The sequence below is a fragment of the Streptomyces sp. 1-11 genome, assembly GCF_007176755.1.
Lineage (GTDB): Bacteria > Actinomycetota > Actinomycetes > Streptomycetales > Streptomycetaceae > Streptomyces.
Genome location: NZ_BJTV01000017.1, coordinates 56,975 through 113,872 on the forward strand (window position 1 = coordinate 56,975; position 56,898 = coordinate 113,872).

53 protein-coding genes and 1 riboswitch (2 of these 54 only partly in view) are annotated in these 56,898 nt (G+C 72.6%); of the genes, 8 read left to right on the forward strand and 45 right to left on the reverse strand.

Annotation, left to right across the window (positions count from 1 at the left end; all coding sequences use genetic code 11):
- From TNCT1_RS29270 to TNCT1_RS29290, 5 genes are all read right to left on the reverse strand, one after another.
- Nucleotides 1-389 carry the 5' portion of a TetR/AcrR family transcriptional regulator gene (locus tag TNCT1_RS29270; RefSeq protein WP_174266493.1) on the reverse strand. It extends 274 nt beyond the left edge of the window, so only the first 389 of its 663 coding nucleotides appear in the window; the start codon lies at nt 387-389; its stop codon lies off the left edge, out of view.
- An 85-nt stretch (nt 390-474) separates the two neighbouring features.
- Entirely contained in the window at nt 475-714 is a 240-nt protein-coding gene (locus TNCT1_RS36465) for an SCO1431 family membrane protein (protein ID WP_235902955.1), read from the reverse strand.
- A 10-nt stretch (nt 715-724) separates the two neighbouring features.
- Nucleotides 725-2,092, reverse strand: a complete 1,368-nt coding sequence (locus tag TNCT1_RS29280) for a peptidase C39 family protein (protein ID WP_143638058.1) — start codon at nt 2,090-2,092, stop codon at nt 725-727.
- A 248-nt stretch (nt 2,093-2,340) separates the two neighbouring features.
- A complete protein-coding gene (locus TNCT1_RS29285) occupies nt 2,341-3,882 on the reverse strand; it encodes an amino acid permease (RefSeq protein ID WP_143638060.1) in 1,542 nt (513 codons plus the stop codon).
- Between the two features lie 42 nt (nt 3,883-3,924).
- Complete coding sequence (locus TNCT1_RS29290; RefSeq protein ID WP_174266494.1) at nt 3,925-4,881, reverse strand: hypothetical protein; 957 nt, start codon at nt 4,879-4,881, stop codon at nt 3,925-3,927.
- Nucleotides 4,882-5,091: 210 nt separating this feature from the next.
- Here TNCT1_RS29290 and TNCT1_RS29295 point away from each other — a divergent pair, with 210 nt between their 5' ends.
- The gene (locus tag TNCT1_RS29295) at nt 5,092-5,775 is read left to right on the forward strand and encodes a uridine kinase (RefSeq protein ID WP_235902957.1); all 684 of its coding nucleotides are present in this window, start codon (nt 5,092-5,094) and stop codon (nt 5,773-5,775) included.
- A 431-nt stretch (nt 5,776-6,206) separates the two neighbouring features.
- Complete coding sequence (locus TNCT1_RS29300; protein WP_143638062.1) at nt 6,207-8,069, forward strand: AAA family ATPase; 1,863 nt, start codon at nt 6,207-6,209, stop codon at nt 8,067-8,069.
- Between the two features lie 192 nt (nt 8,070-8,261).
- On the opposite strand, the gene TNCT1_RS29305 is transcribed toward TNCT1_RS29300, so the two are convergent.
- From TNCT1_RS29305 to TNCT1_RS29350, 10 genes are all read right to left on the reverse strand, one after another.
- Nucleotides 8,262-9,347, reverse strand: a complete 1,086-nt coding sequence (locus TNCT1_RS29305) for a hemolysin family protein (protein WP_143638064.1) — start codon at nt 9,345-9,347, stop codon at nt 8,262-8,264.
- Entirely contained in the window at nt 9,344-10,678 is a 1,335-nt protein-coding gene (locus tag TNCT1_RS29310) for a hemolysin family protein (protein ID WP_143638066.1), read from the reverse strand. Before TNCT1_RS29310 ends, TNCT1_RS29305 begins: the two co-directional genes overlap by 4 nt.
- Nucleotides 10,679-10,884: 206 nt before the next feature.
- Nucleotides 10,885-11,337 (reverse strand): PH domain-containing protein, encoded by a 453-nt coding sequence (locus TNCT1_RS29315; RefSeq protein ID WP_143638068.1) that lies wholly within the window; start codon nt 11,335-11,337, stop codon nt 10,885-10,887.
- 15 nt (nt 11,338-11,352) lie between these two features.
- A complete protein-coding gene (gene hisG / locus TNCT1_RS29320; protein WP_143638070.1) occupies nt 11,353-12,201 on the reverse strand; it encodes an ATP phosphoribosyltransferase in 849 nt (282 codons plus the stop codon).
- 53 nt (nt 12,202-12,254) lie between these two features.
- Nucleotides 12,255-12,527, reverse strand: coding sequence for a phosphoribosyl-ATP diphosphatase (locus TNCT1_RS29325; RefSeq protein WP_019983911.1), 273 nt, complete (start codon nt 12,525-12,527; stop codon nt 12,255-12,257).
- 34 nt (nt 12,528-12,561) lie between these two features.
- Entirely contained in the window at nt 12,562-13,047 is a 486-nt protein-coding gene (gene ribH / locus TNCT1_RS29330; protein WP_143638073.1) for a 6,7-dimethyl-8-ribityllumazine synthase, read from the reverse strand.
- 22 nt (nt 13,048-13,069) lie between these two features.
- On the reverse strand, nt 13,070-14,383 hold the full coding sequence (locus TNCT1_RS29335) for a bifunctional 3,4-dihydroxy-2-butanone-4-phosphate synthase/GTP cyclohydrolase II (RefSeq protein ID WP_143638076.1): 1,314 nt from the start codon (nt 14,381-14,383) through the stop codon (nt 13,070-13,072).
- Nucleotides 14,380-15,021, reverse strand: coding sequence for a nicotinamide mononucleotide transporter family protein (locus TNCT1_RS29340; protein WP_143638079.1), 642 nt, complete (start codon nt 15,019-15,021; stop codon nt 14,380-14,382). Before TNCT1_RS29340 ends, TNCT1_RS29335 begins: the two co-directional genes overlap by 4 nt.
- Nucleotides 15,018-15,623 carry a riboflavin synthase gene (locus TNCT1_RS29345; protein WP_143638081.1) on the reverse strand — a complete coding sequence of 202 codons (606 nt, stop codon included), beginning with the start codon at nt 15,621-15,623 and terminating at the stop codon, nt 15,018-15,020. The genes TNCT1_RS29340 and TNCT1_RS29345 overlap by 4 nt, the downstream gene beginning before the upstream one ends.
- A 156-nt stretch (nt 15,624-15,779) precedes the next feature.
- Nucleotides 15,780-15,910, reverse strand: a riboswitch (FMN riboswitch).
- 416 nt (nt 15,911-16,326) lie between these two features.
- On the reverse strand, nt 16,327-17,574 hold the full coding sequence (locus TNCT1_RS29350; protein WP_143638084.1) for an ROK family transcriptional regulator: 1,248 nt from the start codon (nt 17,572-17,574) through the stop codon (nt 16,327-16,329).
- A 120-nt stretch (nt 17,575-17,694) separates the two neighbouring features.
- Between TNCT1_RS29350 and TNCT1_RS29355 the strand changes: the two genes are divergently transcribed.
- A complete protein-coding gene (locus TNCT1_RS29355) occupies nt 17,695-18,909 on the forward strand; it encodes an MFS transporter (protein ID WP_143638087.1) in 1,215 nt (404 codons plus the stop codon).
- Here the strand turns inward: TNCT1_RS29355 and TNCT1_RS29360 are convergent.
- Entirely contained in the window at nt 18,869-19,327 is a 459-nt protein-coding gene (locus TNCT1_RS29360) for a thioesterase family protein (RefSeq protein ID WP_143638090.1), read from the reverse strand. The two genes, TNCT1_RS29355 and TNCT1_RS29360, sit on opposite strands and share 41 nt — an antisense overlap.
- 192 nt (nt 19,328-19,519) lie before the next feature.
- Here TNCT1_RS29360 and TNCT1_RS29365 point away from each other — a divergent pair, with 192 nt between their 5' ends.
- From TNCT1_RS29365 to TNCT1_RS29375, 3 genes are all read left to right on the forward strand, one after another.
- Nucleotides 19,520-20,911 (forward strand): uracil-xanthine permease family protein, encoded by a 1,392-nt coding sequence (locus tag TNCT1_RS29365; protein ID WP_143638092.1) that lies wholly within the window; start codon nt 19,520-19,522, stop codon nt 20,909-20,911.
- A 134-nt stretch (nt 20,912-21,045) separates the two neighbouring features.
- Entirely contained in the window at nt 21,046-21,732 is a 687-nt protein-coding gene (locus TNCT1_RS29370; RefSeq protein ID WP_143638094.1) for a DUF5995 family protein, read from the forward strand.
- Between the two features lie 98 nt (nt 21,733-21,830).
- The gene (locus tag TNCT1_RS29375) at nt 21,831-22,760 is read left to right on the forward strand and encodes an LLM class F420-dependent oxidoreductase (protein WP_143638096.1); all 930 of its coding nucleotides are present in this window, start codon (nt 21,831-21,833) and stop codon (nt 22,758-22,760) included.
- A gap of 138 nt (nt 22,761-22,898) precedes the next feature.
- Here the strand turns inward: TNCT1_RS29375 and TNCT1_RS29380 are convergent, their stop codons facing one another.
- The 11 genes from TNCT1_RS29380 to fmt form a co-directional block, all read right to left on the reverse strand.
- A complete protein-coding gene (locus TNCT1_RS29380; protein ID WP_143638098.1) occupies nt 22,899-24,596 on the reverse strand; it encodes an NAD(P)/FAD-dependent oxidoreductase in 1,698 nt (565 codons plus the stop codon).
- 52 nt (nt 24,597-24,648) lie between these two features.
- A complete protein-coding gene (locus TNCT1_RS29385; protein WP_143638100.1) occupies nt 24,649-25,437 on the reverse strand; it encodes a carbon-nitrogen hydrolase family protein in 789 nt (262 codons plus the stop codon).
- A 556-nt stretch (nt 25,438-25,993) separates the two neighbouring features.
- Nucleotides 25,994-26,446 (reverse strand): Lrp/AsnC family transcriptional regulator, encoded by a 453-nt coding sequence (locus TNCT1_RS29390; protein WP_143638102.1) that lies wholly within the window; start codon nt 26,444-26,446, stop codon nt 25,994-25,996.
- A 27-nt stretch (nt 26,447-26,473) separates the two neighbouring features.
- Nucleotides 26,474-27,961 carry an amino acid permease gene (locus TNCT1_RS29395; RefSeq protein WP_143638104.1) on the reverse strand — a complete coding sequence of 496 codons (1,488 nt, stop codon included), beginning with the start codon at nt 27,959-27,961 and terminating at the stop codon, nt 26,474-26,476.
- 431 nt (nt 27,962-28,392) lie between these two features.
- Nucleotides 28,393-29,835, reverse strand: coding sequence for a GuaB1 family IMP dehydrogenase-related protein (locus TNCT1_RS29400; RefSeq protein ID WP_216856686.1), 1,443 nt, complete (start codon nt 29,833-29,835; stop codon nt 28,393-28,395).
- Between the two features lie 94 nt (nt 29,836-29,929).
- Nucleotides 29,930-30,298: a barstar family protein gene (locus tag TNCT1_RS29405; RefSeq protein WP_143638108.1), complete on the reverse strand. Its 369-nt coding sequence runs from the start codon at nt 30,296-30,298 to the stop codon at nt 29,930-29,932.
- Nucleotides 30,295-30,756: a ribonuclease domain-containing protein gene (locus TNCT1_RS29410; RefSeq protein WP_143638110.1), complete on the reverse strand. Its 462-nt coding sequence runs from the start codon at nt 30,754-30,756 to the stop codon at nt 30,295-30,297. The genes TNCT1_RS29405 and TNCT1_RS29410 overlap by 4 nt, the downstream gene beginning before the upstream one ends.
- 414 nt (nt 30,757-31,170) lie before the next feature.
- Nucleotides 31,171-32,214: a sugar-binding transcriptional regulator gene (locus tag TNCT1_RS29415; RefSeq protein WP_174266495.1), complete on the reverse strand. Its 1,044-nt coding sequence runs from the start codon at nt 32,212-32,214 to the stop codon at nt 31,171-31,173.
- 90 nt (nt 32,215-32,304) lie between these two features.
- Nucleotides 32,305-32,991, reverse strand: a complete 687-nt coding sequence (gene rpe, locus TNCT1_RS29420; RefSeq protein ID WP_143638114.1) for a ribulose-phosphate 3-epimerase — start codon at nt 32,989-32,991, stop codon at nt 32,305-32,307.
- 123 nt (nt 32,992-33,114) lie between these two features.
- Nucleotides 33,115-34,533 (reverse strand): RsmB/NOP family class I SAM-dependent RNA methyltransferase, encoded by a 1,419-nt coding sequence (locus TNCT1_RS29425; RefSeq protein ID WP_143638116.1) that lies wholly within the window; start codon nt 34,531-34,533, stop codon nt 33,115-33,117.
- A gap of 80 nt (nt 34,534-34,613) precedes the next feature.
- On the reverse strand, nt 34,614-35,546 hold the full coding sequence (gene fmt / locus TNCT1_RS29430) for a methionyl-tRNA formyltransferase (RefSeq protein ID WP_143638119.1): 933 nt from the start codon (nt 35,544-35,546) through the stop codon (nt 34,614-34,616).
- Nucleotides 35,547-35,813: 267 nt separating this feature from the next.
- Here fmt and TNCT1_RS29435 point away from each other — a divergent pair, with 267 nt between their 5' ends.
- Entirely contained in the window at nt 35,814-36,356 is a 543-nt protein-coding gene (locus tag TNCT1_RS29435) for a hypothetical protein (RefSeq protein ID WP_143638121.1), read from the forward strand.
- 130 nt (nt 36,357-36,486) lie between these two features.
- Here TNCT1_RS29435 and TNCT1_RS29440 read toward each other — a convergent pair whose 3' ends face one another.
- The 14 genes from TNCT1_RS29440 to pyrR form a co-directional block, all read right to left on the reverse strand.
- Nucleotides 36,487-38,634: a primosomal protein N' gene (locus TNCT1_RS29440; RefSeq protein WP_143638123.1), complete on the reverse strand. Its 2,148-nt coding sequence runs from the start codon at nt 38,632-38,634 to the stop codon at nt 36,487-36,489.
- Nucleotides 38,635-38,824: 190 nt separating this feature from the next.
- On the reverse strand, nt 38,825-40,033 hold the full coding sequence (gene metK, locus TNCT1_RS29445; protein WP_143638126.1) for a methionine adenosyltransferase: 1,209 nt from the start codon (nt 40,031-40,033) through the stop codon (nt 38,825-38,827).
- Nucleotides 40,034-40,329: 296 nt separating this feature from the next.
- Nucleotides 40,330-41,532 (reverse strand): bifunctional phosphopantothenoylcysteine decarboxylase/phosphopantothenate--cysteine ligase CoaBC, encoded by a 1,203-nt coding sequence (gene coaBC, locus TNCT1_RS29450; protein ID WP_143638269.1) that lies wholly within the window; start codon nt 41,530-41,532, stop codon nt 40,330-40,332.
- Nucleotides 41,533-41,647: 115 nt separating this feature from the next.
- Nucleotides 41,648-41,920: a DNA-directed RNA polymerase subunit omega gene (gene rpoZ, locus TNCT1_RS29455; protein ID WP_005319902.1), complete on the reverse strand. Its 273-nt coding sequence runs from the start codon at nt 41,918-41,920 to the stop codon at nt 41,648-41,650.
- Between the two features lie 75 nt (nt 41,921-41,995).
- A complete protein-coding gene (gene gmk, locus TNCT1_RS29460; protein WP_143638129.1) occupies nt 41,996-42,589 on the reverse strand; it encodes a guanylate kinase in 594 nt (197 codons plus the stop codon).
- A gap of 61 nt (nt 42,590-42,650) precedes the next feature.
- Nucleotides 42,651-42,974, reverse strand: coding sequence for an integration host factor (locus TNCT1_RS29465; protein ID WP_003977346.1), 324 nt, complete (start codon nt 42,972-42,974; stop codon nt 42,651-42,653).
- Between the two features lie 300 nt (nt 42,975-43,274).
- A complete protein-coding gene (gene pyrF / locus TNCT1_RS29470; RefSeq protein WP_143638132.1) occupies nt 43,275-44,120 on the reverse strand; it encodes an orotidine-5'-phosphate decarboxylase in 846 nt (281 codons plus the stop codon).
- Nucleotides 44,117-45,223: a quinone-dependent dihydroorotate dehydrogenase gene (locus tag TNCT1_RS29475; protein WP_143638135.1), complete on the reverse strand. Its 1,107-nt coding sequence runs from the start codon at nt 45,221-45,223 to the stop codon at nt 44,117-44,119. The genes pyrF and TNCT1_RS29475 overlap by 4 nt, the downstream gene beginning before the upstream one ends.
- 52 nt (nt 45,224-45,275) lie before the next feature.
- Nucleotides 45,276-48,584, reverse strand: a complete 3,309-nt coding sequence (gene carB / locus TNCT1_RS29480) for a carbamoyl-phosphate synthase large subunit (protein WP_143638138.1) — start codon at nt 48,582-48,584, stop codon at nt 45,276-45,278.
- Nucleotides 48,577-49,719, reverse strand: coding sequence for a glutamine-hydrolyzing carbamoyl-phosphate synthase small subunit (carA, locus tag TNCT1_RS29485; RefSeq protein ID WP_143638140.1), 1,143 nt, complete (start codon nt 49,717-49,719; stop codon nt 48,577-48,579). The genes carB and carA overlap by 8 nt, the downstream gene beginning before the upstream one ends.
- Nucleotides 49,716-50,276, reverse strand: coding sequence for a hypothetical protein (locus TNCT1_RS29490; protein ID WP_143638142.1), 561 nt, complete (start codon nt 50,274-50,276; stop codon nt 49,716-49,718). The genes carA and TNCT1_RS29490 overlap by 4 nt, the downstream gene beginning before the upstream one ends.
- On the reverse strand, nt 50,273-51,559 hold the full coding sequence (locus TNCT1_RS29495) for a dihydroorotase (RefSeq protein ID WP_143638144.1): 1,287 nt from the start codon (nt 51,557-51,559) through the stop codon (nt 50,273-50,275). The genes TNCT1_RS29490 and TNCT1_RS29495 overlap by 4 nt, the downstream gene beginning before the upstream one ends.
- Before the next feature lie 5 nt (nt 51,560-51,564).
- Nucleotides 51,565-52,545, reverse strand: coding sequence for an aspartate carbamoyltransferase catalytic subunit (locus tag TNCT1_RS29500; RefSeq protein WP_143638146.1), 981 nt, complete (start codon nt 52,543-52,545; stop codon nt 51,565-51,567).
- 92 nt (nt 52,546-52,637) lie between these two features.
- On the reverse strand, nt 52,638-53,210 hold the full coding sequence (gene pyrR, locus TNCT1_RS29505; protein WP_143638148.1) for a bifunctional pyr operon transcriptional regulator/uracil phosphoribosyltransferase PyrR: 573 nt from the start codon (nt 53,208-53,210) through the stop codon (nt 52,638-52,640).
- A 251-nt stretch (nt 53,211-53,461) separates the two neighbouring features.
- On the opposite strand from pyrR, the gene bldD reads away from it, so the two are divergent.
- Nucleotides 53,462-53,965 (forward strand): transcriptional regulator BldD, encoded by a 504-nt coding sequence (gene bldD, locus TNCT1_RS29510; protein WP_129310290.1) that lies wholly within the window; start codon nt 53,462-53,464, stop codon nt 53,963-53,965.
- 186 nt (nt 53,966-54,151) lie between these two features.
- Here bldD and nusB read toward each other — a convergent pair whose 3' ends face one another.
- From nusB to TNCT1_RS29530, 4 genes are all read right to left on the reverse strand, one after another.
- Entirely contained in the window at nt 54,152-54,586 is a 435-nt protein-coding gene (nusB, locus tag TNCT1_RS29515) for a transcription antitermination factor NusB (protein ID WP_143638150.1), read from the reverse strand.
- A gap of 2 nt (nt 54,587-54,588) precedes the next feature.
- The gene (gene efp / locus TNCT1_RS29520; protein WP_037742222.1) at nt 54,589-55,155 is read right to left on the reverse strand and encodes an elongation factor P; all 567 of its coding nucleotides are present in this window, start codon (nt 55,153-55,155) and stop codon (nt 54,589-54,591) included.
- A gap of 49 nt (nt 55,156-55,204) precedes the next feature.
- Nucleotides 55,205-56,311: an aminopeptidase P family protein gene (locus TNCT1_RS29525; protein WP_143638153.1), complete on the reverse strand. Its 1,107-nt coding sequence runs from the start codon at nt 56,309-56,311 to the stop codon at nt 55,205-55,207.
- Nucleotides 56,312-56,390: 79 nt separating this feature from the next.
- Nucleotides 56,391-56,898 carry the 3' portion of an AAA family ATPase gene (locus TNCT1_RS29530; protein ID WP_143638155.1) on the reverse strand. It continues 464 nt past the right edge of the window, so 508 of the gene's 972 nt are visible here — the last part of the coding sequence; its start codon lies off the right edge, out of view — the gene reads right to left on this strand; it ends in the stop codon at nt 56,391-56,393.

Genomic DNA, 56,898 nt, shown 5'->3' on the forward strand with positions numbered 1-56,898 from the left:
ATGGCGTGCACCTCGGTGTCGAAGCCGACCCCGCCGCTGACGATGGTGCGGTAGGCGGCCTGGTGGTGCTCGGCGAAGCGCAGGTAGGTGTCGATGGTGCGGTGGACCCGGTCCACGGCGGGCAGTTCGAGGCCGCCGGCGGCGAAGTCGACCAGGTCGGCGACGGAGGCGTGGATGATCGCCAGGTAGTAGCCGCGCTTCGACTGGAAGTAGTAGTAGATCAGTCCCTTGGCGACGTGCGCCTGCCGGGCGATGTCGTCCATGGACAGCGCGTCGTAGGACCTGTCGGCGAACAACTTCCGTCCGATGGCGATGAGTTCGGCGCGACGCGCCTCGGAGCGCTCGGTGCCGCGCGCCCGGGGACGGACGGCGGCACGCTGTGGACGCATATTCACTCTCGACCCTGGTCTATGAGGTCGGCAGGACATCCGCAGTATGTCAGAACATGCCGGCCCGGCGCGGGGCCGGGCCGGTTCAGAGCAGGCCGAGACGCGTCACCAGCACCGCGATCACCAGGACGAGCACCCAGCCCATGATGTGCTCGAGGATCTCCGGGCCGTCGTCCTTCGGGCCCCCGGTGCGGACGCGGGTGGCGGTGGCCGGGTGTGCGGTCATGGTGTTCTCGCAATGGTCGGACGGGCAGAAGCGGAATCCCCCCACCCGTTCGTCCACCTTGCCACCCGCGACCGCGTCCGCGGCGGAGACGTTCCTCACACGGTGCGGATCAGCACACCCCCACCGCCGCGAGCGCCTTGCGCTGACGCGCGCTCGGGTGAGCCGGGAAGTAGAGGTAGCAGACCCCGCCCGTACCGCTTCTGACCTTGCCGTTCGCGTCGTACCGCTTGGTCCTGAGCCAGATGTTCTCGAACTCCCGCCGCAGGTACACCCGCCGCACCGCCTCGTCGCTCGGCGAGGCCGGGTCGTTGGCGATCACGTCGCCGTCGGCCGTGAAGCCGATCACGGTCATGAGGTGGCCCGAGGTGCCGTATCCGGCGCCGGTCAGCTCGGTCTTGAGGAAGGACTGGGACGTTATGGCCGGGATGCCGGCCGCGACCAGGGTCTCCAGGTCGGTGAGCGAGGCGAGCCGGGTGACGACTCCCTGGATGCCGTCGAAGGTGGCCGCGTAGGCCACGTTGAACGGCCAGTTGCCACAGCCCTCGTACTGGTTGTCGTACGTGTACCGGGCCGCGTGGTCCACCTGCGGGTCGGCGTAGGACGGGTCGACCCAGGACAGCTGCTCGGGGGTCAGCCGGCCGCCCCAGTACTCGATGATCATCTGCGAGGAGGTGGGGCTGCACCAGGCCTCGCCGCCGTTGTCGTACTCCGGGTACTGGCCCTTGTGGATCTCCTGCGAGTAGCGCGGGACGGCCAGTTCCCGGGTGAGGGCGGGCGCGGAGGCGGGGACGGTGAAGCGGTCCGGGATGTCGGAGCCCATGGCGCCGAGCCGCCACACGGTCGGGGTGAGACGGGTGCCGGGCGTGCGGTGGAGCGTGAGGCGCAGCCGGTAGGAGACCAGGCGCAGGCCGCTGCTCGCGTCGTCGATGGCGAAGGTGTCGGTCCAGATCGAGCTCTTGCCGTCGGACTGGTCGTCCACGGAGGTGCGCTTGATGTCCTGGTCGCCGGCGGCCCAGCGGCCCATCACGTACCAGGGGGTGTCCGTGCCGTCGGAGTACGTGCCGCGCAGCTCGACCTGGAGCCAGGTGCCCTCAGGGGTGTGCGCGTTCCAGGAGGCGATGACCTCCGTCGCGGGCACGGAGAGCCGGTGCACCGGCGAGGTCCAGGTCGCGTACTCCCAGGTGGCCGTCCGGCCGGTGTGCGGGTCGGTGTAGTCGGTCCGGCCGGCGGGGGTCCCGATCTCGGCGCCGGGGCGGCGGCCCGGGACGGCCCGGACGCCCTCCGCGCTGCCGCCGCGCCAGTCGCGGTACGAGGTCCAGGCGTGGTAGTCGACGGGGCGGCCCGGCGCGGCGGCGGTGTCGGTGCCGGCGGGCGCCGCCGTGGTGGCGGCGGCCGCGGGCATGGTTCCCGAGGCGACCGCGGCGACCACGGCGGCGGCGAGAACGGTTCGGCGGGAGGGCTGCTGGGCTTGGCTCATGAGCGCGGGTACCCCCAGGTGTCCGGTTCGGGGCTGGTGCTGTTGGTGCGCCAACTATGAACTCAGACGGCATGCCCCTGCCAGCACTTCCGCCGTATGGCGTGCCACCAATATTGGTCTAGAACAGTGGTGGGACCTGCGCGGGCGCACCGTTCGGGCATCGGGGGGAGCGCGCCGCGGCCCCGGCGCGGCAGGTGTGCCGCGCCGGGGCCGTGCCGTTCGGCGGACCGGACGAGCCGGCCCGTGAGTCAGATGAGGTCCATCGCGGCCACCTCGTCGGGGCGGCCGTAGCTGACCGGCCCCTGGAAGCGGCGGCGGGCGGTGGCGAACCACCAGACCGTGGCCACGAGCAGGACGACAGCCAGCGCGATCGGCGCGTAGTTGAAGGAGTCGACCGTGATGGGCGAGGCCTGCGGCAGCATGAACAGCACGCTGCTGAGCAGGATCCAGGTCACCGCGAGCCAGCCGATCGGCTTGCCCCAGCGGCCCAGGTGCCAGGGACCGGGCTGGAACTCGTCGCCGAGCCGCAGCCGCAGGAAGACCGGCACGGCGTAGGCGAGGAACAGCCCGACCACGTTGACGCTCACGATGGCGGTGAACGCCGTGTGCGACCACCAGCCGGGGATCACCAGGGCGAGCGAGCAGCCCACCGCGAGCCACACCGCCTTGACCGGCGTCCGGGTGCGCAGCGAGACCGTGTGCCACCAGCGGGAGCCGGGCATGGCGCCGTCCCGCGAGAAGGCGAAGATCTGCCGGGTGTTGCTGGTGAGGTTGGCGAGACCGCAGAAGAGCATGGCGCCGATGACGATGAGGAGCATCACCTTGGCCGCGCCGAGGCCGAGGCCGTCGATGAGGATCTGGACGGGCGGCGCGGCCGAACCGGCCACCTTGCCGTAGTCGCTGATGCTGTAGACCAGCGCGAGCATGAGGATCAGGCCGGTGATCGCCGAATAGCCGATGGCACGGGTGATGCCCTTCGGTGCGTTGACCGTCGCCTGGACCGTTTCCTCGGACATGTGGAAGCTGCCGTCGAAGCCGGTGAACGTCCAGCTCGTGACCAGCAGGCCGAGCATGCCGCCGTAAAGTCCGTTGGTGAAGCCGGTGTTGTTCTCGAAATGCGTCACGAAGGACGCGGACTGGTGATGGTCGGGCATCACGATGAGTGCGGTCACGATCACCACGAGTCCGATCAGCAGCCACCACACGGAAATTCGGTTCAGCACGGCGACGAGCTGCACCGTGTAGGTGTTGGCGAGCCCCTGGGCCACGATGATCACTGCCGTGATCAGGACGGTCTGGTGCGCGGTCGGCCGGTACGAGGCCCACTGCAGGGCCACGAAGGCCTGGATGAACGTGGCCGCCGCGTAGCCGGTGGCGGCGGTGCCGCCGATCTGGCCCACGAAGTTCAGCCAGCCGGTGAACCAGGACCAGGCGCCCTTGTGCCGCTTGGCGAGTTTGCCCGCCGAGAAATACAGCGCACCGCTCGTCGGATACGCCGAAGCCACCTCCGCCATCGCCGAGCCGATGAACAGCACCATGACCGAGACGCCGATCCAGCCGAACACGAGAATACGGGGGCCGCCCGCGTTCATGCCGAATCCGAAGGACGAGAAAATACCGGAGAGGACGTTGATGATGGTGAAGGAGATCGCGAAATTGTCGAACGCCTTGAAACGGCGGGTGAGTTTCCGCGGATAACCCATCGCGTGCAGGGTCGCGTCGTCGTCGAGCACGACCGCGTCCTCTCCCCCGCGGGCGTTCGCCCGTGGAGCCGATATCCGTTCCGACACAGATCGACCTTTCTCTTGGTGGGGGGCGGAGCAGGTACGGGGTCAGGCGGGTCCCGGGACGGGCAGGCCGCAGCCGCGCCGGGCCCGGGAGAGCTGTTCGGCGGGTTCGCCGAAGGCGCTCCAGGGCATGCGCGAGGCGTACGGGCCCATCGCCGTGAAGACCGCCCGGGCCTCGAACCCGCACTGGGCCATGACCAGCGCGTGCGCGAGGTAGGCCAGGTCGAGCACCGGGGTGAAGCGGTATCCGGCCACCGAGGGCAGCCAGTTGTGGTAGGCCGCGAGTGCGGTGGAGCGCCACTGGGGCTGCTCCCAGACGCGGTCGGCGAGCAGCTGGGTGGGGTTGTAGCTCTCGACCAGGGCGACCAGCGGCAGCAGCCGCAGGGCGGAGTCGGCGGGCGCCCGCTGGCTGAGGAAGGCGGCCACGTCCCAGGCCGCGTTGACCGAGCCGCCGTGGCGGGTGAAGAAGCAGGACAGGAAGCGGTGGTGGCCCTCGCGGTGCCACGGGTCCAGGGACAGTACGTGCGCGAACAGCCGCCACGGACCGGGCGGGGCGGTCAGCAGCCCCTGCGGGGCGGGGTCGCGCAGCCGGTGCAGCCGGGCCATGGTGAGCTTGGCGACCCACGGGGTGGGGTCGTCCGGGGCCAGGGCGGCGGCCCGGTCGCAGGCGGTGAGCGCTATGCGCTCCAGCGCCTCGGCCCGTTCGTCGCGCGCGTCGGCGGCCCGCATCGCGCGCTGTACGGCCACCCGGGCCCACAGCAGCGCCGCCTCGGGCGTCGGCTCCTCGGCCAGCCAGCGCTCGACGAGGTCGGTGCCGGCGGCCTCGGAGGCCAGCACCAGCGAGCGGTGGGCCCGCAGGGCGAAGTCGGAACGGGTCTCGGTGAGGGCTTCGCCGGCACTCCGATAACGGCCGGCCCGCACATCGACGCATACGCGCGCCAGGACCCGGTCGTCGGCCGCCGGATGCCACACGTACTGCCCCTCGAATAACTCCGCGGCCATGTTCTCCTGTCCGTCCCCGTTACGATGCGCCGCACTCGCGCAGGAGGCACCTTACTCAGCGGCCGCCGTGCCCGGAACGCCGAATTTCACATATCGGTCAGCGGATTCGGCCGCCCAATCCTTGGGAATGGCCGATTGTCGGCCAGTAGTTCAAAAAGTGACTTCTTCTCGCCCCTCCCGCCCCCGCGCCGGCCCGGTGGAGGCGCCGCTATGTGTCGCGCCTACACTGATTGCGGAAAACGCCGCGCACCGCACCACACCTCGGGAAGCACCATTCACGACCTCGCCGCCCGGCTGCGCGGACTGCCCCCGTCGCTGGGGCCGGTCCGCCTGATCGCCGTCGACGGGCACGCCGGGTCCGGCAAATCCACCTTCGCCGGACGGCTGGCCGCCGCGCTGGGCGGAGCGCCGGTGCTCCACCTGGACGACTTCGCCAGCCACGAGCGGCTCTTCGAGTGGACCGAGCGGCTGACCGCGCAGGTGATCGACCCGCTGTCGCGCGGCGAGAGCGCTCACTGCACCCCCTACGACTGGCGCGCCCGGACGTTCGGCCCGCCGCGGCCGCTGCCGCCCGCGCCCGTGATCGTCGTCGAGGGGGTCGGCGCCGGCCGCCGCGCCCTGCGGCCGCATCTGGCACATCTGCTGTGGATGGAACTGCCGCGGGAGGAGTCCTGGGCGCGCGGCCGGCTGCGGGACGGTGAGGAGCAGCGCGAGTTCTGGGCCCGGTGGGTCGAGGCGGAGCACGCGCACTTCGCCGCGGACCCCTCGCGCCCCCACGCGGACCTCCTGGTGCACCAGACACCCGGGGGATACGAGGTGCTGCCGGGGCCCTCGGACCGCCCTGGAGCGGACCCGGTCATCACTCACGGTGACGGCCCTTCCGCCGTCCGGTGAGCGCGCCAAGACCCGTGCGGGGGAACTTCCTTGAGTGCCCCGGGTCCGCTTGACCCGGGAGCCGTACAGGTCTTACGTTCTCAATGTGCGGCCATTGCGGGCCGCCCGCAGACGCGAAGCCCCCGGTTGTTCCCCCGTGATCGGGGGCTTCGTTCTGCCTCTGGACCGCCCTCGCGGCCGTCCCGTGCACCGAATCGCTCACCGTGGGTCACCATTTCGGGTGCGCCCCGTCTGCTCCCACCTCGCCGAACGGGCCGTGCGGCACCCTTCGGCACGCGGTGGCACCACGGGTACGATGCCCTCGGTGCGGCCTTCGAGCGACTGCCTCGCGCACCTGCAACTCCGGTCCGCGGCTTGGCGGTTCGACCGCGGCGGCCGTCGGGCGACTGCCCGGCGGTGAACCAACGGGGGCACGGTCTGTGGGGGACGTGATGGACTTCGGCACGCAGGGCCCCGAGGCCCCGGCCGACCTCGCCTGGCTGCGAGGTGTGGACGCCTACACGATGGGCGCCTATCCCCAGGCGGAGGAGGAGTTCCGCGTCGCGGTCCGGATGGACCCGGGGATGGCGGACGCCTGGCTCGGACTGCACGCGCTGCGGGTCGACACGACCACCGCGCTGCTGCGGATGTACCGGCACCGGGACCGCTTCGGGGAGCAGCGCGCCCGGCACCGCCGCGCCCTCAACTCCTGGTACTGGCTTGGCTGGTGGGTGCAGCCGGTGCTGGAGAGCCCCCGCGATCTGCTGCTGGCGCACGCCTCGCACTGGCTGGACGGCCGGCACGTCCCCGAGCTGGACCGGGCGCTCGCCGGACTGCCCCCGGTGGACACCGACCCGCAGGTCCGCTTCCTGCATGCCTGCCGCGCCTACCTGGTCAAGGACTGGGACCAGCTCGTACGGCACACCGACCCGCTGCTCGACGACGCCCTGCTCGGCATCGAGGCCGGCCTGTTCGGCGGCATGGCCCGGGTCCGCCTGGAGATGTACGGCCAGGCGGAGCCGCTGCTCGCGGCGGCACTGATGCGCTGCCGCAGCGAGCAGCCGCAGCGCAAGGAGCTGCGGTACTGGCTGGCGCGGGCGCACGAGGGCACCGGCCGCAGCGCCGCCGCGCTGCCCCTGTACCGGGCGGTGCACCGCATCGACCCCGCCTTCATGGACACCTCGGCCCGGCTGGCGGCGATCGCCGAGGGCGACGGGTTCGACGATCCGGCCGGCCTCGCGGCGATCACCCTGACCGGTACCGGGGCGGACGTCCTGGACGGGCCGGACACGCTCGATCCGCTGTTCGGCACGGAGGGCCGTGATCTGCGGCTGACGGAGCCTGACCTGCCGACCGGGCCGCTGCCGTCGGTCTCCGACCCGATGGTGCGGGTGAAGAGCGGGGCGCCCTCCTCCGTCCTGCCGGCCGGGCCGACCGACCCCGCGTTGCTGGAGGAGGCGCTCGCCGAGCTGGAGCGGATGGTGGGGCTCGAACCTGTCAAGCGCCAGGTCAAAGCGCTGTCCGCGCAGTTGAACATGGCGCGGCTGCGGGCCGGGCAGGGGTTGCCGGTGCAGCCGCCGAAGCGGCACTTCGTCTTCTCCGGGCCGTCGGGGACCGGGAAGACCACGGTGGCGCGGATCCTCGGACGCGTGTTCTACGCGCTGGGGCTGCTCGGCGGCGACCACCTGGTCGAGGCGCAGCGGGCCGACCTCGTCGGGGAGTACCTGGGGCAGACGGCCGTGAAGGCCAACGAGCTGATCGACTCCGCGATCGGCGGGGTGCTGTTCGTGGACGAGGCGTACTCGCTGTCCAACTCCGGGTACGGCAAGGGGGACGCGTACGGCGACGAGGCGCTGCAGGTGCTGCTGAAGCGGGCCGAGGACAACCGGGACCACCTGGTGGTGATCCTGGCCGGCTATCCGGAGGGCATGGACCGGCTGCTGACCGCGAACCCCGGCCTCTCCTCCCGCTTCACCACACGGGTCGACTTCCCCTCCTACCGGCCGCTGGAGCTCACCGAGATCGGCCGGGTGCTCGCGGCGGAGAACGGGGACGTGTGGGACGAGGAGGCGCTGGAGGAGCTGCGGTCCGTCGCGGGGCACGTGGTCGACCAGGGCTGGATCGACGAGCTGGGGAACGGGCGGTTCCTGCGGACGCTGTACGAGAAGAGCTGTGCGTACCGGGACCTGCGGCTCTCGGGGTATCCGGGGGCGCTGTCCCGGGGGGACCTGGCGACGCTGCGGCTGCCGGATCTGATGCAGGCGTACGGCGAGGTGCTGTCCGGGCGGGGGCCGCAGGATCCGTCGGCTCTGTAGGGGGCCGGCCGCCGGGCGGGTCCCGCGGGAGGGTCCCGCCCGCCGCGGCAGGCGTGCCCGGGGCCGGGTCGACCCGGGGCCGGGCGGCACCGCCGGGCCCGCGGCCGCGTCGGCACGGGTGCCGGCGGCCGCGGGCCCGGCGGTGCCGCCCGGGTGGCGGTGGTGCGCTGGGGTGCCGCACCATCGTGGGGGTCAGGCCATGGCCTGTTCCGGGTCTCCGGTCGCTCTGGGTTCGGTGAGTTCCGTGTCCGGCAGTTCGCGGTGGGCCGGGTCGCGGACCTCGCCGACCAGGAGTTCCAGGGCGTCCTCCAGGGCCACCAGGCCGAGGATCCGGCCCGAGGCGTCGGCGACCTGGGCCAGGTGGGTGGCCGCCCGGCGCATGACGGTCAGGGCGTCGTCCAGCGGGAGTTCCGCGCGGAGCGTGGTCATGGGCCGCCACACGTGCTGGGGGACGGCCCGGTCGGAGTCCTCCAGGTCCAGGACGTCCTTCACGTGGACGTATCCCATGAAGGGGCCCTTGTCCGCCGCCGCGACCGGGAAGCGGGAGTAGCCGGTGCGGGCGGTCAGCTCGACGATCTCCCCCGGGGTGACCGACGGCGGCACCGTGATCAGGGACTCGCGCCGCAGCAGGACGTCCGTCACCGGGCGCGAGCCCAGCTCCAGCGCGTCCTCCAGGCGCTCCTGTTCCTCGGGATCCAGCAGGCCCGCCTGGCCGGAGTCCTCCAGCAGGCGGTTGAGCTGCTCGCTGGTGACGACGGCCTCGACCTCGTCCTTGGGCTCGACGCGGAACAGCCGCAGGATGCCCTGGGCGCAGGCGCCGAGGGCCACCGTGATCGGCCGGCACACCCGGGCGAAGGCGACGAGCCCCGGGCTGAGCCAGAGCGCGGCCTTCTCGGGGGCCGCCATCGCGAGGTTCTTCGGCACCATCTCGCCGATGACGAGGTGGAAGAAGACCACCGCGGCGAGGGCGATGACGTAGCCGAGCGGGTGGACCATGCCGGCCGGCAGGTGGATCCACTCGAACACCGGCTCCAGCAGGTGCGCGACCGTGGGCTCGGCGACCGCGCCGAGGGTCAGCGAGCAGACGGTGATGCCGAACTGGGCGGCGGCCATCATCTGCGGCAGCCGCTCCAGGCCGTACAGCACCTGCCGGGCCCGGGCCGTGCCCAGCGGCTCGATCTGGCTGCGGCGGACGGAGACGATCGCGAACTCGGCGCCGACGAAGAATCCGTTGGCGAGCACGAGCAGTGCGGCGAGGACCAGTTGGAAGACGCTCATCGGACGGCCTCCATGACGTTCACGGCCGGGGCCGTGCGGACCAGGCGGACCCGCTCGGCGCGGTAGTGGCCCACCTGGCGGACTGCGAGCCGCCAGCCGGGCAGCTCCGCCCGGTCGCCGGGGGCCGGGATGCGGCCGAGCAGGTCGGCGACGAGTCCGGCGACGGTCTCGTAGGGCCCCTCGGGCACGTCGAGGCCTATGCGCCTGAGGATGTCGACGCGGCAGCCGCCGTCCACGTCCCAGGCGGGCCGGCCGTCCTCGGGCGGGGCGGGGGCCAGTTCCGGGGCGTCCTTGGCGTCGTGCTCGTCACGGACCTCGCCGACGAGCTCCTCGACGATGTCCTCCAGGGTGACCACGCCGGCCGTCCCGCCGTACTCGTCCACGACGACCGCGATGGGCTGCTCGCTGCGCAGCCGGGCGAGCAGAGGCTGCACGGGCAGCGTCTCGGGCACCAGGAGCGCCCTGCGCGCGATTCGGCCGACCGGGGTACGCAGCCGGTCGGCCGCGGGGACCGCGAGCGCGTCCTTGAGGTGGGCCATGCCGACCACGTCGTCGATCTTCTCCCGGTAGACGGGGAAGCGGGACAAGCCGGTGGCCCGGGTCAGGTTGACCACATCCTCGGCGGTGGCCGAGTCCTGCAGGGCGCTGACCTTCACCCGGGGGGTCATGACGTGCTGCGCGGTCAGCTCGCCGAGGGACAGGGTGCGCACGAACAGGTCGGCCGTGTCCTGCTCCAGGGCGCCGGCCTGCGCGGAGTGCCGGGCCAGGGAGACCAGCTCGCCCGGGGTGCGGGCGGAGGCCAGCTCGTCGGCGGGCTCGACGCCGAGGGCGCGCACCAGCCGGTTGGCGACGGTGTTCAGCGCGGAGATCACCGGGCGGAACAGCCGGGAGAACAGGTGCTGGGGGCCCGCGACGAAGCGCGCGACCTGGAGGGGCCGCGACACCGCCCAGTTCTTGGGCACGAGTTCGCCGATCACCATCTGGATCGCGGAGGCCAGCAGCATGCCGGTGACCACGGCCACACCGGAGACGGCGCCCTGAGGGACGCCGATCGCCGTGAACGGGCCGCGCAGCAGCGCGGCCAGGGCCGGTTCGGCGAGCATGCCGACGACCAGGGAGGTGATGGTGATGCCGAGCTGGGTGCCGGAGAGCTGGAAGGAGAGCTCCTTCAGCGACTCCACGACCGTGCCGGCGCGCTTGTCGCCGTCGGCGGCGGCCTGCTCGGCGTCGGGGCGCTCGACCGTCACCAGGCCGAATTCGGCGGCCACGAAGAAGCCGTTGGCCAGGATCAGCAGGAAGGCCGCTGCGAGGAGCAGCAAGGGGGTGGTCATGATGCCGCCGCCTCCATGAGCTGTGGGGAGGGGGCGGCGCAGGTACTACAGGACGATCCGTCCATCGCCGGAGGGGGTCACTCCTCGGGTAGCAGGAACCCCTGTGCACCGGGCGCGGCGCCACAGGGGTGGAGGCGCGACGAAAACGCCTCCGTCTCCAGATTAATCAAGACACGGGGAACTGTGGCAGGGCGAATGCCCCCGAGTCATCCCCGATCTTCACCGGAGGCGGCCGTCGAGCGGGCCTCGGCGAGCGCCCGGAGGGCCTGCGCGTCGGCGATGGCGCGCTGCTTGGCGAGCCCCGGCTGGATGCCGAGCGCGGGCAGGCTGGTGCCGTCGCTGAGGTTGAGGAACACCCAGGGATCGCCCGGACGGAGGTTCACCTGGAGGATCTCCGCCCAGGCCAGACGGCGTCTGCTGGCGATGTTGACGACGGTGACGCCGGACTCGTCGGCGACCACCTTGATCCGGGCGAGCTGGGCGAGCGCCCAGAAGATGAGCGCGCCGGTGACGAAGAAGCTGGCCCGCTCGCCGGGACCGAGGTCGAGCAGCAGGGCGACCCCCGAGATGACCAGGAGGATCACCACACCGGCGGTGAGCAGGATCACCCGCGTGTGGCCCGGCCGAAAGGTCACGGGGAGGGTGGGAGGCTCGGACATCTGTTCGCGTGTCCCTTACAGGCGGCAGGCGTGGATGGCGGTGGTCAGAATGGCCCGGGCGCCGATCTCGTAGAGGTCGTCCATGATCCGCTGCGCCTCCTTGGCGGGGACCATGGCGCGGACGGCGACCCAGCCCTCGTTGTGCAGCGGGGAGACGGTCGGCGACTCGAGGCCGGGGGTGAGCGCGACGGCCTTCTCGAGCTGCTCGACACGGCAGTCGTAGTCCATCATCACGTAGGTCCGGGCGACCAGGACGCCCTGGAGGCGGCGCAGGAACTGCTGGACCTTGGGCTCCTCGACGTCGGCGCCGGTGCGGCGGATGACGACGGCCTCGGACTTCATGATGGGCTCGCCGAACACCTCCAGGCCCGCGTTGCGCAGGCTGGTCCCGGTCTCGACGACGTCGGCGATGACCTCGGCGACGCCCAGCTCGATCGCGGTCTCCACGGCGCCGTCGAGGTGCACGACGGAGGCGTCGACGCCGCTGTCGGCGAGGTGCCCGGCGACGATGCCCTCGTAGGAGGTGGCGACGGTGCGGCCCTTGAGGTCCGCCAGGTCCGTCGCGGTGCCGGGCTTGGCGGCGAAGCGGAAGGTGGAGCGGGCGAACCCGAGCGGCAGGATCTCCTCGGCGTCGGCGCCGGAGTCGACCAGCAGGTCGCGGCCGGTGATGCCGATGTCGAGCCGGCCGGAGGAGACGTAGATCGCGATGTCGCGGGGGCGGAGGTAGAAGAACTCGACCTCGTTCACCGGGTCGACGATCCGCAGCTCCTTGGACTCGCGGCGCTGCTGGTAGCCGGCCTCATGGAGCATCTCCGCCGCAGGGCCGGACAGGGAACCCTTGTTGGGGACGGCGATGCGCAGCATGAGGTCGGCTTCCTTTGCGTTGGGTCGGAGCGGGGATCGCGAGCCGGTGCGGCTCAGAGGTGGGCGTAGACGTCGTCCAGGGAGATGCCGCGGGCGACCATCATCACCTGGACGTGGTACAGCAGCTGCGAGATCTCCTCGGCGGCCGCCTCCTTGCCCTCGTACTCGGCGGCCATCCAGACCTCGGCGGCCTCCTCGACGACCTTCTTGCCGATGGCATGGACCCCCTTCCCGACCAGCTCTGCGGTGCGGGAGGTGGCGGGATCGCCCTGGGCGGCCTTGTGCTGGAGCTCGGTGAAGAGCTCCTCGAACGTCTTCTTGGACATGGTGATGCCCACCCTACGCGGTGCGGGCGGCTCCTCAGTGCCAGGGTTCGGATACCGAGCGGAGCGTCGTCGCGGTCGCGACCGCCGCGGTGACCGCCTCGTGGCCCTTGTCCTCGCTGGAGCCCTCGATGCCGGCCCGGTCCAGGGCCTGTTCCTCGGTGTCGCAGGTGAGCACGCCGAAGCCGACGGGGACGCCGGTCTCGACCGAGACCTGGGTGAGGCCCTGGGTGACGCCCTGGCACACATAGTCGAAGTGGGGGGTTCCGCCGCGGATCACGACGCCGAGCGCGACCACGGCGTCGTAGCCGCGGCCCGCGAGGGCCTTGGCGGCGACCGGGAGCTCGAAGCTGCCGGGGACCCGGATCAGGGTCGGCTCGTCGATCCCCAGCTCGTGCAGGGCGCGCAGGGCGCCGTTCACCAGGCCGTCCATCACCTTCTCGTGCCACTGCGCCGCGATGACGGCGACCCTGAGGTCGCTCGCGCCCCGTACGGACAGCTCCGGTGCACCCTTGCCGCTCACATCTCTCCTCTGTGCCGTTCGCTTACTGGTTGCCGCAGGTGGACGCGGGCGAGGCCGCCGAGGCGGCCACGGCCGGGGCGTCCAGCCACGGCAGATCGTGTCCCATCCGGTCCCGCTTGGTGCGCAGGTACCGCAGGTTGTGCTCGCCCGCCTGCACGGGCATCGCCTCGCGGCCGGTGACCTTCAGTCCGTGGCGCACCAACGCATCGGTCTTGTCGGGGTTGTTGGTCATCAGCCGGACGCCGCGCACCCCGAGGTCGGCGAGGATGCGCGCGCCCGCGCCGTAGTCGCGGGCGTCCGCGGGCAGGCCGAGTTCGAGGTTGGCGTCCAGCGTGTCGTGGCCCTGTTCCTGCAGTTGGTAGGCGCGCAGCTTGGACAGCAGGCCGATGCCGCGCCCCTCGTGTCCGCGCAGGTAGACGACCACGCCCCGGCCCTCGGCCTGGATGCGTTCCAGGGCCGTGTCGAGCTGCGGGCCGCAGTCGCAGCGCAGGGAGCCGAAGACGTCGCCGGTGAGGCACTCGGAGTGGAGGCGGACCAGCACGTCCTCACCGTCGCCGATCTCGCCGTGGACGAGGGCGACGTGCTCGACGCCGTCGACGGTGGACCGGTAGCCGTAGGCGGTGAACGTGCCGTGCCGGGTGGGCAGCCGGGTCTCGGCCTCGCGCCGGACGGTGGGCTCGCTGCTGCGGCGGTAGGCGATCAGGTCCTCGATGGAGATGATCGTCAGGCCGTGCTTGCGGGCGAACGGGATCAGCTCGGGCAGCCGCAGCATCCGGCCGTCCTCGCCGGCGATCTCCACGATGGCGCCGGCCGGGCGCAGGCCCGCGAGCCGGGCGAGGTCCACGGCGGCCTCGGTGTGGCCGTTGCGGGTGAGCACTCCGCCGGGCCTGGCGCGCAGCGGGAAGACGTGGCCGGGGCGGACCAGGTCGGTGGGCCCGGCGGTGCCGCTCGCCAGCAGCTGGAGCGTCACGGCGCGGTCGGCGGCCGAGATGCCGGTGGTGACCCCGTGCGCGGCGGAGGCGTCCACGGAGACGGTGAAGGCGGTCTTCATCGACTCGGTGTTGTCCTCGACCATCTGCGGCAGCCGCAGCCGGTCCAGCTCCGGTCCCTCCATGGGGGCGCAGATCAGGCCCCGGCACTCGCTCATCATGAAGGCGACGATCTCGGGGGTGGCCTTCTCGGCGGCGATGACGAGGTCGCCCTCGTTCTCCCGGTCCTCGTCGTCGACGACCACGACCGGGCGGCCGGCCGCGATGTCGGCGACGGCCTGTTCGACCGGGTCGAGCCGGAAGTCCTCGATGCGGTCGGTGCCGTGGAGCAGAGGTGCCGAGTTCATGCGGGCGCTCCTTCCAGAACGGGCCGCGCGTCCTTGCGGGAGCGCAGCCACCAGTCGCGCATGCCCCACAGGACGAGTGCGCCGTAGATGACGTAGACGAACCCGGAGAAGGCGTAGCCGTTGGCGAAGTTGAGGGGTACCCCGACGAGGTCGACGAGCAGCCAGGCGATCCAGAACTCGACCATTCCCTTGGCCTGGGCGTACATGGCGACGACGGTGCCGACGAAGATGTAGGCGTCGGGCCAGGGGTCCCAGGAGAGGGACGGGTAGGCCTTGAACAGCAGGGCGACGGCGACGGTTCCGGCGGCGGCGGCGCCGAGCATCGCCGCCCGCTCGGTCCAGCTGGCGAACCGGGGGGCGATGTGCCCGTCCGCGGCCCGGTCCTTCCTGCGCTGCCACTGCCACCAGCCGTACAGCGCGACGGCCATGACGACGGCCTGCTTGCCGGCGCTGCCGGCGAGGTGGCCGTAGAAGGCGCCGAAGAGGACGAGGCCGGACAGGAACTGCACGGGCCAGGTCCACAGGGAGCGGCGCCAGCCGAGGGCCAGGGTGATGAGGCCGAGGGTGTTGCCGATCATGTCGGACCAGATGATGTGCTGGCCGAAGAGCGTGAAGGCCTCGGAGTTCATCCAGTTCACTTGCCGTCCCCCTGTCCGGCCGCGAGCAGCCGCTCCACGTACTTGGCGATGACGTCGACCTCGAGGTTGACCGGGTCGCCGGGCTGCTTGTGGCCGAGCGTGGTCAGGGCGAGGGTGGTCGGGATGAGGCTCACGGTGAAGAAGTCGGGGCCGGCGTCGACGACGGTGAGGCTGATGCCGTCGACGGTGATGGAGCCCTTCTCCACAACGTAGCGGGCGAGGTCCGCGGGCAGCGAGATCTTCACGATCTCCCAGTTGTCGGACGGTTTGCGCTCCAGGACCTGCCCGGTGCCGTCCACATGGCCCTGCACGATGTGCCCGCCGAGGCGCGCGCCCACCGCGGTGGGGCGCTCCAGGTTCACGCGGGAGCCCACGCCGAGCGCTCCCAGGCTGGAGCGGTTCAGCGTCTCGGCCATGACGTCGGCGGTGAACTCGTCGCCCTCGCGGTCGACGACGGTGAGACAGACCCCGTTCACGGCGATGGAGTCGCCGTGCCGCGCGCCCTCGGTGACGACGGGGCCGCGGAGCCGGAAGCGGGACGCGTCGCCGAGATTCTCGACGGCGGTGACCTCACCCAGTTCTTCGACGATTCCGGTGAACACTTCCCGGGTCCTCCTGCCTCATGGGGCACGGACTCCGGGGCCTGTCGAAGACGACAGAATGAACGGGAGGACGACTCCGGGGCGACGCCGGACAGGGACCCGTCCGCATGCGGACGAGCCCAGATACGGCGACGCGCATGGGAGCATGCCCGCCCGCCGCGCACTGCCTCCCATCCGGACTTTAACCGTCGGTCCAGGAATTTCACCTGGTCAACCGGCCGCTGGAAGCGACCGGGTCGCGGACTGTAACCGCCGGTTCGGACTTTCACCGACCCCGGAGTGCGCTGCTTCTGGTACAGGGCCAGTGTGCCACGGCCGGCAAGGGTCCAGACGGGTGAGCGGTGTGGAGTGACTCACAGACCACCGGGCCGGGTGCCGCGCTGCGGCCAATTGGTCCGGACCATTGACCGCACTGGTCTAGTCCTCTTAGGGTGCGGGCGGGCCCGGCGGCGGTGACGACGGCCCTTGCCCGCCGCCGGGCCGCCCAAGTCGGCCCAGCGGGGCCCGAGTCGGCTTCGAGGCCGCCACCCCGCCCGGCCGCGTCCGCAGGGCCCCCGCCGGAATGCGCCCCCGCCTGGGGCCTGTTGTGAGAGCGGCCCCGTCGACCGACGGGCGGGCACACGGCGTCCGGTGCGGCAAGGCGCCGCGCAAGGGCCCGCAAGCCGGGTATGCCGCAGACGAGCGACCCAGAGCGCGACACGACCTAGCGGTCGGCCGGGGCGAACAGTTCGTCCTGGGCCCGGTCCCGGGCCGTCAGCAGAGCGCCGCGCAGGACCGCGCCCCCGCCGAGGTGGCCGGCCCGGACCTCGGTGGCCAGCGGAGACATCCGGCGCAGCCGTTCGGCGACGCGCTCCGCGAGCGCCGCTCCCCCGGCCTGCCCGATCTCCCCGCCCAGGACCACGCAGCCCGGGTCGAGGATGGAGACGACGGAGGCGGCCCCGATGGCGATCCGGCCGGCGAGGGCGTCGAGGAAGCGTTCGGCCAAGGTCCCGGCCGGTCCGCCGTCCGGGTCCGTCGCCCGCGCCACGGCCGTGCGCACCACCACCGCCACGCCCGGCCCGTCCGCGGGCCCGGCCGCCGGCAGACCGTGCTCCCCGGCCAGCCGGGCGATCGCCGCCGCTCCGGCCAGGGAGTGGAAGCCGCCGTCGCAGTCCGTGGCCGAGGGCAGGGTCGGCGTACCCGGGACCGGCAGGAAGCCGATCTCGCCGGTGCCGCCGGAGGCGCCGCGGCGCAGGGTGCCGTCCAGGACGACCGCGGCGCCGACGCCGTGGCCGAGCCAGAGCAGGACGAAGGTGTCCCGGTCGCGGGCGGCACCCTCGCGCTGCTCGGCGAGGGCGGCCAGGTTGGTCTCGTTCTCCACCCTCACCCGCGCCTCGGGCAGCCGCTCCTGGAGGGCCGCGGCGAGCCGGCGGTGCCAGGCGGGCAGGCCGCCGGAGTCGCGCAGGTCACCGGTGGCGGGGTCGACGAGGCCCGGCGCCCCGATCCCGACGGTGTGCAGCCTCCCCCACGCGCTGACGCCCTCGGGCGGGGGCGCGCCCGCCGCCTGGGCCTCCTTGACCGTCCGCTCCACCGCCGTCACCGCCTGCTCCACCGCGGGCCCGGTCCCGGTGTCGCCGCCGATCGGCGCGGAGCCCTCGGCGAGCACCCGGCCCACGAGGTCGGAGACCAGCACGAAGACGCCTTCGGTGCGCACATCCAGCGCGGCCAGGTGGGCACGGCCGGCGACGATGCCGTACAGCCGGGCGTTCGGACCGCGGCGCTGCTCGCCGGACTCCCCCACCACGGTGATCAGACCGGAGGCGGTGAGCCGCTCGACGAGGTCGGCGACCGTGGGCCGGGACAGTCCGGTCAGCTGCTTCAACTGCCCTGCCGTCAGCGGGCCTTCCTGCTGCAGCAGGCGCAGGGCGAGCCGGTCGTTGATGGCCCGGGCGGTGCTCGGTGATGCGGGCATGACGGGCATCCTCCCAGACGTGCGCGGCCGAGTTGCCTACTATCTATCAGGCAGGGTCCCTGATAGTTTACGCCGGTGCGGCGACGGCGCCGCGCGCGACCCCCGGGGAGGGACTGGAACATGGGTGACGTGAGCCGTTCACGTGACGAGGTGAGGCGCGCCCGGTACGCCGTGGCGGCCGTGTTCGCCGTGCACGGCGCCGTGACCGGTTCCTTCGCCACCCGGGTGCCCTGGGTGCAGGAGCACGCCTCGCTGAGCGCGGGGCAGCTCGGCTTCGCCCTGGCCTTCACGGCGTTCGGCGCCTCGTGCGCGATGCCGCTGGCGGGCCGGATCAGCCACTCCTTCGGCAGCCGTACGGCGTTGCGCGGACTGCTCGCACTGTGGACGCTGTCGCTGGTCCTGCCGTCCCTGGCGCCGAACATGTACACGCTGTGTCTGGCGATGTTCGCCTACGGCGCGAGCGCGGGCATGGCCGACGTCGCGATGAACGCGCTGGGTGTCGAGGTGGAGCGGCTGCTCGGCAAGTCGATCATGTCGGGTCTGCACGGCATGTGGAGCGCGGGCGCGCTCGTCGGCTCGGCGGCCGGCACGCTCGCCGCGCATCTCGGCTCCGACGCGCGCCTGCACTTCGCGCTGGCCGCGGCCGTCCTCACCGTGCTGGGTCTGGTGGCCTGCTCGTGGGTGCTCGACCTGCAGCCCGCCGAGGACGAGGAGCCGCCTCCGCGGTTCGCGCTGCCGCCCCGCTCGGCGCTGCTGATCGGCGCGGTCGGTTTCTGCGCGGTGTTCGCGGAGGGGGCGAGCCTGGACTGGTCCGCGGTGTTCCTGCGGGACCGGCTGGACAGCTCGGCCGGGGTCGCGGCCGCCTGCACGACCGGGTTCATGCTGACCATGGCGGTGGCCCGGATCGCCGGGGACGCGGTGGTGAACCGCTTCGGGGCGGTGCGCACGGTACGGGCCGGCGGTGTGCTGGCCGGGCTCGGCGGCCTGCTGGTCGTCCTCGCCGGGCACCCGGCGGTGGCGATGGCCGGCTTCGCGCTGATGGGGCTCGGCATCGCGGTCGTCGTACCGCTGTGCTTCGCGGCGGCCGGGCACGCCGGTCCCAACCCCAGTCAGGCCATCGCGGGCGTGGCGACCATCACGTACACCTCGGGGCTGATCGCGCCCAGCCTGATCGGCGGTGTGGCGCAGGCGACCGATCTGATGGTCTCGTTCTGTGTGGTGACGGTGCTGGCCTGCGGTCTCGCGGTGTTCGCGGGTGTGCTGCGCACCGCCGAGCGCGGCGGCTCCGGCGAGGTCAGTCCGCGGGCCGAAGCAGTTCCCGGCCCACGGCCCTGAAGCTCTCGCTCCACGGCGCCGGACGCAGCGTCGCCGCGTCCAGCCGGACCAGGACGCGGGTGCCGCGCGCGTAGGTCAGCGTGCCGTCGGCCGAGCAGAAGCGGAAGCCGTAGGTGAGGCCGGTGGTGCCGAGCCGCTCCAGCCAGAGGTGGACGGCGTAGACGCCCGGGCGGGTCACCGGCGCCTCGTAGCCGATGGTCAGTTCGCGGACGGCGTTGCAGGCGTCGCCCGCGGCGTGCCAGTCGCCGTCGAAGCGGACGCCGTGCTCGTTCCACAGCTCGGTCCAGGCGCGCTCGACCATGAGCGGGTAGCGGGCGTTGTGCAGCAGTCCGAGCGCGTCGAGGTCGTCGAAGTGGACGGTGACGGGGATCAGCCGGCCGTGGGTGACGGCGGGGGCGGTCGGGGCTTCGGCGGTCACGGTGGTGCTCCTGGGCGACGGGACGGGGCGGCACGGACCGTCCCATACTAAGCGACCGCTCAGCAGCCCGGCCGGTCACCGCAGGTCAGGCCCGCGAACCCGGTGCACGTGCGCCGCCCGGTGGGCGGGGAGCCGCCCGGCACCCCTGACAATGGTCTGGAACGGTACGTACAGAGAAAGCGAAACCCCACCATGGACCTCGGCGTGCGCTGGAAGCTGCACGGTGACGGGCGTACGCCCGCGCCCGGAGCGGTGGTACGCCCCGACGAACGGCTCTCCTGGCCGCGCACGGCGGGCCTGGGCGCCCAGCACGTCGTGGCGATGTTCGGAGCCTCCTTCGTGGCCCCCGTGCTCATGGGCCTCGATCCGAACCTCGCGATCATGATGTCGGGCGTGGCGACCGTGATCTTCCTGCTCGCCACCCGGGGCAGGGTCCCGAGCTACCTCGGCTGCTCCCTGTCCTTCGTCGGCGTGGCCGCGGTCATCCGGGCGCAGGGCGGTACCAGCGCCACCGTGACCGGTGCGGTCCTGGTGGTCGCCTTCGTGCTGTTCCTGGTGGGACTCGCGGTGCAGCGGTTCGGCGCGCGGATCATCCACGCCGCCATGCCGCCGATCGTCACCGGCGCGGTGGTCATGCTGATCGGCTTCAACCTGGCCCCGGTGACCGCTTCGACGTACTGGCCGCAGGACCAGTGGACGGCCCTGCTGGTGATGCTGTTCACCGGACTGGCGGTCGTCTGCCTGCGCGGCTTCTGGTCGCGGATCGCGATCTTCCTGGGGCTGGTCCTCGGGTACGGGCTCTCCTGGGTCTTCGACCGCGTCTTCGGCAAGATCCACTCGGTGGACGCGAGCGGCAGGCTCACCGACCACTGGCGGCTGGACCTCTCCGGCGTCTCCAAGGCCGACTGGATCGGCCTGCCCTCCTTCCACGGACCGTCGTTCCAGTGGTCGGCGATCCTCGTCGCCCTGCCGGTCGTCATCGCGCTGATCGCGGAGAACGCCGGACACGTCAAGGCGGTCGGGGAGATGACCGGCGACCCGCTGGACGACAAGCTGGGCACGGCGATCTCCGCGGACGGCGTCGGCTCGATGCTGTCGACCGCGGTGGGCGGCCCGCCGACCACCACCTACTCCGAGAACATCGGCGTGATGGCCGCGACCCGCGTCTACTCCACCGCCGCCTACTGGGCCGCGGCCTGCTTCGCGCTGCTGTTCGGCCTCTGCCCGAAGTTCGGCGCGGTCGTCGCCGCGATCCCGGGCGGGGTGCTCGGCGGCATCACCGTCATCCTCTACGGCATGATCGGCCTGCTCGGCGCGCAGATCTGGATCAACGCCAAGGTCGACCTGCGCAACCCGCTGAACCTGGTGCCGGCCGCCGCGGGCATCATCATCGGCGTCGGCAACGTCACCATGAAGTTCACCGACACCTTCTCGCTCAGCGGCATCGCGCTCGGCACCCTGGTCGTCATCACCGGCTACCACGCGCTGCGCGCCTTCGCGCCGCCCCACCTCAAGACGCAGGAGCCGCTGCTGGACGAGGGCACGTCCAGCTACGACGAGAGCGGCCGGCGCGCCGAGCCGTAGACGTCCGCCTCCCCCGGCTCCGTCCGCGTCCCGCGCTCGGCGCCGTTCCCGCCGCCGGCCCGGCGTTCCCCCGTTCCGGGGAAGCACCGGGCCGGTCGGCGCGCGGGCGGGGGCGGGGCTGCGACCCTTCCCCCATGGCGCAGTTGGAACACCTCACCGCTCCCGTCGACGCCGTCCTCGCCCGGATGCGGGCCCTCGACGCGGAGTTGCCCGAGCGGGACGGGGTCGCCGTGTTCAACCGCGTCTACCTCGCCGTCACCGAGGAGGTCGGCCGGTGCCTGGGCGCGGGGGTGTTCGCGGACCGGCGCGCGGCGGCCACGCTGGACGTGCGGTTCGCCGAGCGGTACCTGGCCGCGGTGGACGCGGTGGCCCGGGGCCTGCGTCCGCCCGCCTGCTGGCGGCCCCTGTTCCAGTTCCGCCGCCATCCCGGGGTACGGCCGCTGCAGTTCGCGCTCGCGGGCGTCAACGCCCACATCGGGCACGACCTGGCGCTCGCCGTGGTGGACACCTGCCGCACGCTCGGCTGCGAACCGGCCGATCTGGAGGACGAGTTCGACCGGGTGGGCGATCTCCTCGCCTCGCTGGAGGAACGCGTCCGCGAGGATCTGATGCCGGGCCCCGACCTGCTCGAGATCGCCGATCCGATCACCCATCTGCTGGGCTCCTGGAGCCTGGAGCGGGCCCGGGAGGCGACCTGGGCGGCGGCCCGGGCGCTGTGGGCGCTGCGCCACTGCGGGGACCTCGCCGGGGAGTTCGCCGAACGCCTCGACGCGGCGGTCGGCTTCGCGGGCCGGATGCTGCTGACGCCGTTCGGCGACTGAACCGGTCGGTTCCGGCCGACCTCCGCCGGGCCTCCCGGAATCCGGCGGCGGCCTCTGTAGGTTGAAGCGGCAACCGACGGCGAAGGAGCTCACGGCACATGGCTACCCGGCTGGGCCTCGGCCTCCCGCAGAACCGGCAGTACGACCTGGGCAGGGACGTGCCCGACGTGGCGCGCACCGCGGAGCGGATCGGATACGACAGCCTCTGGGTGTACGAGCGCGCCCTGTTCCCGGAGCCCGCCGGCCAGGGCCTCTACGACATCCCCGGACTCCCCTGGCCCGACTCCTACCGCGGCGTCGCCGAGCCGCTGGTCACCCTGACCCTCGCCGCCGCCGCCACCGAACGCGTCCTGCTGGGCTCCAGCGTGCTGGTCGCGCCGCTGCACCTGCCCTTCCAGCTCGCCAGGTCCCTGGCCACGCTGGACGCGGCGAGCGGGGGCCGGGTGCTCGCCGGTTTCGGCACCGGCTGGTCCCACGACGAGTACGCGGCGACGGGCGTACGGCCCTTCGAGGAGCGCGGGCAGGTGCTGGACGAGCTGATCGACGTGTGCCGGGCGGTGTGGGGCCCTGACCCGGTCGTGCACGAGGGCCGGATCACCCGGATCTCCTCGGCGGTGGTCGGCCCCAAGCCGGCCCGGCCGATCCCGATCCTGCTCGCGGCGAGCGGCCGGCGCGCGAAGCGGCGTCTGGTGGACCACGCGGACGGCTGGCTCCCGGTGGGCACGGGCGTCGAGCAGATCAGCGCCCAGTGGGCCGAGTTGCGGGAGCTGGCCGCCGAACGCGGCCGTGAGGAGCCGATCCGGACCGTGCTGCGGGTCAACGCGGCGCACTCGGCCGAGCCCTTCCACGGCGACGGCCGGCGGCCGTTCCAGGGCGACGCCGACCAGATCGTCGAGGATCTGGTCGAGCACGCGGAGATCGGCCTGGACGAGATCCTGGTGGACCTGCAGAGCACCCCGCGCGACGCCCAGGAGCTGAAGGACGTGGCCGCCGAGGTGTTCGAGAAGGCGCGGGCGGCCGGGGTCTGAGCCCGGCCGGAAGCCGGGACCTGAGCCCGGCCGGGAGCCTCGACATGGGCCCGGCCCCGGGCCGGGACCTGAACCCGGCCCCGGGACCGGCCGTGGGCGCCGCCGGCCCGGTGCACGCGGTCCGGGCCGGTGTCCCGGTCAGTCCTCGGGCAGTTCCACCGGGGCGATCTCGTCGTAGACGTCGCCCGGGCCCGGGTTGGTCGGGTCGGTCTCGCCGCCGAAGTGGCGCATGACGCCCCAGACCGCGTTCAGCGCGGTCTGGATCGCGCCCTCCGCCCAGCCGGCCGTCCAGGAGATGTCGTCGCCGGCGAGGAAGATGCCCCGCTTGTCCTCGGGCAGCCGGTCCTGCATGAAGTGCGTGAACAGGCGCCGCTGGTAGCGGTAGTGGCCGGGCAGGTTGGCCTTGAACGCGCCCATGAAGTAGGGCTCGTTCTCCCAGGAGACGGTCACCGGGTTGCCGATGATGTGCTTCCTGATGTCCACCTTCGGGTAGATCTCGCCGAGCGACTTCAGCATGACCTCCATCCGCTCGTTCGCGGACAGCGGCAGCCACTTCAGGCTGTCGTCGCACCAGGTGTAGGACAGGCAGATCACGGCCGGCTTGTCCGGGCCGTCGTCCAGCAGATAGGTGCCGCGCGTCATGCGGTCGGTGAGCGTCATCGACATGACGTCCCGGCCCGTGTCCTCGTCCTTGTCCAGCCAGAACGGCCGGTCGACCGGTACGAAGAGCTTCGAGGACTCCATGTAGTGGGTACGCTCGATCGCCGTCCAGTGGTCGATCGGGAAGAGCGAGTCGTCGCAGGCGATCTTCGACAGCAGCATCCAGGACTGGGCGGTGAAGACGGCCGCCCGGTAGGTGCGGATGTCGCCGTCGGCGTCGGTGACGGTGATCTGGTTGCCCGCGGTGCGGTGCAGCCGGGTCACGGCGGGGCGGGGCTCGCCGTCGACGTGCAGGGTCTTCAGCGAGGTGCCGTACGGCCAGTGGACGATCTTCTGCGGCTCGCGCTCCCAGAGCCGGAGCGGCAGCTGCTGGGAGCCGCCGACGATCCCGCGGTGGTGGTCGTCGGCCTCGGTGTAGACGACCCGCAGGATCTCCAGGATGGAGTTGGGGAAGTCGGTGTCCCAGCCGCCGGTGCCGAAGCCGACCTGGCCGAAGATCTCACGGTGCCGGAACGACTTGAAGGCCTCGGAGTCGCAGAGGAAGCCGTAGAAGGTCTGGTTGTCGAGCTTCTCGACGAGCTTCGCCCAGATCTCGCGGATCCGCGGGACGTCACGCTCGCGCATGGCGCGGTTCATGTCGGAGAAGTCGGCGCCCTCCTCGAGGCACCGGTTCCACGCCTCGGCGACGTCCCGGTACACCTGGGGCAGGTCGTCGATGGTCTCGGCGTAGTGCGACTCGCCCTTGAGGTCGACCACGGTGGACGGGGTGGCCTCGGCGAGGGGGTTCGGGAAGGGCCGGGTCTCCAGGCCCACCATGTCGATGTAGTGCTGCAGCGCGGTGGAGGATGGCGGGAAGCGCATGGCGCCCATCTCGGCGGTCAGCGACTCGTCGCAGCCCTCGAAACCGACCGTGCGCAGCCGGCCGCCGATCTGGTCGGCCTCGTAGACGACGGGCTTGAGGCCCATCTTCATCAGCTCGTACGCGGCCACGATGCCGGACAGGCCGCCGCCGATGACGGCGACCTCGGCGCCGTGCTCGGTCGCCGGTATCTGGCCGAGGCCCGCCGGGTGGGCGAGGAAGTCGTCGTAGGCGTAAGGGAAGTCCGGGCCGAACATGGTGATCGGCGGCTGCTGCTCGTCTGCGTGCTCGACGGCGTTGGGCACGGTGGACGTCATGGGGTACGGACTCCTTGCGCGGGGGGTGGATCTGGGGAAGCTGGAAGGGGGATCAGACGAGGGATCCGTACAGACCGGGGCGGCGGTCCTTCAGGTACGGGTTGGCCTCGCGGGAGGCGGCCAGGAACGCCGGGTCGGCGTCGGCCAGGACGAGCTGCTCCTCGCGGCCGGCGCGGGCGCGGGCGACGCCGTCGGGGCCGGCCAGGACCGACAGGCCGACGAACTCGAACTCGCCCTCGCGGCCGACCCGGTTGACGTACGCCACGTACATCTGGCTCTCCCAGGCCCGCACCGGTACCAGGGACTCGGCGACGAACTGGAAGGGGTGCATCTGCGCCGTCGGCACGACCAGGAGGTCGGTACCGGCGAGGGCGTGCGCCCGGACGTTCTCCGGGAACTCGACGTCGTAGCAGATCATCAGGCCCACGGTCAGCCCGTTCAGCTCGGCCTGGACGACCGGCTGCTCGCCGGGCGTGAAGTGGTCGCGCTCGAAACCGCCGAAGAGGTGGGTCTTGCGGTAGTTCGCGAGCCGGGTGCCGTCGGCGGAGATGAGCTGGGCGGAGTTGTGGACGGTGTCGCCGTCGCGCTCGGGGTAGCCGTAGGCGATCGCCAGTCCGTGCCGGCCGGCGATCTCGGCGATCGCGTCGGCGGAGTCGCCGTCGGCGGGCTCGGCGAAGCGGGCGATGTCGTCACCGATCGCGTACCCGGTGAGGAACATCTCCGGCGCGGCCAGCAGCGCGGCGCCCGCGGCGGCGGCCCGCCCGGCGGCCTCGTCGAGGACCTTGAGGTTCTCGGCGATCGAACCGGGGCGGCCGGAGCTCTGGAGCAGGGCGGTGCGCATGCGTTTCCTCACCGGGAAGGGGGTTTGGGGGGCCAGTTAGAAGGTACGGTCGGCGCGCTCGGGCGGACAAGAAGGAGCCGTTGCGCGCCGGTGCGCGGTTCGTTGCGTGGCGGGACGGCCGGACGGCGATTCGTTGCGCGCCCCGCGCGGGAGCCCGGGCGTGCCCTGGGGCGCAGGTCACACCGCGGTTTCCGCACCGGACGGGGAGGCGGGCCGCCACCGCGTGAGCGAGGCGCGGGAGTCGGGCCGCCGGGAGGGCGGTGGGCGATCGGTCTGCGCCGCTCGCCGCGGCTCAGGCGGGCGCTGTACGAGTTCCCGGGGCGGGCCGGGACCGGCGACGGAGCCGGTGGCCCGGCCGGGGGTGCGGGGCTCCAGGGCCCCGGCGACGGAGCCAGCGGCGCGGCCGCGGGTGCGGGCCTCCAGAGCCCCGGACCGGGACCGGCGACGGAGCCAGCGGCCCGGCCGGGGGTGCGGGGCTCCAGGACCTTTCCGGGCTCCAGGGCCTGTCTGACGGTCCGCGCCGGATCAGCCCGCGGCGGGAACCGTCGGCCCGGCCCTAACCCGGAGCGCCCGAGGAGAAGCGGCGCAGCAGCGGTGACAGCACCAGCACCGACTTGGTCCGCTCCACGAACGGCTCGCCGGCGATGCGCTCCAGGACCCGCTCGAAGTGGCGCATGTCGGAGGCGAAGACCTGGACGATCGCGTCCGCGTCGCCGGTGACGGTCGACGCGGCCACCACCTCCTGGTAGCGCTCCAGGCCGCGCTGGATGGTCTCCGGGGAGGTGTTGCGACGGCAGTAGACCTCGACGAACCCCTCGGTCTCCCAGCCGAGCGCCGCCGGGTCGACCCGGACGGTGAACCCGGTGATGGCTCCGGTGGCCCGCAGCCGGTCCACGCGCCGCTTGACGGCGGGCGCGGACAGGCCGACGAGCTGCCCGATGTCCGCGTAGGAGCGGCGCGCGTCCTCGGCGAGGGCGTGCACGATGCGTTCGTCGAGATCGTTCAGCACGGGGGGTGGTTCATTTCTCCGGGTCGGTCACTTCTGCGCCGCCACCGCGACGTCCGCGGAGGTCGCGAGGCGGGAACGGCGATAGCCGTATCCGAAGTAGAACACGAGCCCGACCGCCATCCAGACACCGAAGACCACCCAGGTGACGGTGGACAGGCTCCCCATCATCCAGACGCAGAAGGCGAAGCCCAGCGCCGGCAGCACCGGTGTGAGCGGGACCCGGAAGGTGCGCGGCATGTCCGGACGGGTCCGGCGCAGCACCACCACGGCCACGTTGACCAGGGCGAAGGCGAAGAGGGTGCCGATGCTGGTGGCGTCGGCGAGCTGGCCCAGCGGGATGGCGGCGGCGAGGACGCCGCAGAACAGCGACACGATCACCGTGTTGGCGCGGGGCGCGCCGGTCTTCGGGTGGACCTTGGCGAACACCTTGGGCACCAGGCCGTCGCGGGACATGGCGAAGAGGATGCGGGTCTGGCCGTAGAGCACGGTCAGGACGACGCTCGCGATGGCGATGACGGCGCAGAAGGCCAGCAGGGTGCCCCAGAAGCTCTGGCCGGTGACGTCCGTCATGATCCGGGCGAGCGCCGCCTCGGAGTCGTTGAACTTCCGCCAGGGCCGGGCGCCGACGGCGACGGCCGCGACCAGCACGTACAGCGCGGTCACGATCACGAGGGACAGCATGATCGCGCGCGGCAGGTCCCGCTGGGCGTTCTTCGCCTCCTCACCGGCGGTGGAGGCGGCGTCGAAGCCGATGTACGAGAAGAACAGCGTGGCGCCGGCCGCGCTGACGCCCGCCATGCCCAGCGGCATGAAGTGCGCGTAGTTGCCGGACTTGAAGCCCATGAAGCCGATGGCGCAGAACAGGACCAGCGCGGCGATCTTCACGCAGACCATGATCGTGTTGGCGCGTGCGGACTCCTTGGCACCGCCGAGCAGGAACGCCATGGCGAGGAGCACGACGATCAGCGCGGGCAGGTTGAAGACGCCGCCGTCGCCGGGCGGGGCCGACAGGGCGTCCGGGATGGTCACGCCGATGGTGCCGTCGAGCAGTTCGTTGAGGTACTCGCCCCAGCCGACGGCGACGGCGGCGACCGAGACACCGTACTCCAGGAGCAGGCACCAGCCGCAGACCCAGGCGATCAGTTCGCCCATGGTTGCGTATGCGTACGAGTACGAGGATCCGGCGACCGGGATGGTGCCCGCCAGCTCCGCGTAGGACAGGGCCGAGAACAGCGCGGTGAGCCCGGCGATCACGAAGGAGAGGGTGACGGCCGGACCCGCCTTGGGCACGGCCTCGCCGAGGACGACGAAGATGCCGGTGCCGAGGGTGGCCCCGATGCTGATCATGGTCAGCTGCCACAGTCCGAGGGACCGCCGCAGCGACCCTCCCTCGCCCTGGCCGCCCTCCGCGACCAGGCGTTCCACTGGCTTGCGGCGCATGAGGCGCGCGGCGACGCCCGGGGACGCGGGGGCGGCCGTTCTCTGCTCTTGCGGGGGTGCGCCTTGGTCGAGCACGCGCGGGCTCCTTATCGCTGCCGGTCAGGACGTACGAGGACCGGCGGAAGCCCGTCAGGGCAGGAACCCGCCGAGCGGAGTCCCCGCCACGCCACCTACAGCGCAGCACCCTACGAGGCGCGGCTTCGCGGGCGTAATGCAGCAAGCTTGCGCATGCCCGCATCATCATTGCGTTCATCGGGCCGGGGTGCCCTTTTGTTGCGCCCGGACCGCGGAGCGTTGCGCGGCGGCCGCGCGAGTCCCTTTTCTCACGCTTCCTCCGGCTCCCCGGGGACGGCCCGCTCCGGGCCCCGCGGCAGGCCGGGTGCGGAAGGCCGGCACCCGGCCGGCGCGTCCGCCGCGGACACGCGGACGGCCCCCGTCCGTCCCGGGAGCGGGACCGGCGAGGGCCGTGCGGAACGGGTGCGGGGGCCGGCGGGCGGCTCCGGGCGTCAGTTCCAGCTGGCGTGCAGCGGCTTGCCCTCCGCATAGCCGGCGGCGCTCTGGATGCCGACGATGGCCTTCTCGGCGAACTCCTCCAGGGAGCCGGCTCCGGCGTAGGTGCAGGAGGAACGGACGCCCGCGATGACCGAGTCGATCAGGTCCTCGACGCCCGGGCGGGCCGGGTCGAGGAACATCCGGGAGGTGGAGATTCCCTCCTCGAACAGCGCCTTGCGGGCGCGGTCGTAGGAGGACTCCTCCGAGGTGCGGTTGCGCACCGCGCGTGCGGAGGCCATGCCGAACGACTCCTTGTAGAGGCGGCCGTTCGCGTCCTGCTGGAGGTCGCCCGGGGACTCGTAGGTGCCCGCGAACCAGGAGCCGATCATCACGTTGGACGCGCCGGCCGCGAGGGCCATGGCCACGTCGCGCGGGTGGCGGACGCCGCCGTCGGCCCACACGTGCTTGCCGTACTTCCTCGCCTCGGCGGCGCACTCCAGGACCGCGGAGAACTGCGGCCGGCCCACGCCGGTCATCATCCGGGTCGTGCACATCGCGCCGGGTCCGACACCGACCTTGATGATGTCCGCGCCGGCCTCGATCAGGTCCTTGACGCCCTCTGCGGAGACGATGTTGCCCGCCACGATCGGCACCTGCGGGTCGAGCGCGCGCACCACCTTGACCGCGCTGATCATCGACTCCTGGTGGCCGTGCGCGGTGTCGATGACGAGCGTGTCGACGCCCGCGTCGAGCAGCTGCTTGGCCTTGCCGGCCACGTCGCCGTTGATGCCGACGGCGGCGGCGACGCGCAGCCGGCCCTTCGCGTCCACGGCCGGGGTGTACAGGGTGGCCCGCAGGGCGCCCTTGCGGGTCAGGATGCCGGCGAGCCTGCCGTCCTGGTCGACGGCCGGGGCGTAGCGGCGGTTGTGCGTGTCGAGGGTGTTGAAGGCCTCGCGCGGGTCGATGCCGGCGTCCAGCAAGAGCAGGTCCCTGGACATGACCACTTCGAGCTGGGTGAAGCGGTCGACGCCGCTCAGGTCGGCGTCGGTGACGACGCCGACGGGCCGCTGCTCCTCGTCGACGACGACGCCGGCGTTGTGCGCCCGCTTGGGCAGCAGGGCGAGGGCGTCGGCGACGGTCTGGTGCGGGGCCAGCACGATCGGGGTGTCCAGCACCAGGTGGCGGCTCTTGACCCAGGAGACGACGTCGGCGACCACGTCGATCGGGATGTCCTGCGGGATGACCACGAGGCCGCCGCGGCGGGCGACCGTCTCGGCCATGCGACGGCCGGCGATGGCGGTCATGTTGGCGACGACGAGCGGGATGGTGGTACCCGTGCCGTCCGGCGAGCCGAGGTCCACGCCCTGACGCGAGCCCACCGCGGAGCGGCTCGGCACCATGAACACGTCGTCGTACGTCAGGTCGTACGCGGGCTGGATGTCATTGAGGAAACGCACGTGCCGCACATCCCAGTCGATCAGAGGTGACCCCCCGACGGGTGCGCCAGGGGGAAAAGAGCACGTACTTCATTGTCCCATGACGGCCGGCCCGTCAGGCCCCCACAGAACCTCCAGCGCCGCCGGAAGGGGGCTGGGAGGATCCTCCAAGGGCGAGGGCGACGGTCAGCGCCGGTGCGATCCGCATGGCGTGCGCGAACACCTCCTGGGCGGTCTCCCACTCCTCCGGCCGCGCCTTCGCGTACGCCTGCCAGTCCCGGACGACGAGGAGCAGCCCCCGCTCCCGGGCCTCCTCGGGCCAGACGGACAGGTCGGACAGGGAGTCGGCCAGCGCGTCCCAGTTGCGGCCGAACCAGCCGGGCAGCGAGAGCGCCCGGGCCGCGCGGTCCATCAGGCCGGCCTTGTCCGTGACCCCGTCGAGGTCCAGCGCGGCCACGAGACGGTCCGTCAGGTCCCCGGTCATCTCAGCACCGCCCGGAACGAGTCGTAGTGATCATCGGTGTAGTAGACCTCCCCGCCCTGGCCGGTGACCAGCCGCCGTGCCCCGCGGTCCGGCGAGCCCGGGGTCGGCACCGTGTACTCGTGGTAGTGACCGCGCGGCTGTCTCGGCAGACGCCCCTCGAAGTTGCCGAAGACGACTCCGTCCCTGGCGTACGGGAAGGGTCCGCTCCGGTCGATCAGGGCGAGGGTCCGGCGGGCCTCGGCGGGCAGCCGGGACTCCTGGACGGTGGCCATGCCCCGGGCCCACGCCGGGGTGGACGCGCTCGCCTCCGCCGGCGGGGATCCGCCCTGGCCGGAACAGCCGGTCAGCAGGACGGTCAGCGCCAGCAGCGCCCCCGCGAGCACGGCGGGAAGGCGCCGCGTCCCGGCTCGGCGAGCGGGCCCGGGGAACGCTTGGGTGACGAACCGCGGCAGCAGCATGCGGCCGATGCTGTCACGGCCGTCCCGCCACGTCCTCACCACACCCCACCGGCGCCGCACGCCGCGACCCGGCGGAACCCGCCGGGCGCCGGGCCGGGAGGGGGTCACACCGCTCCGGACGAGCCATCACCGGGTCAGGCAGACCGCACCGAGCCGCACCAGTCCTGCCGGGCCATGCCGGGCCGCACAGGCCACGCCCGGCCAGGCAGGCCACACCCAGCCGGTCACCACACCGGACCGGACGACCCACGCCGGCGGGCCGGACAGGCCACACCGGACCGGACGAACCACGCCGGCAGGCGGGACGGCCCAAGCCGGACCAGGCAGGCCGCGCCCGGTCATGCAGGCCACAGCAGACCCGGCCACTAACGCGGGACCGGGCCTGCCGGGCCGGATCGCCGGCCCGGCCGGGTGTCAGTGGCCGTCGGGGTCCGCACGGCTGAGCGTGGGCTTCGGCGTGGGGCCGGCCGTCATCAGGTAGTCGGCGGCCGAGGTGTCCGTCACCAGGCTGGTGACCAGCCCGGACCGCAGCACCGCGTCGATCGCGGACGCCTTGCGCTGCCCGCCGGCGATCGCCACGACCTCCGGGATACGGCGGAGCTGGTCTGCCTTGACCGTGATGCACCGCTCCCCCAGGTCCCGGCCGATCCGGCGCCCCTCGGCGTCGAACAGGTGGGCGGCCATCTCGGCGGCGACCCCGAGCGAGGCGTAGTGCGCGCGCTCCTCGTCGCTGAGCATGTCGTGCACCGTCGAGATGCCCGGCTCCCAGGAGCCGATGGAGACGCAGGCGACCGTGACCTTGTCGAAGTACTCGAAGGCCCGGGCGATCCCCGTCTGGTTGCGCAGGGCGGCCGCGGTGGCCGCGTCCGGCAGCAGCATCGGCGCGTAGATGGGGTGGGCGTCGCCGCCCGACACCTGGGCGGCCCGGCGCACGGCCTCCACCGAGCCGCGCTCGGAGGTCCCAGCGTCGTACACGCCCGTGAGCTGCACCACCGTGCACGGCGGCAGCCGGTCGAGCGCGGCGGCCATGTGGATGGTGGACCGGCCCCAGGCCAGTCCGAGCACGTCCCCCTCGTTGACCAGCTCGCCGAGCAGATCCGCGGCGACCTCGCCGAGGTTCTCGGGGTCGGGGGTCTCCTCCGCCTCGGCCGGGGACTCGACCACGACGGCGTGCCTCAGGCCGTAGCGGGCGCGGAGCGCGTCCGAGCGCTCGGCGTCCAGTTCGGCCGGCACACGGATCTCGATGCGCACGAGATCCCGTTCGAGGGCCGTCTCCAGGACCCGGGCCACTTTGAAGCGGCTGACGCCGAACTCCTCCGCGATCTGGATCTTGGATTTGCCCTCGAGGTAGAAGCGGCGGGCCATGGCCGCCGCCTGCACCAGCTCAGCGGGTCCCATCCGCATGGCTGACCGGCCCGCCGACATACCCGACACGGCGATCTCCTCACTGCTGTTCACACTCTGGATTCGCCGTTCATCCTTGCAGATACGGCGCGGCTGATCCGCCCACATGGGCGGCGTTCACTCAAGCGTTCACGTAGCCGTGGCTCAGTGGCCGCATGCCCAGGAGGCCCCGGCAGTCGCGGAATCGGCCTGGGCGCGCAGCGCCCGCACCGCCTCCGCGGGGTCGTCGGCCCCGTACACGGCCGAGCCGGCCACGAAGACGTCCGCTCCCGCCTCCGCGCACCGCTCGATGGTGGAGGCCGAGACACCGCCGTCGACCTGCAGCCACAGTTCGAGACCGTGCTTGCCGATCAGCTCCCGGGTGCGGCGGATCTTGGGGAGCATGATGTCGAGGAAGGCCTGCCCGCCGAAGCCCGGCTCGACCGTCATGATCAGCAGCATGTCGAGTTCCGGCAGCAGGTCCTCGTACGGCTCGATCGGCGTCGCGGGCTTCAGCGCCATGGAGGCGCGGGCGCCCTTGGCGCGGATCTCCCGGGCGAGCCGCACGGGCGCGGCGGCCGCCTCGACGTGGAAGGTGACCGAGGAGGCCCCCGCCTCGACGTACCGCGGCGCCCAGCGGTCGGGGTCCTCGATCATCAGGTGGCAGTCCAGCGGGGTGCCGGTGGCACGGGCGAGGGACTCCACGACCGGCACGCCGAGCGTGAGGTTGGGGACGAAATGGTTGTCCATGACGTCGACGTGGAGCCAGTCGGCTCCCTCGACCGCCTTGGCCTCGTCCGCGAGGCGGGCGAAGTCGGCGGACAGAATGCTGGGGTTGATCTGCGCGGCCATGACCCAAGCCTGCCATGCCGCCACGTCTGCCTGGAACGGCGGTCCGTCGCGGTTGTGTCTCGGTCGCGGGGCGGTGCGGGACGGACCCGGCCGCCCCGCACCCCCGGGGACCGCCGGCCGGGGTCAGCCGGTGCGGCGGATCAGGGCCAGGTACATCGCGTCGGTGCCGTGCAGGTGCGGCCAGAGCTGTACGTCGGGCCCCTCGCCGAGCGCCGGGACGCCGGGCAGTAGGGGACGGGCGTCGATCAGCTCGGTCTCCGGGCGCTGCTTGAGCACGTCGGCGACGACCGCCCGGGTCTCGGCGAGGTGCGGCGAGCAGGTCGCGTAGCCGACCACCCCGCCGACGCGCACCGAGTCCAGCGCGGTGCGCAGCAGGGTGCGCTGGAGCGGCGCGAAGCTCTCCAGGTCCTCCGGGCGGCGCCGCCAGCGCGCCTCGGGGCGCCGGCGCAGGGCGCCGAGCCCGCTGCACGGCACGTCCATCAGCACGCGGTCGAAGCTGCCGGGCCGCCACGGCGGCCGGGTCCCGTCGGCGGTGACGACCTGGTACGGGCCCGGGTTGCCCTTCAATGCCCTGGCCACCAGTCCCGCCCGGTGCGGCTGCTTCTCGGCGGCCAGCAGCGCGGCCCCGCGTTCGGCGGCGAGGGCGGCCAGCAGCGCGGCCTTGCCGCCGGGACCGGCGCAGCCGTCGAGCCAGGTGGCGTCGGGGCCGTCGAGCGGGGCGTTGGCGAGCGCGAGGGCGACGAGCTGGCTGCCCTCGTCCTGGACTCCGGCCCGCCCCTCGTCCACGGCCCGCACGGCGCCCGGCTCGCCGCCCTCGGCCAGCCGCACGGCGTACGGCGACCAGCGGCCCGGTACGGCGGCGTCCTCGCGCAGCAGCTCCTCGGTGGTGGACCGGCCCGGCCGGGCGACGAGGGTGACCTCGGGCCGCTCGTTGTCGGCCTCCAGCAGGTCCTCGATGCCGGCCCGGCCGCCGCCGAGGGAGTCCCACAGCGCGGAGACCACCCAGCGGGGATGCGAGTGCACGACGGCGAGGTGGTCCTCCGGGTCGTCGTCGTAGGGCGGCGCGACCTTCGCGATCCAGCCGTCGAGGTCGTCCTGCGCCACCTTCCTCAGCACCGCGTTGACGAACTTGGCGCGCCCGTCCCCGAGCACCACGCGGGCCAGCTCCACCGAGGCGGACACGGCGGCGTGGGTCGGGATCCGGGTGCCGAGGAGCTGGTGGACGCCCAGGCTGAGCACGTCGAGCACCGGCGGGTCGACCTCGCGCAGCGGCCGGTCCACGCAGGCGGCGATGACGGCGTCGTAAGTGCCCTGCCGGCGCAGCGTCCCGTACACCAGCTCGGTGGCGAGGGCGGCGTCCCGCGCCTCGAAGCCGCCCTTCTCGCGCGCCTTGCGCAGCAGCGGCGGCAGGACCAGGTTGGCGTACGCGTCCCGTTCGTCCACCGCGCGCAGCGCGTCGAAGGCGAGGATGCGGACGGGGTCCTTCTGGGGACGGCGGTAGGGCTTGGCGGGCCTGCGCGGCCGCCCGGACTGCTCGCTCACGAAAAAGGTGCTCCGGATGTGAAGAAGGGGGTGCGGTTCCCAGCGTACGTCGCGGCGGCCGCGCCCCCGCCGCCCGGGGATCAGCCCCCGAGCGTCTCCCCCTCCGCGATGCGCGCCCCGCGCGCCCAGTCGGCGGCCCGCATCGGCTTCTTGCCCTGGGCCTGCACCCACCGCAGCTCGACGGCGTACGACCCGGTGCCCACGTGCACGCTGTTCTTGCCGGCCGCGAGTTGTCCAGGGGCGAGGCCGGTGCGCTCGGGCACCGGCGTGACCTGGACGAGCTTGAGCCGCTCGCCGCGGAAGGTGGTCCAGGCGCCGGGCGCGGGTGTGCAGCCGCGCACCACCCGGTCCACGCGCAGCGCGGGCGCCGCCCAGTCCACCTGGGCGTCCTCGACGGTGATCTTGGGAGCGAGGGTGATGCCGTCCGTTGGCTGCGGCACGGCCTTCAGGGTGCCGTCCGCGATGCCGTCCATGGTCGCGGACAGCAGCCCGGCGCCGGCGAACGCGAGCCTGGTGAGCAGGTCGCCGCTGGTGTCGGTGGGCCGTACCCGCTCGGTGACGGTGCCGTACACCGGACCCGAGTCGAGCCCCTCCTCGATGAGGAAGGTGGAGGCCCCGGTGATCTCGTCGCCCGCCATGACGGCGTGCTGCACGGGCGCGGCCCCGCGCCAGGCGGGCAGCAGCGAGAAGTGCAGGTTGACCCAGCCGTGCGCCGGGACGTCCAGGGCGACGCGGGGCAGCAGGGCGCCGTAGGCGACCACCGGGCAGCAGTCCGGGGCGATCTCCCGCAGCCGCTCCAGGAAGTCGGGGTCGCGCGGCCTGGCCGGCTTCAGCACCTCGATCCCGGCCTCGGCCGCCCGTTCGGCCACGGGGGACGCGACCAGCCTGCGTCCCCGGCCGGCCGGCGCGTCGGGCCGCGTGACGACGGCGGCCACCTCGTGCCGCCCGGAGGCGAGGAGAGCGTCCAGGGCGGGAACGGCGACCTCGGGGGTACCGGCGAAGACCAGCTTCATGGGCGGGATCGGGCCTCTCGGGCGGGGGTTGGACGGGCAGCGCACCAGTCTATGACCCGGCCGGGCCGCCCGCCCCACCCGTCACGGACGCGCGGGCGGCGGGCGGGCCGCGCCGGTGGTGCGCGGATCACGGGCGGCGTACGCATATGCCCGTACGCCCCCACCCCGTGACCAGCGGAGCGCCTGCGCGTTGGTCAAGAGAGAGTTGACACATCGGACCGCGGCAGCGGCCCAATTCCTTTCTACGCCGGTTCGAGAGGCTTGTTCATGGCCGACCACGCAACCCACGACGCCCAGGCCCGGGCCAGCCTGCACTTGCTGGTGCGGGACATCGAGCGGGTCCGCCGGCAGGTGGACGCGCTGCGCACGCTCACCGCCCAGTTGGGCAACGTCTACCGTCCGCGCCGTTCCGGCCCCTCCACGGGCTTCGTCGTCTACGGCCGCGCCCCCGCGCCCACGGTCCGCCTCGCCCAGGAGCTGCGGGACAGCGTCGAGACGCTGGTCACCGCGGCCGTGGACTTCGACCGCTCGCTCGGCTTCTCCTGGGACGCGGTGGGCTCGGCCCTCGGCGTCACCAAGCAGGCGGTGCACCGCCGTTACGGCGCCCGCCGCGCCGCCGCCCAGGCGGCCGCCGAGAACGAGCGGGCGACCGAGGCGTCCGGTACCCGCACGCTCGACGGCAACTCCCCCCTGCCCGCGGTGCCGACGGTTCCGGCGGCCCGTTCGATGCCGACCCAGCCGACCGCGGGCAGCCCGACGCTCCGCGACGACGTACGCCCGACGGCCTTCCCCGGCCCGCGCAACGGCTGACCCCGGCCGCCCGGCCCGGGCCCCGTCGCCGCCCTCCCGGGAGACACCGGGAGGGCAGAAGCGTGCCGGGCGGCGGCGCGGGCCCCGGCGGGGACCCCGCCCGGCCCGGCCGGGCCGCGGCCGCGCGGCCTCAGCCGATGTCCGGCGGGTCGATCCGCACCCGCACCGGCTCGCCGCCGCCCCGCGCCATCCGCGCGGCCTGGGCCGTCTTCAGGGCGGCGGCCAGCGCGGACCCGCTGCCGGGGGGCACCCGTATCAGCGCCCGCTCCCAGTGCTCGCCGGGCGGGGGCGCACCGGGCCTGCGGGGCCTGCCCGGCGGGGTGGCTGGCACCGGCACCGGACCCAGTACCTCGGCGTCCGCGGGCAGTTCGACGGTCCCGAGGAACTCGGCGACGGCCTCGGCCGTCCCCGACACGGCCGCCATCCGCGACACCGGCGGGAAGCCCAGCTCGGCCCGCTCCGCCAGTTCCCGCACCGCATGGCCCACGGGGTCCCAGCGCACCAGCGCCTGCACGGGGCGCAGGGTCGGTTCGGCCACCACGACCACGGTGCCCCGCTCGCTCTGCGGCCGCACGAGCGCCCCGGCGGCGATCCACCGGCGCAGCGCGTCCTCACCGGCCCGTAGGTCGGGCCGCCCGAGCATGGCCCAGCCGTCCAGCAGCAGCGCGGCCGCGTAGCCGCCCTCGGCGACGGGCTCGGCACCGGGCGTGCTGACCACCAGCGCGGGCGTGTCCGGCACCGTGTCCAGCACGTGCTCGCGCCCCGATGTGCGCACCGGTACGGCGGGGAAGGCCCGCCCCAGTTCCTCGGCGGTCCGCCGCGCCCCCACGACCTGGGCCCGCAGCCTGAAGCCGCCGCACTCCGGGCAGTGCCAGGACCCCTCCTCGCGCCCGCACCAGCCGCAGTGCGGCGCGCCGGCGTCCCGGGCCTCCAGCGGCCCCGAGCAGTGCCGGCACCGGGCGGGCGCCCGGCACTGGGCGCACGCCATGCGCGGCACGTAACCGCGCCGGGGCACCTGCACCAGCACCGGGCCGTGCCGCAGTCCCTCCCGGACCGCCTGCCAGGCGAGCGTGGGCAGCCGGGCGGCGCGGGCGGCCTCGTCGCGGGCGAGATCCTCGTCCCCGACCGTGCGGACGAGCGGGGCGGCCCCCCGGACCTGCTCCCGGCCCGCCACCAGGGGCCGTGCCCAGCCGCTCTCGACGAGCTGGGCGGCTTCGACCGTGCAGCTCCAACCGCCGAGCAGGAAGGCGCACTTGTCGAGGGAGGCGCGCAGCAGCAGCACATCGCGGGCGTGCGGCTGGGGGGCGTGCTGCTCGCTGTGGCTGTCGTCCCCGTCGTCCCAGACGGCGACGAGCCCGAGATCCCGTACCGGAGCGAACATCGCCGCCCGGGTGCCGACGACGGCGCGCACCGACCCGCGCCGCACCGCGAGCCACTGCGCGTACCGCTTCTCGGGGCCCGCGTCGGCGGTGAGCAGGACGTGGCGGCCCTCGCCGAGCAGCGCGGTGAGGGCGGCGTCGACGCGTGCGGCGGCCCGCCCGTCCGGTACGACCACGAGCGCGCCGCGCCCCGAGGCGAGCGTGGCGGCGACGGCCCGGGCCAGTTCGTCGCTCCACCGCGGGCCCGGCAGGGCGTTCCACACGGCGCGCGGGGCGGCGCCGGCGGCCAGCGAGCCGAGGAAGACGGCGCCGTGCTCGTACCGCGTCCAGGAGCCCGGCTCCGGGGCCGGTGGCGGGGGCAGCGGGGCGGGTGACGGCCGCCGCTCGGCGCGCGCGCTGCGCGGCGGCACGGCGAGCTGCAGCACGTCGGCCAGGCTCCCCGCGTACCGGTCGGCGACGGCCCGGGCGAGCCCCAGCAGCTCCTCGCCGAGCACGGGCTCGGGCGACACCACCTGGGCGAGGGCGGCCAGCGGTCCCGGGTAGTCGGACTCGGCCCGCCGCTCGACGATGAACCCGTCGATCAGCCCGCCGCCCTCGCGCCGCCCCTCGCGCACGCGCCCCCGTCCGGCGCCGAACCGCACCCGCACCCTGACCCCAGGCTGCGCCTCGGCGTCCAGCTCCTCGGGCACCGCGTAGTCGAAGTACCGGTCGAGGTGGAGCACGCCCTTGTCGACGAGCACCCGCGCCACCGGCAGGTCCCCGGCCAGCGCGGCGCCCCGCCAGGTCCGCGGCTTGGCCCGGGGCACCTTGGCCTCCCGCACGCTCTCCCGGATGAGCGCGAGCTGCTCCGGCGGCGCACCTTCGGCCCCGCCGTCCCCCACACCGTTCTCGCTGCTCACGCTTGCATTCTTACCAAACGCCACCGACAACCGGCGTCCGGGCGGGCCCAGTCCCCGGAGCGGGCGCCGCCGTCGGCGGCAGAGCGGTCGTCGGCGCCGCGGCCGTCGGCGGTGCGGGAGCGCCGGACACGCGCCGAGGCCCGGCCTCCCCACGGGGAAGCCGGGCCTCGGCGGACGAGCGGGACGGGAACTACAGGCCCGCGGCGTTGCGCAGGGCCTCCACGCGGTCCGTGCGCTCCCAGGTGAAGTCGGGCAGCTCACGGCCGAAGTGGCCGTACGCGGCGGTCTGGGCGTAGATCGGGCGCAGCAGGTCGAGGTCGCGGATGATCGCGGCCGGGCGAAGGTCGAAGACCTCGTCGATCGCCTTCTCGATCTTCTCGTGGTCGATCTTGGCGGTGCCGAAGGTCTCCACGAACAGGCCCACCGGCTCGGCCTTGCCGATGGCGTAGGCGACCTGGACCTCGCACCGCGAGGCCAGGCCCGCGGCCACGACGTTCTTGGCGACCCAGCGCATGGCGTAGGCGGCGGAGCGGTCGACCTTGGACGGGTCCTTGCCGGAGAAGGCGCCGCCGCCGTGGCGGGCCATGCCGCCGTAGGTGTCGATGATGATCTTGCGGCCGGTCAGGCCGGCGTCGCCCATGGGGCCGCCGATCTCGAAACGGCCGGTCGGGTTGACCAGCAGCCGGTAGCCCTCGGTGTCCAGCTTGATGCCGTCCTCCAGGAGCGCCTTCAGCTCCGGCTCGACGACGAACTCGCGGATGTCGGGAGCGAGCAGCGACTCGAGGTCGATGTCGGAGGCGTGCTGGGAGGAGACCACGACCGTGTCGAGGCGGACGGCCTTGTCGCCGTCGTACTCGATGGTGACCTGCGTCTTGCCGTCGGGGCGCAGGTAGGGGATGGTGCCGTTCTTGCGGACCTCGGAGAGCCGCTTCGACAGGCGGTGCGCCAGGAAGACCGGCAGCGGCATCAGGGTCGGCGTCTCGTCCGAGGCGTAGCCGAACATCAGGCCCTGGTCGCCGGCGCCCTGCTTGTCGAGCTCGTCCTCGTCGCCCTCGACCCGGGACTCGTAGGCCGTGTCGACGCCCTGCGCGATGTCCGGGGACTGCGCGCCGATGGAGACCGAGACGCCGCAGGAGGCTCCGTCGAAGCCCTTCTTGGAGGAGTCGTAGCCGATCTCGAGGATCTTGTTGCGGACCAGGGTCGCGATGTCCGCGTAGGCCTTGGTCGTCACCTCGCCGGCCACGTGCACCAGGCCGGTGGTGATCAGCGTCTCCACGGCGACGCGCGAGGAGGGGTCCTCGCGCAGGAGCGCGTCGAGGATGGTGTCGCTGATCTGGTCAGCGATCTTGTCGGGGTGACCCTCGGTCACGGACTCCGAGGTGAACAGGCGACGGGACACAACGCTCCCTGGGGTTGCAGCGGCTGCTGGCTGATCATTGGCGGACCACGCGGGGGGCTGCACCCGACGTCGTCCGAGAACAGTTTATCGGTCGCACTCGGCCGCCGGCCCACGTGTCTCGCCACTCGGGAGCGCTGTGACCTGCGGCACGGGCATTCTGCACAATGCCGAGCGGCCTTGGCCAGGCCCGCCACGCGTCATTGTCGGGCCGAAAACCGATGTCGCGCGGCCGGACCAGAAGGGCCCGGACGGCCGAACCGGGCCGCGCCCGGACGGCGCAACGGGGGGCGGCCCGGTCAGCCCAGGCGGGCGGCCACCAGGTCCCAGACGACGTCCGCGAGGTCCTCCTTGGGCCCGTGCGGCACGGGAGTCTCGCTCCCGTCGGCGCCCAGGACCACGGCCTCGTTCTCCTCGGAGCCGAACGTCTTGCGCTCCCCCACCTCGTTGACGACGAGGAGGTCGCAGCCCTTGCGGGCGAGCTTGGCGCGGCCGTTGGCGAGCACGTCGTCGGTCTCCGCGGCGAAGCCGACGACGACCTGCGCGGGGCGGGCGCGCTCGGCCGAGATCTCCGCGAGGATGTCCGGATTCCGCACCAGGGCGATGGGGGCGGGCTCCTGGTCGTCCTTCTTCTTGATCTTCCCGGCCGCGTAGGCGGCGGGGCGGAAGTCGGCGACCGCGGCGGCCATGACCACGGCGTCGGCGTCTGCCGCCGCCTTCAGGACGGCCTCGCGGAGCTGGACGGCGGTGCCCACCGGGACGACGTCGACGCCGGCCGGATCGGGCAGCCCGGTGTTGGCGGCGATCAGCGTGACACGGGCGCCGCGGGCGGCCGCGGTGCGGGCGAGGGCGTAGCCCTGCTTGCCGGAGGAGCGGTTGCCGAGGAAGCGGACCGGGTCGAGGGGCTCGCGGGTGCCGCCGGCCGAGACCACGACGTGCCGTCCCTGGAGGTCGGGCGCCTGGGCGCCCCGGGCCAGCACCCGGCGGCACACCTCGAAGATCTCCACCGGGTCGGGCAGCCGGCCCTTTCCGGTGTCGACCCCGGTCAGGCGGCCCACCGCGGGCTCGATGACGACGGCGCCGCGGCGGCGCAGCGTGGCCACGTTCTCCTGGGTGGCGGGGTGCTCCCACATCTCCGTGTGCATGGCCGGGGCGAAGACGACCGGGCAGCGGGCGGTGAGCAGGGTGTTGGTCAGCAGGTCGCCCGCGAGGCCGTGGGCGGCCTTGGCGAGCGTGTCGGCGGTGGCCGGGGCCACGACGACCAGGTCGGCGTGCTGGCCGATGCGCACGTGCGGCACCTCGTGCACGTCGTCCCAGACCTCCGTGGAGACCGGGTTGCCGGAGAGGGCGGACCAGGTGGCCGCGCCGACGAAGTGCAGCGCGGATGCGGTGGGCACCACGCGCACGTCGTGACCGGACTCGGTGAACCGCCTCAGCACCTCACAGGCCTTGTACGCGGCGATGCCGCCGCTGACCCCCAGAACGACCCTCGGCTTGTCCACCATCTCTCCCCGGCTCGGCAACGTACGGGTCCATCACACACCACAGGCCCGGCAGTCGGACTGCCGGGCCTGTGGATGCGTCAAACCGCGATCTGAAAAGTACTACCGCGCGGTCCTACTGGGCGGGGCCCTCGATGGCCTCGGAGGTCAGCAGGCCGGCGTTGATCTCACGCAGGGCGATCGACAGCGGCTTCTCGTGCACGTGGGTGTCGACGAGCGGACCGACGTACTCGAGCAGGCCCTCGCCGAGCTGCGAGTAGTACGCGTTGATCTGACGGGCACGCTTGGCCGCGTAGATCACGAGGCTGTACTTCGAGTCGGTGGCCTCGAGAAGCTCGTCGATCGGCGGGTTGATGATGCCCTCGGGCGCGGTGATGGAAGAGGACACGCTCTACCTTCCGATGGATGGGAAAGAATCAGTCGGTGCGGCCGGCCCGTGTGCACCTGGGTGCGGCGGCCACGATCACACGACGTCCATCAAGGCTAGCAGCTCGCGGGCCACGTCCTCGACGGAGGTGTTGACCAGGGTCTCGTCGAACTCCGGCTCGGCCGCCAGCTCGGTCTTCGCCGCGTCCAGACGACGCTCGATGACCTCGGGCGGTTCGGTCCCCCGGCCGGTCAGTCTGCGCACCAGCTCCTCCCAGGAGGGCGGGGCCAGGAACACGAGCTGGGCGTCGGTCATGGAGTCGCGGACCTGCCGGGCGCCCTGGAGGTCGATCTCCAGCAGCACCGGCTCGCCGTTCTCCAGCCGCTCCTGCACGGCCGCGCGGGGCGTGCCGTAGCGGTTGCCGGCGAACTCGGCCCACTCCAGCAGCTCGCCGTTGGCGATCAGCTTGTCCATCTCGTCGTCGGTGACGAAGAAGTAGTGGACTCCGTGCTGCTCGCCGGGGCGCGGCTTGCGGGTGGTCGCGGACACCGAGAGCCAGACCTCGGGATGTTCTTTGCGCATATGGGCGACGACCGTGCTCTTGCCGACCCCGGAGGGGCCGGAGAGCACGGTCAGCCGCGGACGTGCGTCCGGGGGCACGGGGGTCGTCCCCCGGGGTGTTACAGCCATGCAGCGATTATTCCAGCAATCCCGCGGTGCCCGGGACTCCCGGTTCGGCGGGGGACCGGGCTCAGGACCCGGTGCTGCCGAACTCACGCTCCAGGGAGGCGATCTGGTTGGAGCCGAGACCGCGCACGCGGCGGCTCTCGGAGATGCCCAGACGCTCCATGATCTGCTTGGCGCGGACCTTGCCCACGCCCGGCAGGGACTCGAGCAGGGCGGAGACCTTCATCTTGCCGATGACGTCGTTCTCCTGGCCCTGCTTGATGACCTCGTGCAGGGAGGCGCCGGAGTGCTTGAGTCGATTCTTGACCTCGGCCCGCTCCCGGCGAGCCGCGGCGGCCTTTTCGAGCGCGGCTGCGCGCTGTTCAGGGGTAAGGGGCGGAAGAGCCACGCCTACGTCACCTCGGATGTCGAACTGTCGGATACGGACCGGTGAGGAACCTAGTCGCCCCACACCTGGGGAGCCACGAGCAACACGCTGCCCGTTCTCCCGCACTGTATGCGGGGGCGCGGGAGGTGGCCCCACTGCTCGGAGACTAGCGGGCAAGTCCGCCAGAGTCAGCGAGAACAGCGGAAAAGTACTGGTCAGCCGCCGCCAGGCCGGACATTTCAGACATACTGCCCTCGATTTGAGGATGTATTCACCCTCGACCCGCCCGCCCGTCGTGCCCCCGGGCACCCGGCCGGGGGCTCAGCCGCCCGCGACGGCGGTGCGGATCTCCTCCGCGAAGCGTTCCGTGGCCGACCGCAGGGCCGCGACGCCGGGGCCCCGGCGCAGCACCCCCCGGCTGACGTTGGGGACCACGTTGCGCACCGCCGGCCCGAAGACCCGGGGGAGGTCGGCCGCGGTGGCTCCCTGCGCCCCGACACCGGGCGCCAGGAGCGGGCCGTTGATGCCGAGGTCGTACGAGGACAGGTCGCCCACCGTGGCGCCGACGACCGCCCCGAACGAGCCCAGCGGCTGCTCGCCGGCGTTCTCGGCGGCCAGGTGCGCCAGCATGGTGGCCCCCACGTCGCGTCCGTCGGCGCGCACCGCGTGCTGGACCTCGGGGCCCTCCGGGTTGGAGGTCAGCGCCAGCACGAAGAGACCGGTGCCGCTCTCCCGGGCCAGCGCGACGGCCGGGCCGAGCGAGCCGTAGCCGAGGTAGGGCGAGACGGTCAGCGCGTCCGAGAACAGCGGGGAGTCCTTGTGCAGGTAGGCCTCCGCGTACCCGGCCATGGTCGAGCCGATGTCACCGCGCTTGGCGTCCATCACGACCAGCGTGCCGGCCGCGCGCGCCTCCTGCACCGTCCGCTCCAGGACGGCGACGCCGCGCGAGCCGAACCGCTCGAAGAACGCGCTCTGCGGCTTCATCACGGCGACCCGGTCGGCCACCGCCTCGACGACCGTGCGGCTGAACCGCTCCAGGCCGGCCACGTCGTCGGCCAGGCCCCATTCGACGAGCAGCGAGGCGTGCGGGTCGATGCCCACGCACAGCGGCCCGCGCTCGTCCATCGCGCGGCGCAGGCGGGCGCCGAAGGGCTCACAAGCCGTCATGCGTCGTTCCTCACATCGGCGCCGACCGCGTCGGCGAGGGTGGCGTACGGGCTGGTCCGCAGGCGCGCGGCGAGGCCCTTGTGGATCGCGCGGGACCAGAACGGGCCCTCGTAGACGAAGGCGCTGTAGCCCTGCACCAGCGTGGCGCCGGCCAGGATGCGCTGCCAGGCGTCCTCGGCGGTCTCGACGCCGCCGACGCCCACCAGCGTGATCCGGTCGCCCACGCGCGCGTACAGGCGGCGCAGCACCTCCAGGGAGCGTGCCTTCAGCGGCGCGCCGGAGAGGCCGCCGGTCTCCTTCACCAGCGACGGCGCCGAGGTCAGGCCGAGGCCTTCGCGCGCGATGGTGGTGTTGGTGGCGATGATGCCGTCCAGTCCGAGTTCCACCGCCAGGTCGGCGACGGCGTCGACGTCCTCGTCCGCGAGATCGGGGGCGATCTTCACCAGCAGCGGCACGCGCCGGGCCGGGACCGCGCGGTCGGCGGCCTCGCGGACCGCGCCGAGCAGCGGGCGCAGCGCCTCGGTCGCCTGGAGGTTGCGCAGACCGGGCGTGTTCGGCGAGGAGACGTTCACCACCAGGTAGTCGGCATACGGCGCGAGGCGCTCGGCGGACTTCACGTAGTCGCCGACGGCGTCCTGCTCGGGAACGACCTTGGTCTTGCCGATGTTGACGCCGACCACGGTCCGGAAGACCGGCTCGCGGGCGGCGAGGCGGGCCGCGACGGCCAGCGAGCCGTCGTTGTTGAAGCCCATGCGGTTGATCAGCGCGCGGTCGGTTACGAGCCGGAACAGCCGCTTGCGGGGGTTGCCGGGCTGCGGTTCGCCGGTGACCGTGCCGATCTCGACGTGGTCGAAGCCCAGCATCGCCATGCCGTCGATCGCGACGGCGTTCTTGTCGAAGCCGGCCGCGAGCCCGAAGGGGCCGTGCATGCGCAGCCCGAACGCCTCGGTGCGCAGCTCCTTGTGGCGGGGCGCGAGGGCGGCCGCGACGAACGTGCGCAGCACCGGGACGCGGACGGCCAGCCGGATCCAGCGGAAGGCCAGGTGATGCGCCTTCTCGGCGTCCATCCGTTTGAAGACGAATCTGAAGAAGATCTTGTACATGGTGTCCTCGTGAAGAGGGGGACACCGTTTCCGGTGTCCCCCTCCTCGGCTGCTAGTCGCGGGCCGCGGTCAGGTGTTCCGCGTGTTCCTGGAGCGAGCGGACGCCCACGTCGCCGTGGTTGAGGGCGTCGATGCCCTGGACGGCCGCGGCGAGCGCCTGGACGGTCGTCAGGCACGGCACGGAGCGGGCCACCGCCGCGGTGCGGATGTCGTAGCCGTCGAGGCGGCCGCCGGTGCCGTACGGGGTGTTGACGATGAGGTCGACCTCGCCGTCGTGGATGAGCTGGACGATGGTCCGCTCGCCGTTCGGGCCGGTGCCCTCGGACTGCTTGCGCACGACCGTGGCGTTGATGCCGTTGCGCCTGAGCACCTCGGCGGTGCCGGAGGTGGCGAGCAGCTCGAAGCCGTGGGCGACCAGCTCGCGCGCCGGGAAGATCATCGAGCGCTTGTCGCGGTTGGCGACCGAGATGAAGGCGCGGCCCTTGGTGGGCAGCGGGCCGTAGGCGCCCGCCTGCGACTTGGCGTAGGCCGTGCCGAAGACGGAGTCGATGCCCATGACCTCGCCGGTGGAACGCATCTCCGGGCCGAGGACGGTGTCGACGCCGCGGCCCTGGATGTCGCGGAAGCGCGACCAGGGCATGACGGCCTCCTTGACGGAGATCGGCGCGTCCAGCGGCAGCTCGCCGCCGTCGCCGTTCGCCGGGAGCAGGCCCTCGGCGCGCAGCTCGGCGACGGTCGCGCCCAGCGAGATCCGGGCGGCGGCCTTGGCCAGCGGCACCGCGGTCGCCTTCGAGGTGAAGGGGACCGTCCGGGAGGCGCGCGGGTTGGCCTCCAGGACGTAGAGGATGTCGCCGGCCATCGCGAACTGGATGTTGATCAGGCCGCGCACGCCGACGCCCTTGGCGATGGCCTCGGTGGAGGCGCGCAGGCGCTTGATGTCGAAGCCGCCGAGGGTGATCGGGGGCAGGGCGCACGCCGAGTCGCCGGAGTGGATGCCGGCCTCCTCGATGTGCTCCATCACGCCGCCGAGGTAGAGCTCCTCGCCGTCGTAGAGCGCGTCGACGTCGATCTCGATGGCGTCGTCCAGGAAGCGGTCGACGAGGACCGGCCGGGAGGGGCTGATCTCGGTCGACTCGGCGATGTAGGAGGCCAGGCGGGTCTCGTCGTAGACGATCTCCATGCCGCGTCCGCCGAGGACGTAGGAGGGCCGGACGAGCACCGGGTAGCCGATCTCGTCGGCGATGGCCTTGGCCTCGGCGAAGGTGGTGGCCGTGCCGTGCTTCGGGGCGGGCAGGCCGGCCTCCGCCAGGACCCGGCCGAAGGCGCCGCGGTCCTCGGCGGCGTGGATCGCCTCGGGCGAGGTGCCCACGATCGGCACGCCGTTGTCCTTCAGGGCCTGCGACAGGCCGAGCGGGGTCTGGCCGCCGAGCTGCACGATCACGCCCGCGACCGGGCCGGCCTGCTGCTCGGCGTGGACGATCTCCAGCACGTCCTCCAGCGTGAGCGGCTCGAAGTACAGCCGGTCGGAGGTGTCGTAGTCGGTGGAGACGGTCTCCGGGTTGCAGTTGACCATCACGGTCTCGTACCCGGCGTCGGACAGCGCGAAGGAGGCGTGGACGCAGGAGTAGTCGAACTCGATGCCCTGGCCGATGCGGTTCGGGCCGGAGCCCAGGATGATCACCGCGGGCTTCTCGCGGGGCGCGACCTCGGACTCCTCGTCGTAGGCCGAGTAGAAGTACGGCGTCCGCGCGGCGAACTCGGCGGCACAGGTGTCGACCGTCTTGTAGACCGGGCGGATGCCGAGGGCGTGCCTGACCTCGCGGACGACGTCCTCGCGCAGGCCGCGGATCTCGCCGATCTGCTGGTCGGAGAAGCCGTGGCGCTTGGCCTCGGAGAGCAGGTCGCCGGTCAGCTCGGGGGCCGCGGCCAGCTCGTCCGCGATCTCCTTGATCAGGAAGAGCTGGTCCACGAACCACGGGTCGATCTTCGTGTACTCGAAGACCTCCTCGGGCGTGGCGCCTGCGCGGATGGCCTGCATGACCGTGTTGATCCGGCCGTCGGTGGGACGGACGGCCTCGCGGAGCAGGGTCTCCTTGTCGCCGGGCTCGCCGGTGAAGGCGAACTGGCTGCCCTTCTTCTCCAGCGAGCGCAGCGCCTTCTGGAAGGCCTCGGGGAAGTTGCGGCCGATGGCCATGGCCTCGCCGACCGACTTCATGGTGGTGGTCAGCGTGGAGTCGGCCTGCGGGAACTTCTCGAAGGCGAACCGCGGCGCCTTGACGACCACGTAGTCGAGCGTGGGCTCGAAGGAGGCCGGGGTCTCCTGGGTGATGTCGTTCGGGATCTCGTCCAGCGTGTAGCCGACGGCCAGCTTGGCGGCGATCTTGGCGATGGGGAAGCCGGTCGCCTTGGAGGCGAGCGCCGAGGAACGCGAGACGCGCGGGTTCATCTCGATGACGATGACCCGGCCGTCCTCGGGGTTCACCGCGAACTGGATGTTGCAGCCGCCGGTGTCGACGCCGACCTCGCGGATGATCGCGATGCCGACGTCGCGCAGCACCTGGTACTCGCGGTCGGTCAGCGTCATCGAGGGCGCGACCGTGATGGAGTCGCCGGTGTGCACGCCCATCGGGTCGAAGTTCTCGATGGAGCAGACGACCACGACGTTGTCGTGCTTGTCGCGCATCAGCTCCAGCTCGTACTCCTTCCAGCCGAGGATGGACTCCTCCAGGAGCACCTCGGTGGTCGGGGAGAGCGTGAGGCCCTGGCCGGCGATGCGGCGCAGCTCCTCCTCGTCGTGCGCGAAGCCGGAGCCGGCGCCGCCCATGGTGAAGGACGGGCGGACGACCACGGGGTAGCCGCCGAGCGTCTCGACGCCCGCGAGGACGTCGTCCATGGAGTGGCAGATCACCGAGCGGGCGGACTCGCCGTGCCCGATCTTGCGGCGGACCTCCTCCACGACGTCCTTGAACAGGTCGCGGTCCTCGCCCTTGTGGATCGCCTCGGGCTTGGCGCCGATCAGCTCGACGCCGTACTTCTCCAGGACGCCGTTCTCGTGCAGCGAGATGGCGGTGTTCAGGGCCGTCTGGCCGCCCAGGGTGGGCAGCAGCGTGTCCGGGCGCTCCTTGGCGATGATCTTCTCGACGAACTCGGGGGTGATCGGCTCGACGTAGGTGGCGTCGGCGATCTCCGGGTCGGTCATGATCGTCGCCGGGTTGGAGTTGACGAGGATCACGCGCAGGCCCTCGGCCTTGAGCACGCGGCACGCCTGGGTGCCGGAGTAGTCGAACTCGGCGGCCTGGCCGATGACGATCGGGCCGGAGCCGATGACCAGGACGGACTGGATATCGGTGCGCTTAGGCACGCTGGCCCTCCATCAGGGAAACGAAGCGGTCGAACAGGTAGGCGGCGTCGTGCGGACCGGCTGCCGCTTCGGGGTGGTACTGGACGGAGAAGGCCGGCTGGTCGAGCAGCTGCAGCCCCTCCACCACGTTGTCGTTCAGGCAGACGTGCGAGACCTCGGCGCGGCCGAACTTCGTCTCGCTGACCTTGTCGAGCGGCGCGTCCACGGCGAAGCCGTGGTTGTGCGCGGTGACCTCGACCTTGCCGGTCGTACGGTCCTGGACCGGCTGGTTGATGCCCCGGTGGCCGTACTTCAGCTTGTAGGTGCCGAAGCCGAGGGCGCGGCCGAGGATCTGGTTGCCGAAGCAGATGCCGAACAGCGGCGTCCGGCGCTCCAGGACGGCGGACATCAGCGCGACGGGGCCGTCGGCGGTGGCCGGGTCGCCGGGGCCGTTGGAGAAGAAGACGCCGTCGGGCTCGACGGCGAAGACGTCGTCGGGCGTGGCGGTGGCGGGCAGCACGTGCACCTCGATGCCGCGCTCGGCCATGCGGTGCGGGGTCATGCCTTTGATGCCGAGGTCGATGGCGGCGACGGTGAACCGCTTCTCGCCGACCGCCGGGACGACGTAGGCCTCCTTGGTCGCGACCTCCTCGTAGAGGCTCGCGCCCTTCATGTGCGGCTGGGTGCGCACGCGCTCGACCAGCTCGGCCTCGCCGGCGAGCGCCTCGCCGGAGAAGATGCCGGCGCGCATCGAGCCGCGCTCGCGCAGGTGGCGGGTGAGCGCGCGGGTGTCGATCCCGGAGATGCCGACCACGCCCTGCGCGACCAGCTCGTCGTCCAGGGACCGCTTGGCGCGCCAGTTGGACGGCACGCGCGCGGGGTCGCGCACGACGTACCCGGAGACCCAGATGCGCCGGGACTCGTCGTCCTCGTCGTTCCAGCCGGTGTTGCCGATCTGCGGGGCGGTCGCGACGACGATCTGGCGGTCGTAGGACGGGTCGGTGAGGGTTTCCTGGTAACCGGTCATGCCGGTGGAGAACACGGCCTCGCCGAAGGTCTCCCCCACGGCCCCGTAGGCGCGGCCGCGGAAGGCGCGGCCGTCCTCCAGGACGAGTACGGCGGGAACCTTCGCGGCTCCCCTGGTGGAGGTCGTCATCGTGCGCCTTCCGTGTCGTTGATCATCTTGTTCAGGGTGTCGACCCACTCGGTGTGCTCGGCCGCGTGGTCGGAGCGGAAACCGGAGTCGATGAGCTTGTCGCCCAGCTCCCAGGTCACCACCAGCAGTCCGCCCTCGGTGAGGACCTTGCCGGCGATGCCCTTGTCGAGCCGGGCGCCGCGCAGCGCGGCCGCGGGGACGAAGAAGTCGTTCGCTCCGGGGCGCTCGACCTCCAGACCCGCGTCGGTCAGGGTGAGCTCGGCCCGGCTGCGGGTGCCGAGGCCGTGGGCCACGATGCGGTCCAGCCACTGTCCGGCGGTGGTGGAGCCGTGGTAGCGGCCGCTCATGCTCAGTCTCACCGGCCCGGCGGCCTCCGGCGCGCCGGGCGGGGCGGGCAGGTCGCTCTGGAGGGTGCCGCGCCACTTCCAGCCCTCGCGCATCAGCCAGTACACGAGCGCGACGAAGAGGGCGAGTCCGACGAGCCAGCCGATGCGGGCGCCCCAGTCGGTGACCTCGGCCGACTTCTTCGCCTCGGCCAGCAGGATTACAGGTGTCACGTGAGCTTCCCGTCGACGAGCGTGGCCTTGCCCCGCAGCCAGGTGTGCGTCACACGGCCCGGCAGCTCACGTCCCTCGTAGGGGGTGTTGCGGCTGCGCGAGGCGAAGCCCGCGGGGTCCACCCGGCCACGGTATGCCGTGTCGACCAGGGTGAGGTTGGCGGGCTCACCAGCCGAGACGGGACGGCCGTGTCCGGTGGCCTGTCCGATCTGCGCGGGCCTGACGGACATCCGGTCGGCGACGCCGGCCCAGTCGAGCAGGCCCGTGTCGACCATCGTGTCCTGGACCACCGACAGCGCGGTCTCCAGGCCCACCATGCCCATGGCGGCGGCGGCCCACTCGCAGTCCTTGTCCTCGTGCGGGTGCGGGGCGTGGTCGGTGGCGACGATGTCGATCGTGCCGTCGGCGAGCGCCTCGCGCAGGGCGTGCACGTCCCGCTCGGTGCGCAGCGGGGGGTTGACCTTGTAGACCGGATTGTACGTGCGCACCAGTTCGTCGGTGAGGAGCAGGTGGTGCGGGGTGACCTCGGCGGTGACGTCGATGCCGCGGGACTTGGCCCAGCGGACGATCTCCACGGACCCGGCGGTCGACAGGTGGCAGATGTGCACGCGGGAGCCCACGTGCTCGGCGAGCAGCACGTCCCGCGCGATGACCGACTCCTCGGCGACGGCCGGCCAGCCGCCCAGACCCAGCTCGGCGGAGACGACGCCCTCGTTCATCTGGGCGCCCTCGGTGAGGCGCGGCTCCTGGGCGTGCTGGGCGACGACGCCGCCGAAGGCCTTCACGTACTCCAGCGCGCGGCGCATGATCACCGCGTCGTCCACGCACTTGCCGTCGTCGGAGAAGACGGTGACGCCGGCGGCGGACTCGTGCATGGCGCCCAGCTCGGCGAGCTTCCTGCCCTCCAGGCCGACGGTGACGGCGCCGATGGGCTGCACGTCGCAGTAGCCGTGCTCCCGGCCGAGCCGGTAGACCTGCTCGACGACGCCGGCGGTGTCGGCGACCGGGAAGGTGTTGGCCATGGCGAACACGGACGTGTAGCCGCCGCTCGCGGCCGCGCGGGTGCCGGTGAGCACGGTCTCGGAGTCCTCGCGGCCCGGCTCGCGCAGATGGGTGTGCAGGTCGACCAGGCCGGGCAGCAGCACCTTCCCGGCGGCCTCCACGACCTCGGCGCCCTCGGCGCTCAGGTCCCGGCCCACCTCGGCGATCGTCTCCCCGTCGATCAGCACGTCCTGCGGCTCGCCGCCGAGCACCTTCGCACCACGGATCAGGATCTTGCTCATGGTCTTTACTTCTCCTCCGCGGTGCGGGCTTGGGTGAGGGCGGGCTCGTTGCCGCCGAGCAGCAGGTACAGGACGGCCATCCGGATGGAGACGCCGTTGGCGACCTGCTCGACGACGGTGCAGCGGTCGGAGTCGGCGACCTCGGCGGTGATCTCCATGCCGCGGACCATGGGGCCGGGGTGCATCACGATGGCGTGCTCGGGCATCCTCGCCATGCGCTCGCCGTCGAGGCCGTAGCGCCGCGAGTACTCGCGCTCGGTGGGGAAGAAGGCGGCGTTCATCCGCTCGCGCTGGACCCGGAGCATCATCACCGCGTCGGACTTCACCAGCGTGCTGTCGAGGTCGTACGACACCTCGCAGGGCCAGTTCCCGACGCCGACCGGCACCAGGGTGGGCGGGGCGACCAGGGTGACCTCCGCGCCGAGGGTGTGCAGCAGGTCCACGTTGGAGCGGGCCACCCGGCTGTGCAGGACGTCGCCGACGATGGTGATCCGCTTGCCGCCGAGGTCCTGGCCCAGCCCGGCGTCCCGGCCGACCAGGCGGCGGCGCATGGTGAACGCGTCCAGCAGGGCCTGGGTGGGGTGCTGGTGGGTGCCGTCGCCGGCGTTGACCACGGCGGCGTCGATCCAGCCGGAGTTGGCCAGGCGGTAGGGGGCCCCGGAGGCGCCGTGCCGGATGACGACGGCGTCGACGCCCATCGCCTCCAGGGTCTGGGCGGTGTCCTTCAGCGACTCGCCCTTGGACACCGACGAGCCCTTGGCGGTGAAGTTGATGACGTCGGCGGACAGCCGCTTCTCGGCGGCCTCGAAGGAGATCCGGGTGCGGGTGGAGTCCTCGAAGAAGAGGTTGACGATCGTGCGGCCGCGCAGGGTCGGCAGTTTCTTGATCGGCCGGTCGGCGACCCGGGCCATCTCCTCGGCGGTGTCGAGGATCAGGACGGCGTCGTCGCGGGTGAGGTCGGCGGCCGAGATGAGATGACGCTGCATCTGTCAGGCTCCGTAAGGCAGTTCATACAGGGAGATTCGGGGCGTACCGGGGTGTGCACGGGCGCGCCGGGGCGGCCGTGCGGCCGGTCTCGCTACTGGTCGTCCGGCTTCACGCCGAGCAGCACGGTGTCGCGACCGTCCTCCTCGGCGAGCTGGACCTTGACCGTCTCCCGCAGCGACGTGGGGAGGTTCTTGCCGACGTAGTCGGCGCGGATGGGCAGTTCGCGGTGGCCGCGGTCGACCAGGACCGCGAGCTGCACCGCGCGGGGGCGCCCGATGTCGTTCAGGGCGTCGAGGGCGGCGCGGATGGTGCGGCCGGAGAAGAGCACGTCGTCGACGAGGACGACCAGTCTGCCGTCGATGCCGTCACCGGGGATCTCGGTGCGGGCCAGCGCACGCGGCGGGTGCATGCGCAGGTCGTCGCGGTACATGGTGATGTCCAGCGAGCCGACCGGGACCTTGCGGTCGGTGATCTGCTCCAGCTTGGCGGCGAGCCGCTGGGCGAGGAAGACTCCCCGGGTCGGAATGCCCAGGAGCACCACGTCGTCGGCGCCCTTGGCGCGCTCGACGATCTCGTGGGCGATGCGGGTCAGAACCCGCGCGATGTCGGGGCCCTCGAGCACGGGCCGGGCATCGGACGGGGACGGGTTGGCGTGCGTGTCCATACGAAACGGACCTCCTTCTCCGCCTCACGGGACGGACCTTAAAGGACGTCGGATTTGCGCCATCAACCGTAGCAGGTCCTCGGAGCCCCTCGATCACCCACCCGGCGCAATCGGCCGCCACCGGAACGGAAGAGTCGGGGTGGACCATTCGGCTTGACGCACCAGAGTCACGCTGCGTAACCTCACAGTGAGTTACCAGCCGCGCGGCGGAAATCACAGCCGACCGCGTCGACACAGTGCCGGGGAGCTATATGTCCAGCGAATACGCCAAACAGCTCGGGGCCAAGCTCCGGGCCATCCGCACCCAGCAGGGCCTTTCCCTCCACGGTGTCGAGGAGAAGTCCCAGGGTCGCTGGAAGGCCGTGGTGGTCGGTTCCTACGAGCGCGGTGACCGCGCCGTGACCGTGCAGCGCCTGGCCGAGCTGGCCGATTTCTATGGTGTACCCGTGCAGGAGCTGCTGCCGGGCACCACGCCGGGCGGCGCCGCCGAGCCGCCGCCGAAGCTGGTCCTGGACCTGGAGCGGCTGGCCACCGTGCCGGCCGAGAAGGCGGGCCCGCTGCAGCGCTACGCGGCGACGATCCAGTCGCAGCGCGGCGACTACAACGGCAAGGTGCTCTCGATCCGCCAGGACGATCTGCGCACACTCGCCGTCATCTACGACCAGTCCCCCTCGGTCCTCACCGAGCAGCTCATCGGCTGGGGCGTCCTGGACGCGGACGCGCGCCGCGCCGTGGCGACCCACGAAGAGGCCTGAGCCGCACGGCGCCTCAGCAGAAACGTGCCGCCGGGGTGGCCGGAACTCTACGGTTCCGGCCACCCCGGCGGCCTTTGCCGGCCCTCTCGGAGCCTTCCGGGGAGGCCCGGGCACCACAACGCCACAGGGCCCGCCGCGATCGCTCGCGGCGGGCCCTGTGGCGTTGTGGTGCTGTCGTACCGGCTGCTACGCCTCGTCCCGGCGCAGCGACGGCTTGAGCTCCTTCAGCCGGCCCAGGAGACCGTTGACGAACGAGGGCGACTCGTCCGTGGAGAACTCCTTCGCCAGCTGCACCATCTCGTCCAGGACGACGGCGTCCGGGGTCTCGTCCACCCAGATCAGCTCGTAGGCGCCCAGGCGCAGGACGTTGCGGTCCACCACCGGCATCCGGTCGAGCGTCCAGCCCACCGCGTAGCTCGCGATCAGCTCGTCGATCCGCTTCGCGTGCTCGGCGTAGCCCTCGACCAGCTGCATCGTGTACTCGCTCACCGGGGGCTGCCGGGTGTCGGACCGGGAGAGCCGGATCCAGTCCGCGAGGACCGTCAGGACGTCGGCGCCGCGCTGGTCACCCTCGAAGAGGATCTGGAAGGCGCGCTTGCGGGCCGTGTTGCGGGCAGCCACGGTTAGCTGTTCACCCGGCCGAGGTAGTCGCTGGTGCGGGTGTCGACCTTGATCTTCTCACCGGTGGTGATGAAGAGCGGGACCTGGATCTGGTGGCCGGTCTCCAGGGTGGCGGGCTTGGTGCCGCCGGTGGAGCGGTCGCCCTGGACGCCCGGCTCGGTCTCCTGCACGACCAGCTCGACGGCGGCCGGCAGCTCGACGAAGAGCACCTCGCCCTCGTGCTGGGCGACGGTGGCCGTGAAGCCCTCGATCAGGAAGTTGGCGGCGTCGCCGACGGCCTTGCGGTCGACCATCAGCTGGTCGTAGGTCTCCATGTCCATGAAGACGAAGTACTCGCCGTCCATGTACGAGAACTGCATGTCGCGCTTGTCGACAGTGGCCGTCTCGACCTTGACACCGGCGTTGAAGGTCTTGTCGACGACCTTGCCGGACAGCACGTTCTTGAGCTTGGTGCGCACGAAGGCCGGGCCCTTGCCGGGCTTGACGTGCTGGAACTCGACGACGGACCAGAGCTGGCCGCCTTCGAGCTTGAGCACCAGGCCGTTCTTGAGGTCGTTCGTGGAAGCCACGGTTGCGGAATCTCCTGGACTGACGTACGACCCCGGGGCACGCACCTGACTACAGGGCGAGCAGCTCCTTGGTCGTGATGGTGAGTAGCTCGGGTCCGCCGTCCGCCTCTGGGCGTACGACGAGCGTGTCATCGATCCGGACACCGCCCCGGCCCGGGAGGTGGACCCCCGGTTCGACGGTGACCGGCACGCAAGCGTCCAGTTTACCCATGGCGGCGGGGGCGAGCTGCGGGTCCTCGTCGATTTCGAGTCCGACACCGTGTCCGGTCAGCGGTGGCAGTGCTTCCGCATAGCCCGCGGAGTCCAGCACCTGTCTGGCCGCGCGGTCCACCATACGGTAGGCGGCGCCGGGCATGAGGGACTCCCGTCCGGCCCGCTGGGCGGAGAAGACCAGGTCGTAGAGCTCGATCTGCCAGTCGGCGGGCGAGGTGCCGATGACGAACGTACGGCCGATCTCGCAGCGGTAGCCCCGGTAGGTGGCGCCCAGGCAGACGGAGAGGAAGTCGCCCTCCTCCACCCGCCGGTCGGTGGGACGGTGGCCGCGCCGGCCGGAGTTGGGCCCGGTGGCCACGGAGGTGGGGAACGCCGGCCCGTCGGCGCCGTGGTCGACCAGCCGGCGCTCCAGCTCCAGGGCCAGGTGGCGCTCGGTGCGGCCGACCAGGATGGACTCCAGCAGCTCACCGAGGGCCTGGTCGGCGATCTCGGCGCCGATGCGCAGACAGGAGATCTCCTCCTCGTCCTTGACCACCCTGAGCTGCTCCACGGCCGCGCCGAGGTCGGCCAGGCGCAGCCGCGGGGCGACGGAGGACACGGCCCGGTACCGGGCGACGGTGAGGTCGTGCTCCTCCACGGCCAGGGCGTCGGAGCCCTGTGCGTCGGCGAGGCCGGCCGCGGTGACGGCCGCGTCGCCTCCGGGCGCGGGGAGGACGTGCAGCCGCAGGCTCTCGTCCGGGCGCCCTTCGGCGGGGCGGTCGTCCGGGGGGGCGGAGCACACCAGGAGGTCCTCCTGGCCGCCGAGCAGCAGGACGGCGCCCTGGGGGGCGGCGCCCGCCAGGTAACGCACGTTGGCGGGGCGGCTGACCAGGGCGGCGGGGGCGCCGGCCGCGTTGCAGCGCTCCCTCAGGCGGGATCGGCGGGTCGCGTGCACCTCTGACATGAGATGAGCGTAGGAGTTCTGGGCGGATTGTGCCGGTTGGGTGGGGCCGAGTGGGGCCCGGGGCGGGCGCTGCCGCCGGTCACCAGCTCGGCGGGCTCGCCATCGCCCGGGCGATGACCTCGTCCAGCACCCGGGCCGTGCCCGGGACGTCGAGCTGGGAGTTGTCGACGATCGGCAGGCCCGAGCCGTACCAGCCCGCCATGCGGCCGTGGATCCGGGCCACCTCCTCGTCGGTGAGGCGGCGGTTGCCCGAGCGCTCGGCGTTGCGCTCCAGCACGACGTCCAGGCCCGGGAGCAGGACGACCGGCAGCAGACCGGGGCCCACGTGGCGTTTCCAGCCGCCGAGGCCCACGACCGGCCGGTCCGGGAAGACCGCGTCGTCGAGGATGCAGGAGATGCCGTTGGCCAGGAAGTTCCGGGCGGCGAAGCCGCAGGTCCGGCGGGCCAGGCGGTACTGGGCCTCGGAGTGGTCGTTCCAGCCGGACTGGGGGTCGGCGAAGCCGGAGCGGACCCATTCGCGCACGTCGTCCAGGCTGATGTGGGCCGTGGGCACCCGCCGGTGGTCCGCCCAGTACTTGGCGACGCTG

Bases quoted from the DNA above. Each gene is read 5' to 3' on its own strand.
- TNCT1_RS29280 (WP_143638058.1), bottom strand. From the start codon at position 2,092: ATGAGCCAAGCCCAGCAGCCCTCCCGCCGAACCGTTCTCGCCGCCGCC.
- TNCT1_RS29290 (WP_174266494.1), bottom strand. From the start codon at position 4,881: ATGGCCGCGGAGTTATTCGAGGGGCAGTACGTGTGGCATCCGGCGGCC.
- TNCT1_RS29295 (WP_235902957.1), top strand. From the start codon at position 5,092: ATGTGTCGCGCCTACACTGATTGCGGAAAACGCCGCGCACCGCACCAC.
- TNCT1_RS29300 (WP_143638062.1), top strand. From the start codon at position 6,207: ATGGACTTCGGCACGCAGGGCCCCGAGGCCCCGGCCGACCTCGCCTGG.
- TNCT1_RS29305 (WP_143638064.1), bottom strand. From the start codon at position 9,347: ATGAGCGTCTTCCAACTGGTCCTCGCCGCACTGCTCGTGCTCGCCAAC.
- TNCT1_RS29310 (WP_143638066.1), bottom strand. From the start codon at position 10,678: ATGACCACCCCCTTGCTGCTCCTCGCAGCGGCCTTCCTGCTGATCCTG.
- TNCT1_RS29315 (WP_143638068.1), bottom strand. From the start codon at position 11,337: ATGTCCGAGCCTCCCACCCTCCCCGTGACCTTTCGGCCGGGCCACACG.
- hisG (WP_143638070.1), bottom strand. From the start codon at position 12,201: ATGCTGCGCATCGCCGTCCCCAACAAGGGTTCCCTGTCCGGCCCTGCG.
- TNCT1_RS29325 (WP_019983911.1), bottom strand. From the start codon at position 12,527: ATGTCCAAGAAGACGTTCGAGGAGCTCTTCACCGAGCTCCAGCACAAG.
- TNCT1_RS29335 (WP_143638076.1), bottom strand. From the start codon at position 14,383: ATGAACTCGGCACCTCTGCTCCACGGCACCGACCGCATCGAGGACTTC.
- TNCT1_RS29350 (WP_143638084.1), bottom strand. From the start codon at position 17,574: ATGCCCGCATCACCGAGCACCGCCCGGGCCATCAACGACCGGCTCGCC.
- TNCT1_RS29355 (WP_143638087.1), top strand. From the start codon at position 17,695: ATGGGTGACGTGAGCCGTTCACGTGACGAGGTGAGGCGCGCCCGGTAC.
- TNCT1_RS29365 (WP_143638092.1), top strand. From the start codon at position 19,520: ATGGACCTCGGCGTGCGCTGGAAGCTGCACGGTGACGGGCGTACGCCC.
- TNCT1_RS29370 (WP_143638094.1), top strand. From the start codon at position 21,046: ATGGCGCAGTTGGAACACCTCACCGCTCCCGTCGACGCCGTCCTCGCC.
- TNCT1_RS29375 (WP_143638096.1), top strand. From the start codon at position 21,831: ATGGCTACCCGGCTGGGCCTCGGCCTCCCGCAGAACCGGCAGTACGAC.
- TNCT1_RS29380 (WP_143638098.1), bottom strand. From the start codon at position 24,596: ATGACGTCCACCGTGCCCAACGCCGTCGAGCACGCAGACGAGCAGCAG.
- TNCT1_RS29385 (WP_143638100.1), bottom strand. From the start codon at position 25,437: ATGCGCACCGCCCTGCTCCAGAGCTCCGGCCGCCCCGGTTCGATCGCC.
- TNCT1_RS29405 (WP_143638108.1), bottom strand. From the start codon at position 30,298: ATGACCGGGGACCTGACGGACCGTCTCGTGGCCGCGCTGGACCTCGAC.
- TNCT1_RS29410 (WP_143638110.1), bottom strand. From the start codon at position 30,756: ATGCTGCTGCCGCGGTTCGTCACCCAAGCGTTCCCCGGGCCCGCTCGC.
- rpe (WP_143638114.1), bottom strand. From the start codon at position 32,991: ATGGCCGCGCAGATCAACCCCAGCATTCTGTCCGCCGACTTCGCCCGC.
- fmt (WP_143638119.1), bottom strand. From the start codon at position 35,546: ATGAAGCTGGTCTTCGCCGGTACCCCCGAGGTCGCCGTTCCCGCCCTG.
- TNCT1_RS29435 (WP_143638121.1), top strand. From the start codon at position 35,814: ATGGCCGACCACGCAACCCACGACGCCCAGGCCCGGGCCAGCCTGCAC.
- gmk (WP_143638129.1), bottom strand. From the start codon at position 42,589: ATGGCTGTAACACCCCGGGGGACGACCCCCGTGCCCCCGGACGCACGT.
- pyrF (WP_143638132.1), bottom strand. From the start codon at position 44,120: ATGACGGCTTGTGAGCCCTTCGGCGCCCGCCTGCGCCGCGCGATGGAC.
- TNCT1_RS29475 (WP_143638135.1), bottom strand. From the start codon at position 45,223: ATGTACAAGATCTTCTTCAGATTCGTCTTCAAACGGATGGACGCCGAG.
- carA (WP_143638140.1), bottom strand. From the start codon at position 49,719: ATGACGACCTCCACCAGGGGAGCCGCGAAGGTTCCCGCCGTACTCGTC.
- TNCT1_RS29495 (WP_143638144.1), bottom strand. From the start codon at position 51,559: ATGAGCAAGATCCTGATCCGTGGTGCGAAGGTGCTCGGCGGCGAGCCG.
- TNCT1_RS29500 (WP_143638146.1), bottom strand. From the start codon at position 52,545: ATGCAGCGTCATCTCATCTCGGCCGCCGACCTCACCCGCGACGACGCC.
- pyrR (WP_143638148.1), bottom strand. From the start codon at position 53,210: ATGGACACGCACGCCAACCCGTCCCCGTCCGATGCCCGGCCCGTGCTC.
- bldD (WP_129310290.1), top strand. From the start codon at position 53,462: ATGTCCAGCGAATACGCCAAACAGCTCGGGGCCAAGCTCCGGGCCATC.
- TNCT1_RS29525 (WP_143638153.1), bottom strand. From the start codon at position 56,311: ATGTCAGAGGTGCACGCGACCCGCCGATCCCGCCTGAGGGAGCGCTGC.